Consider the following 55141-nt stretch of genomic DNA (forward strand, 5'->3'; position numbering starts at 1 on the left):
CGCCAAGACCGCGACCAGCGATGGGCTCAGCCTGTTCCTGCTGCCCGACACGATCGACGGCATCCGGCAGCCGATCTTCGTCCGCCGGCTGGAAGAGAAAATGGGCCTCCATGCCTCGCCCACCTGTGCGCTCGGCTTCGAGGGCGCCAGGGCGTGGTTGATCGGGCAGGAGGGCAGGGGCCTGCAGCAGATGTTCGTGATGATCACGAACATGCGCCTCGCCACCGGCGCGCAGGGGCTGGGTATCGCTTCGGGCGCGGCCGATGTCGCGCTCCAATATGCGTCCGAACGCAAGCAGGGCGGGCGTGGGCCGGTGCCGGTCACGATCGATACCCATGCCGACGTCCAGCGCATGCTGCTCGATATGGCGGCGCGGGTGGAGACGTTGCGGGGGCTGGTGATCACCGCCGCAAACCAGGTCGATCTCGCCAATCACGAGACCGATCCCGAGACGAAGGCCGATGCCGCCGCCTTGCTCCAGTGGCTGCTGCCGATCGTCAAGACGAGCGGGGGTGATGTCGCGTTCGAGGTCGCCTCTTCGGCCATCCAGGTACTAGGCGGTGCTGGCTATACGCGCGAGTGGCCGGTCGAGCAGAATTTGCGCGACGCCCGTGTGCTCACGATCTTCGAAGGCACCACCGGCATCCAGGCACTCGACATCGTTCACCGCCGCGTCCGGCGCGACGGGCGCGGGCTGGCCTGCTTTCTCAAGGCAGCGCGCGCGGATTGCACGCCCGGTGATGCGCTGTCGCAGACGCTCGATCTGCTGGAGCACGCCGCTGCCACTCTCATTGCGCAGACGGATCTTGCTGTAGTCGATGGCGGCGCGACCGCTTTTCTACGCCTCGCCCAACTCGCCGCGAGTGGCTGGATCGCCGCGCGTCTGGCCGTACTGGCCGGTGACGATCCTGCCAGTCGCCGACTGGTCGTCGCGGGGCGTAACTGGCTTGCGGGTCTGGCGGCGCGGGCGACACTGGCGCACGCCGAAGCCCGTGACGGCGGGTCCTTCACCAAGGATTTTGCTGCGCTGCGACAGATATGAGGGGACAGGAGTTCCGCTAACATCGTATTAAGTTCTCTACCGCTCTAACCCTCTTGGGTTAGTCCGGATTCGTCGGTGGGGAACGTCGCAGATCCATGCTCCTTATAAGCAATCTTCTCTGCAAGTTAGGGTTGCATGATCGTTCGCGCGGGCGGGCGAAGCGCAAGAATGGCACATGGGTCAGCTATTGCCGTAGGTGCGATGTGCCGATGCAGCGTATGCCGGGCGGCAGATGGGCGGTGATCAGGCCAGAAGGGCCGGAAGCGGAGGCTGTGGTCGAGGCCGAACCCACCGAAGCGATCGCTAGCGACGAAGCACTTCCCCAACCCACTGCGGAACCAGAAGCCCCGCCGGCCCGGTCCGCGTTTCGTCGAACCATCCACTACCTGTGGTTCGGTCGAGGTTGAGCTCGATCGTGCGGGCACCCGCCGCCTTGGCGAGCCGGACGAAGCCCGCCGCCGGATAGACCGCGCCCGACGTGCCGATCGAAACGAACAGATCGGCCCGCGTCAGCGCCGCCTCGATCATCTCCATCTCATACGGCATCTCGCCGAAGAAGACGATATCGGGGCGCAACGTGCCGACGCAGCCGCAATCCGGGCAGACCGGCCGATCGAGCATCGCCCCGGCAAACCGCGACCGCCCCTCGCACGCGGTGCACCAGGCCGATAGCAATTCTCCGTGGATATGGACCATCCGCTTCGCGCCCGCGCGTTCGTGGAGATCATCGACATTCTGCGTGACGATCAGCAATTCGCCCGGCCACGCCGCATCCAGCTCCGCCAGCGCGCGATGCGCCGGATTGGGCTCCACCGAGCCGAGCGCGCGGCGCCGTTGATCGTAGAAATCAAGCACCAGATCGGGATCGCGCGCCAGCGCTTGCGGCGTGCAGATCTCCTCGACGCGATAGGCTTCCCACAGGCCGTCGGGGCCGCGGAAGGTGGCGAGACCGCTTTCGGCGGAGATGCCGGCGCCGGTGAGGATCACGATGTTACGGATGGTGGTCATGCCGAATGACATACGCGAAGCTCATTTGCTCGTCATTCCCGTGGAGGCGGGAACGACGAGCAGGGGATGGTGTTCGACAGCCGCGTCATGCTCTGCCATGGCGCGCTTCGATCGGAATGGAGCGGCAAGAGTGATCAGGATCGGCATCATCGGTGTGGCTGGACGGATGGGGCAGGCGATCGCCGATGCGGTGGTTACCGCGGGCGCGACGATCGCCGGGGGCATTGCCCGCGACGGGGCGGTGCATGGCGACTATCCCGATGCTGCGGCACTGGCCGCCGCGTGCGATGTGCTGGTCGATTTCTCGACGCCCGATGCGCTTGCCGACAGCCTCGCCACCGCGCGCGCAGCGGGCAAGCCGATCGTGATCGGAACGACCGGGCTCAAGCCCAAGCACCATGCCATGATCAGCGCGGCGGCAGCCGAGATTGCGGTGCTGCAGACCGCGAACACGTCGCTCGGCGTCAATGTGCTGCGCGGGCTGGTCGAGCAGGCGGCGCGGATGCTTGGGCCCGATTGGGATATCGAGATCGTCGAGATGCACCATCGCCACAAGCTCGATACGCCGTCGGGCACGGCCCTACTGCTCGGCGCATCGGCCAACGTCGGTCGCGGCGCGACGGACAATATCGAATTCAACCGTTTCGATCGCATGCAGGAAGGCCCGCATGCGCGCGAGGAGGGGGGCATCTATTATGCCTCTTTGCGCGGGGGATCGGTCGCGGGCGATCATCAGGTGATCTTCGCCACCGATGGCGAGCGGATCGAACTGGGTCATCGCGCCGAAAATCGCGGCATCTTCGCGCGCGGCGCGGTCAAGGCGGCCCTGTGGTTGGCCGACAAGCCCGCCGGGCGCTACACGATGGCGGACATGCTGGGTTTCTGACGCGGCCATGAAGAAAGCCGACGTCTTCGAATTCTACCGTCGCCTCGCCGAGGAAAATCCCTCGCCCGAGACCGAACTACAATATGTAAACCCCTATACCTTGCTGGTCGCAGTGGCGCTCTCGGCGCAGGCGACCGATATCGGCGTCAACAAGGCGACGAAGCTCCTGTTTCAGGAGGTGCAGACACCCGAAGCGATGGTGGCGCTCGGCGAGGAGGGGCTGAAGCGGCACATCAAGACGATCGGCCTGTTCAACACCAAGGCGAAAAATGTCATTTCTTTGTCGAAGATGCTGATCGCCGAACATGGCGGCGAAGTGCCGCGCGATCGCGCCGCGCTGGAGGCATTGCCCGGCGTGGGACGTAAGACCGCCAATGTCGTGCTCAACGTGGCGTTCGGGGAGGAGACGATCGCGGTCGACACGCACATCTTCCGCGTCGGCAACCGCACCGGCCTAGCGCCGGGCAAGGATGTGGTCGCGGTCGAGACCAAACTCGAGAAGGTTACGCCCGCGCCGTTCCGGAGGCATGCGCATCACTGGCTGATCCTGCACGGTCGCTATGTCTGCAAGGCACGAAAGCCCGAATGCTGGCGCTGCATCGAGCGGGATCTGTGCGCGTATAAGCCTAAGACGCCGGCACCCGCGGCAGAGTAAGGCTTTCGGCTCGTCCTGAGCATAGTCGAAGTACGTTGTGCAGCGTCCTTCGACTTCGCTCAGGGCGAACGGGTCATTCTAACCGATCCGCCCGGCCATGAACGCTCCCGCTGTGGCAATCGCCTCGCGCCCTTCGGGCAGCATGAAGGCGAAGGCCTGGAAGACGTGGACCATCTCGGGCCAGATTTCGAGCCGGACAGAAACGGCGGCAGCACCAGCCGCAGCGGCCGTGCGCACGGCGTCGTCGAGCAGGATCTCGGCTGAGCCGACCTGGATCAACAGTGGCGGCAGATCGGCGAGGTCCGCATGGAGCGGTGAGGCGAGCGGCGTCCTGGCGTCGGCGTCGCCCAGATAACGCGCGGCGCAAATGCGCAGCGCATCGGCTTTGAGTGCGGGATCTTCGGCCGCCTTGGTGACGAGGCTGGCGCCTTCACAGGCGAGGTCGGTCCAGGGCGAGAGGAGGAATCCCGCTGCGGGCAGCGGCAGGCCCCGATCGCGGATCGCGACCAACGCGGACAAGGTGAGCCCGCCGCCGGCGGAATCGCCTGCCAGCACGATCCGGCCGGGTGCAAAGCCCCGCGCGAGCAGATCGGCATAGGCCGCGACCGCGTCGTCGACGGCGGCGGGGAAGGGGTTTTCGGGCGCGAGCCGGTAATCGATCGAGAAAGCGGTCAGCCCGGCCGCGCGCGCCAGTTCGGCCGCCAGCCCACGATATCCCTGCGCGCTGCCGACGACGAAGCCACCGCCATGCATATAGAGCAATGCCGCATCGCCCGCGGCGCCAGGCGTGACGGCCCGCATGGCCGGCACGCCACCGAGGCTGAGCGGCTCGAACGCGACGTCCGGCGCGACCGGTATGCCGGCAAGGAGGGCCTCGAAGGCTGCACGCGCTTCGGCGGGCGGCGCTCCGAGATCGGGGCCACCCGCACGCAAACCCGCGACCAGTTGCTCCAGTTCAGCGCTCGCCATATCTGTCGACTCCTTCGATCTCGTCGCGATGCGTCGTCACGCTACCGTCATCCCGCCATCGAGCACCAGCGCACTTCCGTTCATATAGCTGCTTTCGTCGGAAGCGAGGAAGGCGACCGCGCGCGCCACCTCGTCCGGCGTCCCGAGGCGCCCGGCGGGGACCGATGCGGCCAACCCTTCGGCATTGCCGCCCAGCCGCTCGGCGATATCGCTGAGCATGCGGCTCTGGATGAAGCCCGGATGGACCGAATTGACCCGCACCCCCACCGGTGCGCCCTCCAGCGCCGCGACCCGGGTCAGTCCGAGCACGGCATGCTTTGACGCGATATAGCCCGCCATATTGGGTGCGCCGATCATGCCCGCGATCGACGATGTGTTGATGATCGATCCGCCGCCTTGCGCGATCATGATCGGCATCACCGCCTGCAGGCCGAGGAACACGCCGGTGACGTTGATGTCGAGGATGCGGCGGAAATCGGCGACAGGGTAATCGGCGATCGCCGCTTGCGGCCCCTCGACCCCGGCATTGTTGAAGAAGATGTCGATCCGCCCGGCCTGCTCCTGCGCGGCGGCGGCATAAGCGCGGACATCGGCTTCGCTGGTGACGTCGCCGGTCAGGAAGATGGCATCGTCATGCCCCGCCAGCGCCGCGCGCAATTTGCTCTGATCGGCGGCGGGGTGGTCGACCGCGACGATCCTCGCGCCGCGTGCGGCCAGCAATCCCGCGGTCGCGGTGCCGATGAAGCCGGCCGCGCCCGTGATGAGCGCGACGCGGCCCTGGAGAGGGGATGAAGTCATGCAGCTTGGCTTTCGATCGGGAGTGAGGTCAGGCGGAAGCCCGGGTAGCCGTCGCGCGCGATCTGGTCGCAGCGCGCGCGATAGGCGCCGACACCGCCGACATAGGGCATGAACACCGTCCGCCCGTCGCGGGTGCGGCTATGATACCAGCTGTTGGCGCGTGGGAAGAGCGTCTGCTGGGCGATCGTGTCGACTTCGGTCATCCAGGCTGCCTCGGCATCCTCCTCGACTTCGATGCGGGTGGCACCGTCGCGGCGCATGGCATCGAACAGATCGGTCAGCCATTCGACATGCTGCTCGATCGACAGGACGACGTTGCTGAGCACCGACGGGCTGCCGGGCCCGGTGACGAAGAACAGATTGGGGAAGCCCGCGACGCCAAGGCCGAGGTAGGCGCGCGGCCCGTCGGCCCATTCGTCGCGCAAGGTGCGTCCGTCGGTACCGACGATGTCGATCGCGGCGGCCGCACCCGTCATGGCGTGGAAGCCGGTCGCCAGCACCAGCGCATCGATCGGGATCTCACGCTCGGGCGTGCGCACGCCATGCTCGGTGATCGCCGCGATCGGTTCCTCGCGCACATCGATCAACTCGACATTGGGGCGGTTGAGCGCGTCGAAATAGCCGATCTCGGACACCAGCCGGCGCGCGCCGATCGGATAGCCCTGCGGAGTGACGCGGCGCGCGGTTTCCGGATCATGGATTAGTTCGGCGAATTTCTGCCGCGCATAGTTGGCGGCATGATCGTTGGATTCGATATCGAATAACAAGTCGCCGAAGGCCGAGAGGAGGCCGGCCGGCCCCGATAGCCAGCTTTCTTCGAATACCTGCGCGCGCTCTTCCGGTGAGGCACCCTTGGCGGTGCCGGCGCCGATCGGTTTCTGGAAGAAGCCGAGCGCCGACATGCGCGCTTCGGCGCGCAGGCCAGGAAGGTCGGGCTGGATCGCCGCTATCTCCTCATCGCCCAGCGGCGCATTGCTGGCTGGGACGATGAAGCTCGGCGTGCGCTGGAAGATGGTGAGTTGCTCGGCCACCGCCGCCAGTTGCGGTATCGCCTGGATGCCCGATGATCCGGTGCCGACGACGCCGACCCGCTTGCCGGCCAGATCGGCGCCTTCGGGCCACATGGCGGTGTGTAGCACCTCGCCCCGGAAATCCGCCATGCCCGGCCAATCGGGCAGCTTGGGCGTGGAGAGATTGCCCGTCGCTAGGACGACGAAGCGCGCTTCGATCGGCGCGTCGCCCGCGATCCGCACCTCCCAGCTTTGCGGCTCCTCTTGCCAGATTGCCGCTTCCACCCTTGTATTCAGGCGGATGTCGCGGCGCAGATCGAAGCGATCGGCGACATGATCGAGATAGGCGAGGATCTCGGGCTGGGCGGCGTAACGCTCGCTCCAGCGCCATTCCTTTTCGAGTTCGGGCGAGAAGGAATAGCTATATTCGATGCTCGGGATATCGCATCGCGCGCCCGGATAGCGGTTCCAGTACCAAGTTCCCCCGACCCCGCCGCCCGCCTCCAGCACGATAGCGCGAAAGCCGTGCTCGCGCAGGCAGTGGAGCATGTAGAGGCCGGCAAACCCGGCCCCCACGATCGCGACGTCGAAGCTGTTATCCGGTGGATTGTCCTGGCCAGCGGGCAACTCAAGCATGGGCGCCATTGCGATCTCTCCCGTGTCGCGGCGTCTTGTCGCGCCGGTCTCACATGGGGAGGATGTGGTAATGTAGACAGGTTGTCAACATATGGCTTCGATGGGATTGTCGCGGCTGCTGCCGAGGCTGTAAGCCGGAGGTGACAGCACGGCCGTGGGAGGCGAGGTGAGCCGCAGGGCGGACGATTATGGCAAACGCGGTGAGCAGACCCGCCAGCGTATCCTCGACGCAACCTTTCGCCTTGTCGGGCGCGAACAGGGGCTGGGCGTCCGGATCGAGGAGATCTGCGCCGCCGCGCCGATCTCGCGCGCGGCCTTCTACCATTATTTCACGGGGCTGGAGGATCTGCTGGCGGCGCTTTCGCTGGCGATCAGCCATGATTTCAACCAAGCGGTGCTGGCCTCGTTGATGCGGATGAATAGTTCGGCCGAGCGGACCGACGCGGGCATCCGTTATTATCTGGAGAAGGCGGTGCAGGATCCGGCCTGGGGATGGGCGATGGTGCATATCAGCGCCAATGGCCCATTGTTCGGCGCCGACACGGTTGCCGCCACCTTCGCGACGATCGCCGAAGGGATGGCCGCCGGCGAGTTCGACATCGAGGATGCCCGCTTCGGCTGCGACATGCTGCAGGGCACGGTGCTGGCAGCGATGATCACCCAGCTCAGGGGCAAGGCGCGCGAGGGGCATTCGATCATGGTGTCGCGCCATATATTGCGTGGATTAGGCGTGCCGCCCGCCGCCATTCCCGCGATCGTCGCGCGCGTGCTGACTGATCCGCAGGCCGTTGGCGATGGCGCGAACGGCCTCTATATTCGTTCAGTCTGAAGACACCGGAATCGGCGCACGACCGGCCGGTACCGTGAGAGGAACGAGGATATGACCCCCCGCATCATCCTGACCGCCGCCTTGCTTGCCGCCACCGCTTCCTTCCCCGCCGGTGCCGCGAAGCGGGAAACCCCGATCGCGACGCCCAACGGCAAGCCGGTCGATTGCCTGCAGCGCTACCAGATCCGCGAGACACGCGTGCGCGACGACCGCACGATCGATTTCTACACCAATGGCGGGCAGGTCTATCGCAACACTTTGCCTTATTCGTGCCCCGAACTCGGTATGCAGGAAGGCTTCGCCTATCAGACATCGCAAAGCCAGCTTTGTTCGGTCGATATCATCACCGTGCTACGTCAGGGCGGCGGTCTCCAGCGCGGTGCCAGTTGCGGCCTCGGCAAGTTCCAGCCGGTGACCCTTTCCAAATAGGACATGAAAAGGAGGGTGGCGGTACCAGCCCGCCTTTGCTAGTGCCCTCCTTCGCGCCGGCACCCGTAGCTCAGCTGGATAGAGCGCTGCCCTCCGAAGGCAGAGGCCAGGGGTTCGAATCCCTTCGGGTGCGCCAACGCTGCCGCATTAATGCGTTGATTGTCAGTCCGTGACGACATCGAGGTGGACTTCTCCACCTTCTCGGTCATCCGATGCTGCCGGATTGAACGTCTTTCAATCTCCTGTGCGCCGCACCAGCGCCGAGATGGCTGTAGCGAGCGAGGGTTTGACTGGAGAGGCATAGGCCAGCGGCTTGGTGCGCTCGATCCTAGCTTTCAGGGCGGCGATATCGGCGACGATCCCGTGGTTCAGTCAGATTGATGGTCTGCCAGATCCTTCAGACTGTAACGGTCAAGAGCAGCGAAAAACATGTCGAGGGACTGCGCTAGTGCCTCCTGCAGTGGTGATGTGTCGATAGCGGCAGGTGATGCCTGTCGGAACGCCGTACAGGGCTCCATGTCCTTCACGATCGCGCCAAGTTTGATCTGATCCGGTGGTCGCGCGAGTACGATCCCGCCCGATCGGCCCCGCAGACCGGTTACATAACCGGTTTTTCCGAGGCGATGGACAACCTTGGATAGATGATCGTGCGGGGCGCCGATGGCGGTTGCAATCTCTGAAATGGAACAAATTCGGTCAGGCCGCTCGGCCAGGCAGATGAGTGCCCGCAGCGCATATTCGGTGAAGCGGGTCAAATGCATCGGCTTGACATGGAAGCTGAGGATTCCTGCCGATATCCGTAAATTTCCGAAAGCAGTTCATCCTCAGCGGTACCTTCGGATTTGCTCGATATCGCTCGGCATGTCGCCGGCGCGTCGCATCTGTCGGAGTGCCCGTTGGGATAAGTGTGCGATCGGCATAGAGGCGACCTCGCGGTCTGGGCTGTGCCGGACGTAATAGAAGCCGCAGACCGGGGCGTCGCCTATGCCGCCAGCCGCGCCGCGTTCGCCCAATTGCCGTGCAGCCCCTGCCGCATCCGCATCGGCAGCCTGATCCGACTGATCGGCCCTTCGTCGACGCGCTGGGCGTCGAAGACCGCCAGATCCGAATAGTTGGTCACATGATTGTCGACCAGAGCGATGACGTAGCCGTCCCCCTCGGGCGCGTCCGGCCCGCGCGGGATGAAGCAGGGCTCCTGGATGGCGCATTGCGGGCCGGCCCACCAGCGCGTCTCGCGGCGCGTCGCCAGATCGATATGCCCCAACGTGTTGGTGAGCGCGTAGAAAGCTCCGCCCGGCCCTTCATACGGCCTGTCAGGGTCGAGAATCAGCATCCAGCCGTGGCGATAGGCCTGCGTAGCATAGCGTTCGTCGATGCGCGGAAACTCGTCGGGGCTCTCGCACAGTCGCTCGATCGAGGTGAAAGCATCGCTGTTCGACGACATATCGACCGTCCAGCGCGTCAGATAGCCGCGCGAGGCCACCGGATCGAACGGCTTGCCATCGACATCCGGGAAGAAGGGGAAGCTGTTGTTGGCCGAGATCGGCAGATCGATATGGACCCGCGTACCGTCGTTGAACGCGTTCATGACGTGGCCCACGAAACAATTGTCGGTCTTGAACCAGCGCAGATCGCTGGCATCGCCGTCGCGGCGCAGCACGCCCATGTAACAGGGCAGGCTGGTATCGAACCCGAAGAAGGGCAGGCGCTTTTCCAGCCGTTCCCAGTTGCTGATTTGCGGCATGACGGTGAAGACTGCATAATCGCCGGTCACCCCGAAATCGTGCATCATGCAGTAATAGGGATTTTCGAAGGCGATCTCGCGCACCAGCGCGCCGTCCAGCCCGATCTCGATATAGGCCATGTCCTTCGTCATCAGCCCTTTGGTACCGTAGGCGAAGGCGCACAGATTGCCCGTTACCGGATCGATCTTGGGATGCGCGCAGAAGGTCTGGCTTTTGAGCTTGCCGCCGAAGTCGGTATACCCTTCGGTCTCGAGCGTGAGCGGATCCATCAGCAGGCAGGGGCTGTCCTCCTTCATCGCATACAGCTTGCCGGCATGGACCATGACGTTGGTGTTGGCGGTGCCGCGGATCTGCCCCTTGACCGAGTCATCGTCGGTCAGCGGGTTGCGATACGCTCCGAACAGCGCGTGCCCCGCCGCACGTTCGAGCTTCCATTTGTCGGTGCGCGCATAACGCTGCCGGAAATCGACCTTGCCGCCACGGAAGCGGAACAGGCTGACCATGCCGTCGCCGTTGAAGAACTGGTCGTCCTCGTATTTTGGCGCGAATTGCGGATCGGGGTGGACGCGGTGGAAGGTTCCATCGAGCTGCTTCGGTACGTCGCCTTCCACCTCCAGATCGAGGATGTCGCACTCGATCCGGGAGGGGCGGAGGGTTCCGCTGAAGCTGGGCGTGGCGGGAAAGTGAGCCATGACTGCTTCCTCTCTTTTACGGCGTTATTGGTTGCCACTCGCGCGCTTGGCAGCGGCGATCGCGGCTTCGGCATTGGGATTGCCCAGCGACAGGACCTGCCCGTTGGGGAAGCTGATCTCGGCCGCGCTGGCACGGGTGTCGCCGTCGCGCGACGCGTAGCCTTGGACCTTGATCAGCGTGCCCGCCGGCAGCGAATTGCGGTTCCAGCCGCGCCGCAAGAGTGCGGAAGGCGCGCCACCTTCAACCCGCCAGATTTCGTGCTTCTTCGTCTGCGGGTTGACGATGTCGATATGGATCCAGGAATGCGGATTGACCCATTCGAACTTCACGACCTTGCCTTCCAGCGTGATCGGCTTGTTGGAATCGAACTCGGCGGCGAAGGAATGGTGCGCCTGGGCCGGCATGGCCATGCCGGCGACGACGAGGGCGCCCAGCGCCAGGGCGAGCTTGTGCTTGTTCATGAAATCTCTCCTGACGAGTTATTGGAAACCGGGATGGCAGGATCGCGGCCGCGCGCCTTGATGGCGGTCAAAAGCCGACATCGATCAAACGTAGACGCCCAGCGTGAAGCCGATCACCCGCCCGCAAAACACCACCGCCACCCAGAAGAGCAGCGACAGACCGCCGGCAACCTTGGCGGCAAGCGGGATCGACGAGCCTGCATTCCAGCGCTCGACCCCGCGCCAGGTGAAAGCGTGGAACAGCGCCATGTTCAGCCCGGCCAACAGCAGCAGCACCATTTTCCACAGGAAGTAGGGATTGACCGTGTAGCTGGCGGCGCGGCTCACGAAGAGGAGCGACCCCGTCGCCAGCGCCACGGCGAAAGCGCCCCATGTGAGCCGGAGCGTGTCATGCGACACCGCAGTCACCGTGCGGTTGGTGGATGCGAGGCCGAGCAGCCGCAAATCCATCATCGCGACCGTGCCGAACACGGTGACGATCGCGATCACGTGGATCGATTCGAGCAGGGGGAAGGCTGCGGCGGAACTGGCGATATAATCGCCGACCGCCGATGTTTCGAGCGCATGCGAGAAGGCTTTGAGGCCCATGATTATCCTCTCAGGTTGGGGCGTAGGCGATCCAGCGGCCGGCGATGATGACCAGGCACCACAGTAGGAGGAGGGCGATGGCCCCCACCCGCGCGGTCGTGGAGCCGATCGCGCCGGGATCGGTCTGGTTGATCTGGCGGTGGACGATGGCGCCGAAGGCCAGGCTGACGAGGATCAGCCCGGCGATCATGACCATCTTGATCCAGAAGATCGGATTGATCAGCTCGCGCACCGGCTCGGCCACGATCAACCCCAGGCCCGTCGCGATCAGCGTCAGCAAGGCGCCCACGATCCACGGTCGATAGCGGTGGTTGGTCTGGGCCATCGTCTGGCCGGCGCCCGACCAGCCGAGGATGCGCAGGTTGGTCATGAGCACGGCGCTGAACGCCGTGGCGATGGCGATGATATGGGTCGTCTGGAGTAGCGGGATGGTCAGGAAGCGGTTTCCCATCGCCTTGCTGAGCGGCTGGTCAGCGATCCAGAGCGAAAATTCCGGCAGCGGCGTCGTGCGCAGCCATTCCGTCAGCGAATAAAGAAGATCGTCGATCGCCGGCATGCCCGCATCTGCCCCCTTGTTGACTATATCCGGTGACCTTCGTCAGCCGTTTGTAGGATGATGCTACCAATCGATGATTCTGACCGGTTTGATCGCGATCAAATTTCTCGCTGCCGCGGGCTATTCGGCGGCACCGTCACGGCGGCGCCCCATGCAGGCGGCATGACAGCCGGCTGGACATTGCTTGCCCGGTCCGCCCCGGCCATCATCAGGCAGGTTCAGCGGGATCGCGCCCCCATGGCAGAGCGGGACGAGGATGGTCCGGCCGCCGGGGGCAGCCGGCACCCCCGTCAGCGCCAGCGCGGCGGCGGCCAGCAGTCCGGCTGTGCTAGACAGCATTGCTGAAGCGCCGATCGTCAGGCGCGCGATAGCGATCGAACGCGGCCGCGATGCTGCGCGCATAAGGCAGCGCGGCCGGTGCGATCGCCAGCGTCCGCCCGATCCAGGTGACGAGACCGCGGTCGCGAAACGGGCGCAGCCGTTCGGCGATTGCGGCCGCGTCGATTTCGGGCGGGAGCGTCGTGCGGCCCCGCGTCAGCAGTGCTTCGATCGCGCCGCCATGGATCCGGTCGAGCCGGCTGCGATGCACGCCACGCGTCGCGGCGAACCGGCCTTCGCCGATCAACATGTGATAGCGGCCCGTATTCTTCTCGTTCTGGAGAAGGCGATCGGGAAATTCGCTGATCGCGGTCGCGCCGAGCCCGATCAGCGTCCGGGCGGGATCTTCGGTGAAGCCCTGGAAATTCCGGCGCAGCGTGCCGGTCCGTGCCGCGATCACCAGCGCATCGCCGGGCTTGGCAAAATGATCGAAGCCAACCGGCGCATAGCCCGCCCGCGTCAGCATCGCGTGGCCAAGCTCGGCCTGGGCGAAACGCGCCGCCGCATCGGGCAGCACGGTCGCGTCGATCCGGCGCTGGCGCGGGATCAGGTGCGGGACATGCGCATAGCCGAACAGGGCGATGCGATCGATGTCGAGCGCGATCGTCCGTTCGATCGTGTCCGCGAGATCGTCGCGGCTTTGCCCGGGTAACCCGTACATCAGATCGAAATTGATCGAGCCGACCCCGGCGCTGCGGAGCTGCGCGACCGTATGGACGACATCCTCCATCGGCTGAACGCGGCCGATCGCCGCCTGGATGGCCGGCGCGAAGGTCTGGACGCCCAGGCTTGCGCGCGAGACGCGATTGCGCGCGAGCGCCGCAGCCCAATCCTCGGCGAAGCCGCGCGGATCGATCTCGATCGACAGGATCGCGCCATCGGCCTGGAAGGCGCGCCGGATCGTCGCCACGAGCCGATCGAATTGCGCCGGCGCGATCGCATTGGGGCTTCCGCCGCCGAAGGCGATGCGGCCTATGCGCCCCCGGCCGTCAAGCCGCGCCGCAACCAGGGCGATCTCGTCCTCCAGCCGCTCGAGATAGGAGTCGAGCCGCCTGGTGCGGTTGGCGGCACCGGTGTTGCAGCCGCAATACCAGCAGATTTCGCGGCAATAGGGGATGTGGACGTAGAGCGAGACGGTCTCGTCCGCCGCGACGCGGTCGAGCGCCTCGGCCATGTCGTCCGATCCGATCCGGTCGTGGAACTCGGCGGCCGTCGGATAGCTGGTATAGCGCGGTATCGGCCTGGCGAGCAGATCGGGATGATAGGTCCAGCTCATGAGCGGGGCGGTTCCTGTGGTTCGGGGTCTGCCTCGTCGATCAGGATGCGCATCGCGGCGCCGTCGAGATCCTCGAACTGGCCAGAGCGCATCGCCCAGAAGAAGGCGAGCAGGCCGAACAGGCCGAGCCCGAGCGCGATCGGGATGAGGAAAGCGAGACCGGTCATCGCGCCGCATTCCGGAGGCGCAGCGCGTTGGCGACGACGATCAGCGACGAGCCCGACATGGCGAGCGCGGCGATCAGCGGCGTCACCTTGCCGGCCATCGCAAGCGGGACGGCGAGGATATTGTAGCCGATGGCGAGGGCGAAATTCTGACGGACCACGCGCATCGTGCGCCGCGCGGCGGCGATCGCGATCGGTACGGGCATCAGCGCCTCGCCCAGGAACAGGAGATCGGCGGCGGTGCGGCCGACGTCGGTGGCCGAGGATGGCGCGATCGAGACGTAGGCGGCCTTGAGCGCGGGCCCGTCGTTAAGACCGTCGCCCACCATCAGCACGCGATGGCCCTGCCACTGGAGATGATCGATATAAGCGAGCTTGTCCTTCGGCGTGAGCCCGGCCTTGCCGGCGATGCGCAATGCATGGGTGACCGCGCGCACCGCCGCCGGTGTGTCGCCTGACAGCATCATCGGCGCCAGCGCTTGGCGTTCGATCCGGCGGAGCGCAAGATCGGCATCCGGGCGCAACGCGTCGGCGAAGGGCAGCAATATCGCGGTGCCGTCGACCGGACCGAACGCGGTCGCGAGCGTTCCGTCCGGCGCCGCTTCGGTGCAGCCGAGCCAGTCGGGCCGGCCCAGCCGCCAGCGCCGGCCCGCAATCGTCGCTTCGACGCCCAACCCGGGATGCTCGGCAATCGCCTCTATCTCGGCAGCACGCACGCCTTCGCTTTCCAGCGTCGAGGCCAGGGCGCGCGACAGGGGGTGGCGGCTGGCGCGGGCGAGCGCGAGCGCGAGCGGTTTGCTGCTCTCGGTCAACTTCAGCGCACCGACCGGCGCCGGGCGTCCGAGGGTGAGCGTGCCGGTCTTGTCGAACAAGGCGATGTCTGCCCCAGCCAGCCGTTCGAGCGCGGAGCCGTCCTTGACCAGCACATTGCGCCGCATCAGTGCGCCCACCGCGACCACCTGCGCCACGGGCACGGCCAATCCGAGCGCGCAGGGGCATGTGATGATCAGCACCGCGACCGCGATCAGTAGGGCCTGGTGCCAGCCCGCGCCCGCGATCAACCACCCGGCGAAACTCGCTGCCGCGAGCGTATGGACGGCGGGCGCATAGAGCCGTGCGGCACGATCGGCGACCCGCACATAGCGCGATTTGCCCTGTGCCGCCGCTTCCATCGCGCGGGCGATATCGGCGATCACGGTTCCGTCCCCAACCGCGCGGATCCGCACGGTAAGCGGGGCTTCCAGGTTGATCGTGCCGGCCAGCACTTTATCGCCGGCGCCTGCGGCCTGCGGCGCGCTTTCGCCGGTGATGAGTGATCGATCGAGGCTGCTCGTGCCCGCCTCGACCACGCCGTCGGCCGCGACCCGCTCGCCCGCCGCGATCAGGATGCGCATGCCGGGCGCGAGCTCCTCGGTCGCGCGCCAGGCGCTGGTGCCGTCGGCACCGATCACCAGCGCGCCCGCCGGCGTACGCCGCATCAGCGCCGCGACTCCATCCTCGGCGCGCGCGCGCATCACGCAATCGAGCAGGCGGCCCGCGAGCAGGAAGAAAAGCAGCATGACCGCGCCATCGAAATAAGCGTGGCGCCCATGGGTGATCGTTTCGAACAGGCTCATGCCCGTGGCCAGGATCACGCCGATCGAGATCGGCACGTCCATGTTGGTTCGCCCGTAGCGGAGCGCATTCCAGGCGCTGCGGAAGAAGGGCCGGCCTGCATAGGCCACGGTCGGCAGCGCGATCAGCGCCGACAGCCAATGGAAGAGTTGCCGCGTCGCGCCCTCCGCTCCCGACCAGACCGACACCGACAGCAGCATGATGTTCATCGCGGCGAAGCCCGCGACCGCAAGCGCGGTCGCGAGCGTGCGGGTCTCCCGCTTGGCAGCGCCGTCGGCCTCGCCCGCGAACGGCTCGGCGGCGAAGCCGATCCGCTCGATCGCCGCGCGCACGGCAGCGGGATCGAGTTCGGGCAGATGCTCGATCCGCACGCGCTTGGCGGTGAAATTAACCCGCGCGTCGAGGATGCCGGGGGTGGCCCGCAAGCCGTTCTCGATCCGCGCGATGCAGGCGGCGCAGTGCATGCCCGGCACGGTGAAAAGGCTCGTCGCGCCAGGCTGCGCCGCGGCCGGTGGGGTGAAGGCGTTCATGCCTTGAGTTCGTCGTCGAACGAGGCCGTGTGGCCGCCCTGGCGGACGGTGATCCGCAGCAGCCAGCGGCCTGCCGGCAGCGGCCAAGTCGCGATGTGGCGGTCGCCACCCATGGGGGTGAAAACGATGTCGCGCATCGGCGCGCGACCGAGCGGGTGGATCGCGACCGCGTGGACGGTGGCGCCTTCGAGCGATCCGGCGCGCGCGCGGATCGCGACCACCGGACGGTGCGTCCCGTCTTCCGTCACGGCGATCGTCCAGCCGAGCGCTTTCTGCGCGCGGGCTTCGGCCAGCCAATGGTTGAAGTCCTGGCTCGCGACATAGCTGTTGTCGACGACGGTGCCGCCAAATGTCCGGATCGCGTAGGTGGCCATTATCAGGTTCACGGCGATGATGGTGCCGAACATTGCGAGCATGATGCCCAGCATGTGCCAGCCGGTGAAAGTTCGGGTCATGGGATCACTCCGGCCGCTCGAAGACGGTTCGGACCCGGGCACCGCCGCCCTCAGGGTCCAATGCGCGCACTGCGAATGTGAGGTCTGCACGCTGCGGCCCAGACGCCGCGGTCGCGACGAAGAGATGGGCCTGGGCGACCTGGTCGGGGGCGAGATCGAGCGGCATCTTGCGTACCGCCGCCTTGCGGTCGCCCTGCTCGGTCCACATGACCGCACCGGGCACGCCGTCGATCGCGATCTCCACTGTACGGGGGCGGTCTTCCATGTTGCGCACCTTGACGAGGTAGTCGTTGCGGATGGCCCCGTCCGAAAGGCGCACATAGATCGGGTTGCGGTCCTGCAGGACGCTGACGACGATCCGGGCGCGCGTGCCGAGCGCGAACAATAGTCCCATGCCGATTCCGACCCACACCGCGAAATACGCAATGGTCCGGATATGGAAGAGCCGCCGGAGCGGCGGCTGGGTCGGCTGGCCGGCGCGCGCGAGCGTCATGTCGGCCTCGGTCGTATAGTCGATCAGCCCGCGTGGGCGACCGATCCGCGTCATCACCTGATCGCAGGCATCGATGCACAGGCCGCAGGTGATGCAGCCGATCTGCGCGCCGTCACGAATGTCGATGCCGGTCGGGCAGACCGCGACGCAGCCGTCGCAGTCGATGCAGTCGCCCGTGGGCACGTCCGCCACCCGCTTTGTGCCGTGGCTGCGCGGTTCGCCGCGCCAATCCTTGTAGGTGACGACCAGAGTCTTCTCGTCGAGCATCGCGCCCTGGATGCGCGGCCACGGGCACATGTAGATGCACACCTGCTCGCGCATCAGTCCGCCCAGTACATAGGTGGTGGCGGTGAGCAGGGCTATCGTCGCATAGGCCACAAATGGGGCCTGGCCGGTGAAGACCGCACGCGCGAGCGTCGGCGCATCGGCGAAATAGTAGATCCAGGCACCCCCGGTGAGGAATGCGATCAGGAGCCAGACCGTATGCTTGGCCACGCGCTTGGCAATTTTGGCCGGCCCCCAGCCCGCGCGCTCCAGCCGGAACTGTGCGTTGCGATCGCCCTCGATCGCGCGTTCGACATGGACGAACAGGTCGGTCCACACGGTCTGTGGGCAAGCGTAGCCGCACCAGGCACGTCCCACCGCCGAGGTGACGAGGAACAGCCCGATACCGGCCATGATCAACAAACCGGCGACGAAATAGAATTCGTGCGGCCAGATTTCGATCGCGAACATATAGAAACGGCGATGCGCGAGATCGACCAGCACCGCCTGGTCGGGGGCGTAAGGCCCGCGGTGCCAGCGTAGCCACGGCGTCGCGTAATAGATGGCCAGCGTGACCGCCATGATCGCCCATTTCAGGCGGCGGAACTTGCCGTCCACCGCCTTGGGGAATACCTTGCGGCGTTTCTCGAAGAAGCGGCTGCTGTTGGCCTTGAGATCAGGGGCGAGCATTGCTCGCCCCGATCGCCGCGATCACCGGCGCGGCCGGCGTCGCTTCGCCGCCGCCGAGCGAATGGATATAGGCGGCCAGCATCTCGATCGTGATCGGGTCGAGCCGCCCGCTCCAGGCAGGCATTACGCCGTAACGCGCGTTGGTGACCGTCTGGGTGATCGTGTCGCGATCACCGCCATAGAGCCAGATGGCGTCGGTCAGGTTGGGCGCGCCGAACTGGCGCCCGCCCTTGCCCTCTGGCCCGTGGCAGGCTGCGCAATTGTTGGCGAACAGGGCGGCGCCGCGCCGCGCCGACGCGCTCTGGCCTTCCTGGTGCGAGATCACCCGAACGAAGGATACCACGTCCTGGATTTCCGCCGGCTTGAGGATGCCGTCGCGGCCGAAGGCGGGCATCTGCGACATGCGCGTGGCGGGATCGCCCGGCTGGCGGATGCCGTGGAGGATCGTCTGGTGGATCGTCCTGATATCGCCGCCCCACAGCCAATCATCGTCGTTGAGGTTGGGATAGCCCTTGCTGCCCGCGGCGCCAGTGCCATGGCATTGGATGCAGTTGACGCGGAATGCTGCGCGCCCGCCTTCCTCGGCGGCGTGGAGCAAGGTCGGATCGTCCGCCAGTTTCTCGACCGGCGTGCGGGCGATCGCCAACCGGATTGGCGCCTTGCGCGCGGCATCGGCCTGCATTTCTTGAGCAAGCTGCTTCTGGCTCGACCAACCAAGCACGCCCGCGCTCGCGCGGTTCAGCATCGGCCATGCAGGGAAGAGGATCGTGTAGACGATCGCGAAGATGATCGTGCCGTAGAGAGTGAGCAGCCACCAGCGCGGCATCGGAGTGTCGAGTTCCTCGATCCCGTCCCATTCGTGCCCGACCGTCTCGGTGCCGGTCGCTTCGTCGATGCGCTTATTCTCGGCCATCACGGTCGTCCTCGAAGATCATGTGCGCGGCCTGGTGGTGGTCGCGATGTGCGCCGCGGCGGAAAGTCCAGCCGACCAGCACGGCGAAGATCAGGCCGGTCAGCACCAGCCCCCAGCTGTCCGCGATCTGGCGGAGCGCCTCATATTCCCAGCTCATCGCGGCTGCTCCATGGGCGCAGCCGACTTGAAGTCGACCATCGTGCCGAGCGACTGGAGATAGGCGACGAGCGCATCCATCTCGGTCAGTCGCTTGGGATCGCCGTCGAAGTCGCGCGCCTGCGCCTTCGGATAGCGCTTGATCAGATCGGCATGATCGGCGTCGGGATCGGCCTGACCCTTGAGGTCGGCCTCGGCCTGCTTGAGGTCTTCGTCGCTATAGGGAACGCCGACGCGTCGCAGCGCCTTGAGGTGTCCGTCGGCGTTCGACGTGTCGAGCTCGTGCTCGGCGAGGAAGGCGTAGGACGGCATGATCAATTCGGGCACGACCGAGCGCGGATCCTTGAGGTGCTGGACCTGCCATTCGTCCGAATAGCGCCCGCCGACGCGCGCCAGATCGGGACCGGTGCGTTTCGATCCCCATTGGAAGGGGTGGTCGTACATGCTCTCGGCTGCCAGGCTGTAATGGCCATAGCGTTCGACCTCGTCGCGGAACGGCCGGATCATCTGGCTGTGGCAATTGTAACAGCCCTCCCGGACGTAGATGTCGCGTCCGGCTTGTTCGAGCGGGGTGTAGGGGCGCACCCCCTCGACACGCTTGACGGTGGAGTCGATCCAGAAGAGCGGCGCGATCTCGACGATCCCTCCGATCGCGACCGCTCCGAAGGCGAGCACGGCGAGGATGGTGACGTTGCGCTCGATCTTTCGATGATCGAAGCGGCGGCCTGGTTTGGATGCCATGGCTTGGGGTTCCTTATTCGGCCGCGGCCGGCAGCGCGATCGGCCGGTCCTTGGTGGGGTCGAAGGTGGCGGTGGTCATCGGAGCCTCGTCGCGAAGCTTCCCGGCGATGGTCATCGCCACGTTCCAGACCATGATCAGCGAGCCGGCGAAGTAGAGCAGGCCGCCGAAGACGCGGATCAGATAATAGGGCTTCATTGCCGCCACGACCTCGGCGAACGAGTAGACGAGATAGCCGTCGTGCCCATATTCGCGCCACATCAGGCCTTGGGTGATGCCGGCCACCCACATGGAGGATGCGTAGAAGACGATCCCCAAGGTCGCGAGCCAGAAGTGCCAGTTGACCATTCGCAGCGAATAGAGCCGCGTGCGGCCCCACAGGCGCGGCGTCATGTAATAGATCGCGGCGAAGGTGATCATGCCGTTCCAGCCGAGTGCACCCGAATGGACATGGCCGATCGTCCACTCGGTATAGTGGCTGAGCGAGTTGACCGATTTGACCGACAGCATCGGCCCTTCGAAGGTCGCCATGCCGTAGAAGGCGAGCGCGAATACCATCAGGCGGATGACCGGATCGGTGCGGATCTTGTCCCATGCGCCGTTGAGCGTCATCAGACCGTTGATCATGCCGCCCCAGCTCGGCATCCACAGCATGATCGAGAAGACTTCGCCCAGGGTCTGGGCCCAGTCGGGCAGTGCCGTATAGTGCAGATGGTGCGGGCCGGCCCAGATATAAAGGAAGATCAGGGACCAGAAGTGGATGATCGATAGGCGATAGCTATAGACGGGTCGCTCTGCCTGCTTCGGCACGAAGTAATACATCATGCCGAGGAAGCCGGCGGTCAGGAAGAAGCCGACCGCATTATGCCCGTACCACCATTGGGTCAGGGCATCCTGGACGCCTGCGAAGGCCGAATAGGATTTGGAGCCAACGAGGCTGACCGGCATCGACAGGTTGTTGACGACGTGCAGCATTGCGATCGTCAGCATGAAGGCGAGGTAGAACCAGTTGGCCACGTAGATATGCGGTTCGCTGCGCTTGACGATCGTGCCGACGAACACGGCGATATAGGCGATCCAGACAACCGTCAGCCAGAGATCGACGTACCATTCGGGTTCGGCATATTCGCGGGCCTCGGTGATACCCAGCATATAGCCGGTCGCCGCCAGCACGATGAACATCTGGTAACCCCAGAAGACGAACCGGGCGAGGGCGGGGAAAGCGAGGCGTGCGCGGCAGGTCCGCTGGACGATGTAGAAGCTGGTCGCGATCAGCGCGTTGCCGCCGAAGGCGAAGATCACCGCCGAGGTGTGGAGCGGCCTGATCCTGCCGAAATTGACATATTCGCCAAGGTCGAGTGCGGGGAAGACCAGCTGGGATGCGATTACTACGCCGACGAGGAAGCCGACCACGCCCCAGAATACAGTAGCGATGACGCCCCAGCGGATGACATCGTCATAATAACGATCGCTCGGCTCGGGCCTGATGATATCATGCGGTGCATAGTCACCGGTCTGCACCGTGCGAAAGGCCAGAAATAAAGCCGTCATTCCCACTATCGCCATATGCACGGCAAAGCCTGCATCGGCCGCCGTCACATAGCCGACCAGCGCCAGCAGGGCGATGACCAACCAGCCCCCCGCCTTCATCATCAAACCCGCCATGATAGTCCCGCCTCCCGTTCCGCGCCGTCGCGCTGTTCGCGCTGGGGGGCGGATGCTCATTGACACGGGTCAAACCGGAGACCGGCTACCCGCGATGGATCGATCGCGGGCATAAGCGGCCGGGTCGGGCGACGAGATTAGGGAATTCCCGTAATTCAGGTACCGCAATGTCGGGATTTATACGTATTTCGCGATGGCTACCGGCGTTCCACATCCGCGCCGTAGCGGAGGCATGCTTTGTACCCACAACTTTTCACTCAGGCGATTGATCGGCTTCATGCTGAGGGTCGCTACCGGGTTTTCATCGACATCCTGCGCAACAAGGGGATGTTTCCCAATGCGCGCTGTTTTGCGGGGCATAATGGCCCGAAGCCGATCACGGTGTGGTGCTCGAACGACTATCTGGCGATGGGCCAGCATCCCGATGTGATCGCGGCGATGGAGGAGGCGCTGCACGATGTCGGCGCGGGATCGGGCGGCACGCGCAATATCGGCGGCAACACGCATTACCATGTCGATCTGGAATATGAACTGGCCGATCTCCACGGCAAGGAAGGCGCGTTGCTCTTCACCTCGGGCTATGTCTCGAACGAAGCGACGCTGTCGACGCTCGCCAAGGTGCTGCCCGGCTGCGTGATCTTCTCCGATGAATTGAACCATGCCTCGATGATTGCGGGCATCCGCAATTCGGGCTGCGAGAAGCGCGTCTTCCGCCACAACGATCTCGAGCATCTCGAGGAGCTGCTGGCCGAGGTCGATCCCGAAACGCCCAAGCTGATCGCGTTCGAGAGCGTTTATTCGATGGACGGCGACGTCGCGCCGATCCACGCCATCTGCGACCTGGCCGACAAATATCAGGCGCTGACCTATCTCGACGAGGTCCACGCCGTCGGCATGTACGGCCCGCGCGGCGGCGGCATCTCGGATCGCGACGACGCGGCCTCGCGCATCACCGTGATCGAGGGCACGCTCGGCAAGGCGTTCGGCGTGATGGGCGGCTATATCGCCGCCGACAAGATGATCATCGACGTGATCCGCAGCTATGCACCCGGCTTCATCTTCACCACCAGCCTGTCGCCGGTGCTGGTCGCCGGCGCGCTGGCGAGCGTGCGCCACCTCAAGGCGTCGAGCGAGGAGCGCGACGGCCAGCAGGCGGCGGCAGCCACGCTCAAGGCGCTGATGGAAGAAGCCGGCCTGCCGGTGATGCCGTCGACCACGCATATCGTGCCCTTGATGGTGGGCGATCCGGTCAAGGCCAAGCGCGCGAGCGACATCCTGCTCGCCGAATATGGCGTCTACGTCCAACCGATCAATTATCCGACCGTGCCGCGCGGCACCGAGCGCCTGCGCTTCACCCCCGGCCCCGCCCACAGCGAGGCCATGATGCGCGAACTCGTCGAGGCCCTCGTCGAAATCTGGAGCCGAATGGAAATGCCGGCGGCGCCGCTCGCGCTCGCTGCCTGATCCTCAGACGGGTCGCGTCCAAATTGATTGTCACCCTGCTGTGAGGGGGCGCACGATGCCGTTCACCGTAGCCAATTCATATGCTCCGAAGCCGCGGCGGGCACGAAGGCGCCGGCAAGGAACCTCTTCTGGATGGCGATGACGGCATTGACCGACCGTGTCGGGAGCCCGGCCTGTGCGAGGCCGCCGCGCAGATGGTCCTCCGGCAGCGTGACGAAAGACATGGCGCGATCGCTGATCTCGGCGATCAGTGCGCACGCTCTGCGCCGGTGAGCCGCTCGTCGCTGGTGGTGGTGTGGATCGCACCCTCATGCCCGTCGCCCAACAGGATGCCTGCGGCGGCTGCGGCAACATCCTCGTACGACACGAAGCTGACCCGGTTCTCGCCGAGCCCGGTCAGGATCGCTCGGAGCTGCCCCGCAGGCACCGGCATGCCGGTTGGCAGGCTGCGCCGTGGCGCGGAGGCGGCAATCGCAAGTCGCGCTGCTGCCGCCGGGTGGTGAAGGTATCTAGCGGGCAGAAACATTCGATGATCATCGCCTTGATTCTAGACGATTCCAGATCATGCTATTGCTAGCATGCATGAGCCGGCGTGATCAGTCCGGCCACAATATTGGCTTCATATCCCTGGCTAATCACTGTTTAGCTAGGTCTTGCCAATTTTCAGAATGCTAGATTGATCGAATAATCAAATATAAATAACAATAACCAAAATGGATTTATTTATAAAAGATCATTTATTGCATGTAACGATAATGCAATTGTGAATTGATATAGATCAATCGGAAACCATCCAATTTTTTGGTTTAACTATTAATTAGGAAACGGCGCCCAGACAGAATGGGCCGTGGTGGGAAGCGTGCTGAATAGAGCGGGGGGCAAAGAGACAAAGCTCATTCAGTCTAGGAGTGTAAAAAATGAAGTCGTACGTAACAAATTGCGGCTCGGATTATCGCTGTAAATTGATAAAGATTCGCAATCTGAAAGTCTCTTCTCATCGTCGAAAGATCTCGCTCGTCGCTGCTTTGCTGGGTGCCGCCGGTCTCTCCGCCCAGGCGCAAGCACAAGCGGTGACGCCCAATCTGGTGAGCGCGTGCTCCGGCGTCAGTCTTCCGCGCTCCGCGGTGACCAACATCATCACTCCGGTCGTCAATGGCATCGTTTCGCCGATACAGGATACCGTCAATCCGCTCCTCGGCGTCGTGGGTGGTCTCCCCGTCATCCCGAACCTGAATATCGATACGACCACCTTGCTCAACAATGCGGCGGCCGGTGCCCCGATCACATTGCAGGTGCTGAACCGCAACGGCACCGTTGTCGGCCCGGCCGATCGCTGCGACCTGCAGGCGGATTCCTACAGCCTCAACACGCAAGGGGGCATATCGATCGGCGGCAACCGGATCATCGGACTGGGGACCAACGGCCTGAATTCCACGGCGGGCGAGGCCAATTCGATCGCGTTCGGCAATTCGGCCACCACCGATGCGACATCGGCCAATGCGATAGCGCTCGGTACCGGTGCCGCAGTCGGCCCCAATGCGGCGGCGGGGCTTGCGCTCGGCACCGGCGCGCAGGTCGGCGTCGCCAACAGCGTGGCGCTGGGATCGGGCAGCGTTGCCGCGCGCGGGCCGCTCGCCGGCTATGCCGCGCTCGGCCTCGGAGCGCCGCAAAACTCCGCCGGCGAAGTGTCGGTCGGGACGGCAGGCGGCGAACGCCAAATCACCAACGTCGCCGCAGGATCGGCGCCGACCGACGCCGTCAACGTATCGCAGCTGGCCGGGGTGGCCGCTCAGGTCGGCAGCGTGGCCGACACGGCGGTTCTGTACGACGGACCGGCGAAGGATCGCGTGACCCTGGCCGGAGCGGGGGGCACCACCGTGACGAATGTCGCGCCGGGCGCGGTGAATGCCGGCTCGACCGACGCGGTGAATGGCGCCCAATTGTTCGCAACCAACACGGGCGTTACAAACAACACCAACGCCATCACCAATCTGACCACCAACATCGCCAATGGCGGTCTGGGGACGGTGCAATATTCCAACCCCGGCACACCGACCGTTCCCAATGGGGGGACGCCGACCAACGATCTCACCCTGGTCGGCGCGACGGCGGCACCGGTCGGGCTGCACAATGTGCGGGCCGGCGTCCTCGCCGCCGGCTCGACCGACGCGGTCAATGGCGGCCAGATCGTCGCACTGGGCAACAGCGTCGCTGGGGCGCTCGGCGGCAGCAGCGCCTATGATCCGGCGACCAACGGCGTCCTCCCCGGTCTCACCTATGGCGGCACGACCTACAACAGCGTACAAGCGGCGTTCGACGCCGTGAACGGCGCGGTGAATGGCGGCGGCGGGATCCGCTATTTCCATGTGCAGTCGACGCGCGGGGACTCGACCGTCTCGGCTAACGACAGCATGGCGATCGGGCCGGAGGCAGTGGCGTCGGCCGGGAACAGCGTGGCTTTGGGCACCGGAGCCGCGGCCACCCGCGGCGCGAATGCAGGCTATACCGCGGTCGGTCTTGCCGCTCCCCAGAACTCTGCTGGCGAGCTGTCCGTAGGCTCGGCGGGTGCGGAGCGCCAGATCACCAACGTGGCGGCGGGCTCTGCGCCCACCGATGCGGTCAACGTGGCGCAGCTTACCGGCGTGGCCGATCAGGTGACGGCGCTAGGTGCCAATTCGGTCCAGTATGATGATGCCGGCAAGGGCAGCGTCACGCTTGCGGGCGCGGGCGGAACGACGGTCACCAACCTCAAGGCCGGCGCCGTTACAGCTACGTCGACCGACGCGATCAACGGATCGCAACTCTACGCTACGAACCAGAATGTCGCCAACAACACGACGGCGATCACCAACCTGACCAACAATGTCGCCAACGGTGGCACCGGGCCCGTCCAATATTCCGATGCGGCGACGCCCACGACGCCGAACGGCGGCACCCGCACGAACGATCTCACCCTGGTCGGGGCCACGACCGCGCCGGTAGCGCTGCACAATGTCGGTAACGGCGCCATTGCGGCCGGTTCCACCGACGCCGTGAATGGCGGCCAGATCTATGGGCTGGCTTTCACCGCAGTGAATGCCGTCTCCTACGATGCCGATGCTGCCGGAAATCGCACCAACACGGTGACGCTATCGGGCGGCAATACGGCAGTCCCGGTGACGGTGCGCAATGTTGCGGACGGAACCGTGGCGCCGGGCTCGACCGAAGCCGTCAATGGCGGCCAACTCGCGTCCACCAACCAGGCCGTAACGACCGCACAGACTACGGCCAACACGGCCTTGGCGCTGGGCCAGAATTCGGTCCAGTATGACAATGCCGGGAAGACCAGTGTCACGCTCGGCAGTGGAGGCGGGGGAGCGGCGGCAAGCGCGCCGGTCGCGGTCCACAATGTCGCCGCGGGAACGTCATCGACCGATGCCGTCAACGTCGCGCAACTCAACACCGGCATCAACAGCGCGGTCACGCAGGCGCAGAACTATACCGACATGCGTCTCCAATCCATCACCTACGATCTGCGCAAGGTACGGCGGGACAGCAATGCCGGAACCGCCGGCGCGCTGGCCGCCGCGGCGCTCCCGCAGGCCTACGAGGCAGGCAAGGGGATGATCGCGCTGGCCGGCGGCACCTATCAGGGCCAGTCCGCCTTCGCGGCGGGCTTCTCCAAGGCGATGAACGACGGCCACACCGTGGTCAAGTTGAGCGGGACCTACGACACGCAAGGACGGGTCGGCGGGGCAGCCGGGATGGGCTATCAGTTTTGATGTCGAGCAACGGCGGGGCTCTCGGTCCCGCCGTTGTCTCCGGGAATGATCGGGAGGTTCGCCCTGATATCATCCCACGCTAACGCCCTTCACCCCCGAGCATCTCCATCTCTTCGATCCATTCGGCGCGGCGCAGCGGTTCGCCCTCCACCGTACCGTAGAGATTGTGCGCGACCGGCGCGATGCCGACGAACTTCAGGATATTCTGCTCCAGGCTCTGCAAGCTATGAGCCCCGAAATAGAGCCGATAAACCAAGGCGGGCATGCCCATCGTCACGACGATCCGGGCCGATCGTCCGCGCAACAGTCCAGCCCGCTGCGCTTCCGCGGCTTCGTCGATCGCGAAGCCGGGCCGCATGACCTGCTCGAGAAAGCCCTTGAGCAAGGCCGGCATGTCACCGAGCCAAAGCGGGTAGAAGATGACCAGATGCGACGCCCAGCCGATCGCTTCCTGCGCATGTTTGATATCGCTCGGCACATAGCTGCCGTGCCAGTCGTGCGTCGAGCTTATGAGCGGGAATTCGAGTTCCGCGACATTGATGCGGCGCACCTCGTGTCCGCCCGCTTGGGCACCGTCGATATAGGCATCGACCAGACCATGGATCAGTCGGGCAGGATCCTCGTCGGGATGTCCGTCGATTATCGTTATACGCTTGATCATCGCGGCATCTTGAAGCGCCGTCGCCCACGGCTCTATAAGTAGACTTCCCAATATTCGCGGATCCGATCGCCCCATAGTCCTGTGTCATCAGGCATGGCATGCTGGCTGCGACACAGGATCGACATCAATCCGCATCCGCTCCGACAAGCGCTTGCCGGTGTCGTTCACGAGGGAGTGTTGCCATGACCGAGGTCAAGACCAAGCCGCCGATCGCCCGTCATGCGGTGATCCTGTGCCACCCCGCCCCTGGAAGCTTCAACCACACGGTAGCCCAAACCTATGTCGATACGGTGCGCGAATGCGGGCAGGATGCGATCGTGCGCGATCTCTATGCGCTCGGTTTCGATCCGACGCTGAAGGCTTCGGAACGGCCGACGCAGGACGATTTCGTGCTTTCGCCCGATGTCGCGGCGGAAATCGAGGCGATCCGCGATTGCGACGTTTTCGTGCTGGTCTATCCCATCTGGTACGGTACCCCGCCCGCTATGCTCAAGGGCTATGTCGAGCGCGTGTTCGGGTCGGGCATCAATCCCAAGACGGTTCAAACACGCAGTGCCGAGGGGTTTCTCGCTGGCAAGAGGCTGATCAGCTTCACCTCGTCGGGGGCTTCCGATGCCTGGCTTAACGAGCAGGGCGAATTGCTGTCATTGCGGTCCCTGTTCGATCGCTATCTGGTGCATGCCTTCGCCATGCGGGGCGAGCAGCATGTCCATTTCTCGCGCATCGTCTCAGGCATGGCCGAACGGTTCGTCAACGAAAATCTGTTCGCGGTTCGCGATCGGGCGCGCCATGTTTGCAGCGAACTGCTGATGGAGCAGCATCACAAAGCAACTGCCGCCATCCGGCAGAATGAAACCATATAGGTGATTATACTATACGCCGACACTTGATGCCGGTCAAAGTCGGGCAGGCAATTCATTTCTAGCGCAACGTCATCCATCAAAAGGGAGACAGACGTTGCGCAAATATCTTCTCGCCGCCGCCGGTTTGGCGGCGCTCACCACCGCGCCGGCCCGTGCAGAAAAGGGCGATGTCCTCGTCCGGCTCCGCGCGATCATGGTCGCGCCGACCGAACGGACCGGGCCGGTCACGCCAAGCTTCCCGGGCGCTAATACGGCCGTCAACAACAGCGTCATGCCCGAACTCGATTTTACCTATATGGCAACCAAGCATATCGGCGCCGAATTGATCCTGGCGACGACGAAGCATCATGTGTCCGGCCGCGGCACGCTCGAGGGCGTGGGCAGGCTGGCCAACACCTGGGTCCTGCCGCCGACGCTGACGCTGCAATATCATCTGCTGCCGGAAGCGCATGTTCGCCCTTATGTCGGGGCGGGGATCAACTACACGATCTTCTATAATGAGAAGGCCAGTTCCGCGCTGGTCAACGCGATCGGGGCGACCGACGTGGGGCTCAAGGATAGCGTCGGCTATGCGCTGCAGGGTGGCGTTGACGTCGATATCTCGAAGCGGGTCTTCCTCAATTTCGACATCAAATATATCGACATCGACACGACGGCGAAGCTCACCACCGGTACGCTGGTCAATCGGGAGCGGGTCCATCTCGATCCGATTGTCGCCGGCGTCGGCATCGGCATGCGCTTCTGATCGCGTGATCGCGCAGCGGGCATTTTGATGTCGATCAATGCCCGCTTCGCTCGCGCCATCCATGCGGCGATACCAAAACGTGAGGAACTCCCCCCTTATGGCTACGTCACGGATTGGTGGACCAGCGAAACGCGTGATCTGGCCGCCGCATTGCTGGCACATGATCGATGAGGTCGATCTGGTACGGCTTGTCGCCGACCATAGTGCCTGGCTGCGTCTTTGCGCACGACTGGAGGCGATGGCAGACGAACTCCCGCTGGTGCCGGACGAAGACGAACTTTTCCTGTTGCGTGCGCAAGTGCAGGGGCTGACCCAACCGTCGCGCGTGCGCGACGATCGGGCACTCGACTCCCTGTTCGCACGCGAGCGCGCACGGCCGTTGGCGCGCAGCCTGCTCGATGGTTTTCATCTTGCCCGAACCGCGCGCATCGTCGATGTCGAGGACATTCTGACCGCGCTGGAAGGCGAGGGCGCCGCGGTTTCCGCCGACGCGCTCGGTTATATGATACGGAGTTTCTTTCGCGGCTGCCGCAGCGCGATCGCGATGGAGCAACTCGCATTGCTCGCGCTGGGCAGCAATAGGCTGACCGCAGATGCACGGGCGCTGCTGGTTGAGCGGCTGACCGAAAGCAGCCGGCCGATTTAGGGTGCTCAGCCCGGCTCCGCCCGGGCGCGCAGGGCCGCGCGATCGCGGATCGTGATGCCACGCACGCTCGGCAGGGCGATAATGCCGGCGGCCTTGAATTTGGTCATCTGGCGGCTCACGGTTTCGATCGTGAGGCCCAATACGTCGGCGATCTGGCCGCGCCCGAGCGGGAGATCGAAGGTGATCGGTCCGCCCGGCAACGCCTTGCACGCGCCAGATTCCGCCCGTGCGGCCATGTCCAGCAGGAAGGCCGCGATCTTTTCCTCGGCCGATTGGCGAGACAGCATCACCATGCGGGAACGCGCTTCATCGAGCGCCAGCAAGGTGCGTCGCAACAGCGCGCGTTCCATCGCTTCGTTGCGTCCCAGCACCTGTTCGAACGGGCCGCGCGGGAACAGACAGATTTCGGCATCCGTCAATGCCGAGATCGAGAAGTTGGTGGCATCGGCATAAGGACGGCCGATGAAATCGGACGGATAGAGCAAGCCGACGATCTGCTCGCGGCCATCGGCGGTCGCCGCCGATAGTTTGAGCACGCCGCTCAGGACGTTACCGCAAATCCGGCTTTCGTCCCCTGCCCATGCGATGCCCTCGCCAGGCTCGAGATGGCGGCGGCGACCGATACGGTGGAGTTCGAGGAGCTCGGCCTCGTCCAACGCGCCGCAGAGCGATTGGAACCGGACCGAGCAGTCCGCGCAGGTCTCGTTGGTCATCATGCCCGAAGATTATCGATGGCGTGGCGCTGGGGCTGTGCGTAGATTCCCGTATTATTTGACTCCGATCAAAGCACGCGGCGGCGGTTGCGCGCAACAAGGCTTCACCGTTCCGCTCCGCCCTCGTTGATACCCTGGCGAGCGCACCGAGCCGGACGGACGCTGGGTCGTCTCGTGACTGCCAGCCGTGGCCGCTGCGCTTTGCCGCAGCGGCCTTTTTTTCGCGCTTGTGCGACGCGCGGGCCAAATCCGATTTTGACCCGCATCAAGGCCGATCGCCGCGGCGATGCCATGCTCCTCCAAATGAGGATGGGAGCTATGATGGAAAAGAGATCAGAAATCGGCGCGCGAAACGGGCGCCGCGTCATCCCGGGCACGCCCGTTTTCGGGGGAGCGGAAGCAATGCGTGGCTATGCGCTCAACGCAATGTGCTATTCGTTCAACGATCCGGCCAATCGCGCGGCGTTCAAGGCCGACGAGGCCACCTATTGCCGCCGTTACGGGCTCGATGCCGAGCAGCAGCGCGCGGTCGAGCAGCGCGATGTCCTGGCGATGATCGCAGCCGGCGGGAACATCTACTATCTCGCCAAGCTGGCGGGGATTTTCGGACTCAACGTCCAGGATCTCGGCGCGCAGCAGACGCGATCGACCGTCGAACAGTTCAAACAACGTTTGCTCGAAGCCAAGGAAACCGCTCATGTCTGACGTCATCGGTGGCATTTTCACCAGCCATGTGCCCGCGATCGGCAATGCTATCGCCAAGGGCCTGCAGGACGATCCCTATTGGAAGCCCTTCTTCGCGGGCTATCGCCCCGTGCAGCGCTGGCTGGCGGCGCAGCGGCCAGACGTGGCGGTGGTGTTTTACAACGACCACGGCCTCAATTTCTTCCTCGACAAGATGCCGACCTTCGCGATCGGTGCTGCGGCCACCTACCGCAATGCCGACGAGGGATGGGGCCTACCGGTGGCAGCGCCGTTCGAGGGCGCGCAGGCCCTGTCCTGGCATTTGATCGAAGCGCTCGTCGCCGACGATTTCGATATGACGGTCTGCCAGGAGATGCTGGTCGATCACGCGCTGGTGGTGCCGTTCAACCTGTGCTGGCCCGGCGCCGACAATCGCGCGGTCAAGATCGTGCCGATCGCGATCAACACCGTGCAGCATCCGTTACCCAGCCCGCAACGCTGTCTGGCGCTCGGCCGCGCCGTCGGCCGGGCGCTGGCGAGTTGGGGCGGTGACGAGCGCATCGTCGTGCTCGGCACGGGCGGCCTTTCGCACCAGCTCGATGGCGAGCGGGCGGGCTTCCTCAATCCCGATTATGATCGCTTCTGCCTCGACGCGATCGGGCCCGATCCCGAGCGGCTGACCCATCACTCGGCGCTGGACATCATCGAGCTGGCGGGCAGCCAGGGCATCGAGATTCTCAACTGGATCGCCGCGCGCGGCGCGCTCGGCGAGCATGTCGCCGAGATCACGCGCAACTATCACATCCCGATCTCCAACACCGCCGCTGCGACCCTGGTGCTGGAAGCGCGCGATCATGCCGATCGCATGGAGCAGGACAGGCGCGCCGCCTGAAAGAATGCCGCGCATGGCCTTGCGGTCATGCGCGACACCTGCCTAACCCCCTCAGGCAGCCAAGCTCGTCGCATTCGCCCAATTGCCGTGCAGCCCCGATCGCAGCCGGATCGGCAATTTTGCGCGGGCGATCGGTCCTTCGGCGATCTTGCGCGCGTCGAGGACGATCAGGTCGGAATAATTGGTCACCAGATTGTCGGCGACCGCGATGATATAGCCGTCGCCCTCGGCGGCATCGGGCGTGCGCGGTACGAAGCAGGGCTCCTGCAGGATCGTTTGCGGCCCAGCCCACCAACTCGTCTGCTGGCCGGTCGAGAAATCGATGTGCCCCAGCCGGTTCATGATAAAGCCGGAGGCACGCCCGCTCGGGCCTTCGAACGGCATGTCGGGATCCATCACCAGCATCCAGCCATGGTGATGACGCCTGGTCGCGAAGCGATCGTCGATGCGCGGAAATTCGCCGATCATGTCGGTCAGCGGCACCACGCTTTCGAACGTGTCGCTGTTGGACGTCATATCGACCGTCCACCGCGTCAAATACGGTCGCGCCGCGATCGGATCGAAGGGTTCGCCATGCACGTCCGGAAAGAAGGGGAAGCAATTGCCCATCGCGACCGGGGTGTCGAAATGGATTTTGGTCCCTTCGTTGAAAGCGTTCATGACGTGGCTGGCGAAGACCGTCTCGGGCGCCTTGAACCAGCGGATATCGTCGGCGGTTCCGTTGCGCGGCAACACGCCCAGATAGACCGGCAGGGTGCGGTCGAAACCGAAATGGGGCAAGCCGGCCTCGAGCCGCTCCCATAACGAGACGATCGGAACGACGTGGAAGACCGCATAATCCTCGGTCACGCCGAAATCATGCATCATGCAGTAATAGGGATTTTCGAACGCGATCTCCTTCACCAGATCGCCTTCCGGTCCGATCTCGATATAGGCCATGTCGCGCGTCAGCAGCCCCTTGGTGGCGTAGGCGAAGGCGCACATGTTGCCGGTCGCGGGATCGATCTTGGGATGCGCGCAGAAAGTCTGGCTGCGCAGCTTGCCGCCGAAGCGCGTATAGCCGATCGTCTCGAGGCTCAGCGGATCCATGATCAGGCAGGGGCTGTCCTCCTTCATCGCGTAGAGCGAGCCGCCATGCACCATCACGTTGGTGTTCGCGGTGCCGCGGATCTGCCCGGCGACGCTGGGATCGTCGGTGAGCGGGTTGCGATAGGCGCCGAACAGCGCATGGCCGGCCGCGCGTTCCAACTTCCATTTGTCGGTCTGGGCATAGCGCTGGCGGAAATCGACGATGCCGTCGTGGAAATGGAACAGGCTGACCATACCGTCGCCGTTGAAGAACTGGTCGTTCGCGAACATCGGCGGGAACTGTGCATCGGGATGGACGCGGTGGAACGTGCCGTTGAGTTGCGGCGGGATCTCGCCCTCGATCTCGAGATCGAGGATATCGCCTTCGATCCTGAGGGGGCGCAGCGTCCCCGTAAAGCCGCGTGTATCGGGAAAATGCGCCATGTCGAACTCCGAACCTTATTCGTGTCGATGTGCGATAGGGGGCCTGAACGGCAGGAGCCTTGACCGTGGTCAAACCGCCATCATCCGTAAAGTCACGCATATGGTGCCGTCGCGACCAAACCTAATCCTCCGTTCCGAGCCAAGCGAAATGGAGGCTGACATGAAGAACATTCTCGTCTTGATGCATGATGATCGGGGCCAGGAAGCACGGCTCCAGGCCGCGCTGGATGTGACGCGCGCGGTCGAAGGGCATCTTACCTGTCTCGACGTGACGGTCACGCCGGTGATCATCGGGGATTATTATACCGGCGTAGGCGAAGCGATGCTGCTGGAGGACGAGCGTAAGCGCGAGGCGGCGAACCACACGATCGTCGAGCGGCGGCTGGCCGGGGAACAGATCAGCTGGGATTGGAAGGAGGCCACCGGGCCGATCGCGCCATGCCTGCAGGATGCCTCGGCGCTCACCGACCTGATCATCGTGAATCGTGCGCTGGACGATTTCCCGCTGCCCGACATGCGCACGGTAGCGGGCGACGTCGTGGTGAAATCGGGCAAGCCAGTCCTTGTGGTGCCGGAGGCCAGTCGGGGGCTCGATCTGTGCGGACTGGCGCTCGTTTGTTGGGACGGCTCGCCCAACGCCGCAGCGGCCCTGCGTGCCGCGGCCCCGTTGCTTGAACTCGCCGAGACGGTCATCCTGCTGGAGGTCGCCGACGGATCGGTGCAATCACCGGCCGAAGAGGCCGCGGCCTATCTGTCGCGCCACGGCGTGAAGCCCGGAATCATCCGGCGCAACACGCTCACGGGCAAGCCCGCCGATATCATCCTCGACGAAATTCGTCGGACCCATGCGGATTATGTCGTCATGGGCGGCTTCGGTCATGCGCGCTTCGCCGAGGCACTGTTCGGTGGCGTTACACGCAGGATGCTGAGCGAAAGCCCGGTCCCGGTCTTGCTTGCGCATTGAGGGCGAGCCCCCCGGTGCCGGTCAACGTCGTCTTTTTGTCCACGGGAGTCCGGGTCGGAGCGATCAGATCGCGGTGCCCAGAAGGCGCCCTAGACCGATCGTTGCCAGCATCGCGGCGCCGCCGAGCAATATGACGCGCAACACCGCCTTTCCGATCGGGGCGCGTCCGGTTTGGGCGCCGATCGCGCCGAGCAACCCCAGCATCACCAGCGACGCGCCCATGACGATCGGAGCGAGCAGGTTGACGGGGGCCAGCATGGCGGTCACGAGCGGTAACGCGGCGCCCGCGGCGAACGACGTGGCTGATGCGACAGCGGCCTGTACGGGGCGCGCCGCTGTGGCGCCCGACAGGCCGAGTTCGTCGCGCGCATGCGCATCGAGCGCGTCGTGCTCCATCAGTTCGCGCGCAACCGCCGCTGCGGTTTCTTGGGAGACGCCGCGGGCCATGTATATCTGCGTCAGCTCCTGGGTCTCGCCCACGGGATTGGTGTGAAGCTCCGTCTTTTCACGGTCCAGATCGGCCTGTTCGAGATCGGCCTGCGAACTGACCGAGACATATTCGCCCGCCGCCATCGAAAAGGCGCCGGCCACCAGCCCTGCCGCACCCGCTATCAATACCGCCGGGCGGCCACCTGCCGCGCTGGCGATGCCGACGATAAGGCTCGCGGTCGAAAGAATCCCATCATTGGCGCCCAAAACGGCGGCGCGCAGCCATGCGACATGGCCGATCGCATGTCTTTCGCTGTGACGACGGGTCGTTCGCACGTTCGAAGCCTCCTATCAGCCCGAACAGCGGAATGCGGCTCGTTGCGCTGTATCATATCGTTGCGCCATATCCGTATATTCCTCAATGGGCGCGCGCCGCTTGCCGCGGTTAGCCGAACGCCATGAAAAAGGCACGACGATGACGCTGCCTCGTCGGCCGGCCGCCGGTCGCAAGATTTCGTTCCAACCACAAATCGATTATGGACCCGCGTTGCATCGCGCGAACCCGGGATGGTTCCGGGTGACCAGTGCTGTGGCGGCGGAGACGGGATTGAATAGCGGCCAAATAAGTTCGCGGCGATATCATCCTCGGGCCTATGGTCTCGCGGTCGCGGCCGTGCTGCTCGCGGCGGGGATAACGTTCGCCCTCAATCCCTGGTTAGGCGATCATGCGCGCTATCTGCTGTTTCTCGTTGCCGTGCTCGCCGCCGCAGTGTTCGGCGGCCCGTTGCCCGCGATCGTGGCGACATTCTTGTCGTTCGGCCTGGTGACGAGCTTCATGCCGGCCATGGGGGATACGATTACGGGTGCGGAGTTGCTGACCTTCCTGGTGGCGTCGATCGGGGTGATCTATCTGGCGGGCATGGTCCGGCAGCTTCGGCACCGGACAGATGTCAGCGAACATCGCGAGCGCCGTCGCGCCGAACTTGCGTCCGCGCAGGCGGATGAGCTCAACCTCCTGATCGATGGCGCCCAGGGCTATGCGATCTACATGCTCGATCCCGATGGGTATGTGACCATCTGGAACAAGGGCGCCGAACGCCTGAAAGGCTGGACCGAGGCGGAGGCGGTTGGGCAACATGCCGCGCTTTTCTATCCGGCCGATCAGATCGAGGCGGGCAAGCCGGTCTCCGATCTCGATCGAGCGCGATCGGAAGGCAAGTTCGAAGAAGAAGCATGGCGCCTGCGAAAGGACGGGTCGGAGTTTCTGGCGCATGTCTCGATTACTGCGCTTCACGACGAAAGCGGCGAACTCCGCGGGTTCGGGAAGGTGATCCGCGACGTTACCGAGCAGCGGGCTGCCGAACGCAAGGTCAGCGCCAGCGAGGCGCATCTCCGCTCGATCCTCTCGACCGTGCCCGATGCGATGATGGTGATCGACGAGCGTGGCCGGCTCATGTCGTTCAGCGCTGCGGCCGAACGGCTGTTCGGCGTAAGCCAAAGAGAGGTAATCGGGCTGAACGTCAGCCACCTGATGCCGTCCCCCGATCGCGAGCGGCACGATGGCTACATTCAGCGCTATATCGCGACTGGCGAGGCCCGGATCATCGGTCGCGGGCGGATCGTCACCGGCCGGCGATGGGACGGTTCGACCTTTCCGATGGAATTGTCGGTGGGGGAGGCGATCACCGACGGCCAGCGCGTCTTCACCGGGTTCGTGCGCGATCTTACCGAGGCGCAGCGGACGGAGGCCCGGATGGAGGAATTGCGTTCGGAACTGGTCCACGCCGCACGCGTCAGCGCCATGGGCACGATGGCCTCAACCTTGGCGCACGAGCTCAACCAGCCGCTGACCGCCGTTGCCAATTATATGGAGGCGGTGCGCGATCTGCTCGCCGCTCCCAATCCGGACGACATGCCAATGATCGCGGACGCGCTCGGCGATGCTGCCGGGGAAGCCTTGCGCGCGGGCCAGATCGTCCGTCGATTGCGGGAGTTCGTGGCGCGGGGCGAGGTGGAGAAGTCGGTAGAGGATTTGTCGGCCCTGATCGACGAGGCGTCCAAGCTGGCGCTTATCGGAGCGCGCGAAAAAGGCGTGACCGTCAGTTTTGAAATCGATCCGTCGGCTAGCCCGGTTCTTGTCGACAAGGTGCAGACGCAGCAGGTTCTCATCAATCTGATGCGTAACGCGATCGAAGCGATGGCCGGCTCGCCCGTGCGCCGGCTTCGGGTTGTCACCGAGCCGGAAGGTGCTAATCTCGTCCGGGTTACCGTCGCCGATACCGGGCCGGGAGTTTCTCCCAAAATGGTGGAAAATCTGTTTCGGGCCTTTAACAGTTCGAAGAGCACTGGCATGGGGTTGGGCTTGTCGATCTGCCGTACCATTGTCGAAGCGAATGGCGGGCGTATCTGGATGGAACCGGCCGAGGGCGGAGGCTCGCTGTTCCGGTTCACTTTGGTGAAGGTCGAGGCGGAGAAACATGATGGCGGATAGACGCCTGATCCATATCATCGATGACGAAGACGCCATCCGGCGATCAGCCAGTTTCATGCTGAAGACATCGGGGTTCGCGGTCGAGACCTGGGAATCGGGTGTGGCCTTCCTAAAGGAGGTGCGTCATGCCCCCCCGGGCGCGATCCTGCTCGACGTGCGCATGCCGGAAATGGACGGGCTGGAGGTGCAGCAGGCGCTGAACGATCGCGGGGTGGCGATGCCGGTGATCGTGCTCACGGGCCATGGAGACATTTCGATAGCGGTGCGCGCGATGAAGGCCGGGGCGGTCGATTTCATCGAAAAGCCGTTCGAAAAGGCATTACTGCTGAACGCGATCGAAGCCGCGTTCGCTCGCCTCGACAATGCCGGCGAAAGGGCCGCGCGGGAGGACGAGGCATCGGTGATCATCCAGGCGTTAACGCCGCGCGAGCGCGATGTCCTGGAGGGGCTGGCGCAAGGTCTGCCGAACAAGACGATCGCCTATGATCTCGGCATCTCGGCGCGCACCGTGGAAGTGCATCGCGCGAATCTCATGAGCAAGCTGAACGTGCGCAGCCTGTCCGATGCGCTGCGGATTGCGTTCGCGGCGGGCCTTGGGGCCGGCCGCGCCTAGGGACGATTACGTACAGATTTACCCTCTCATTCCTGTCAGGTTGTCGCATGGCCGATCCCATATCGGCCTTAGCGAAGGACAATGATGCAGGAACAAAGACTGACGGCCGCGGCGGCGCGGCCCAAGATCCTGGTCGTGGAGGATGATCCGGGCGTTCGCCGTTCGCTTCAACTTCTTCTGCAGGGGCGGGGATTCGACGTCCGATCCTATGCGTCGGGCGCCGCACTGCTGGCCGATCGAACGACGCGCGATGCGGCCTGCTTCGTGGCGGATTATGCCATGCCGGATATCGACGGCATGGCGCTGCTGCGGGAGCTGCGTGCCGATGGCTGGAATGGTCCGGCGGTTCTGATCACGGCCTACCATTCGCCCACTCTGGAAGAACGCGCGACGATCGAAGGTTTCGCCAGAGTTTTCCAGAAGCCCCTGATGGATCATGTGCTGACCGACGCGGTGGCCAAGTTGGCGGGCGGCCTAGATGCATGATGCAGCGCTCGTGACAAGACAAGCGCGATCGAGGCTCACCACCCCCCAATAGCGATCGGCCTGCGGGCGGGGATCAGCGGGCCGCTCGCGTTGTCTCGCATCGCCCCTGGGGCTCGGAGTTGGTGCGGCCGGATCAGGCTACGGGCGTCAGCAGGCTATGATCGGCCGCGTTCTGGCAGATTTCGTCCGCGAAATCCGCCACGCGCCCGATCAGCGCATCGACGAACTCTTGCGAGAGACCTTCGATCGTTTCGCCGAAATGCAGTTCCTCGAAGCCGCGCATGCCGAAACCCTTGACCAGGTAATTGCCCAGTAGCGCCCGCATGGCTTCGAGCTGATGCCGCTGGTTCAGCCAATGCGTGCTCGCGCCCGACGTGGTGATGCTGACGAGCAGCTTGTCGCGCAGCATGCCGGGCCCGTTCGCTTTTTGCAGGTCACGCGGCGTCGTGCCGGCGCCGAGGACGCGATCGATATAGCCTTTCAGGATGGCCGGTGGCATGCCGAACCAGATCGGATAAACCAATACGAAGACGTCGCTGCTGCCGATCGTCTCTCGCTCCGCGATTACGTCGGACCCTAGCGACGGGGGCTTGCTGCCCGCCCTTTCGGTGCTCTTCAGGAGGGGGTCGAAGCCGATCGCGTAGAGATCGCGGACGATTGCTTCCTGGCCAAGGCTGGCGACCGTCTGGCAATAAGTGTCGGCGATGAGGCCGTTGAAGCTCTTCCGGTCGGGATGGGCAAGCACCACGACATGGCGTGGCCGATGACAACGCGGCAAGGAACCGGCCATGGGGATCTCCTTTGCCCAACCCTAGTTTCCGCATCGAAGCCCTGCATTCGGTGAATCTACCTAGTCGGGCGATCGTTACGTAACACTCCTAATCACGCGTTCAGGCCCGGCGCTCTAGGTTCGAATCAGTGACCCGGAGGCGATGATGAGTATCGTGCTAATCCTTGCCGCTTTGGCCTCTTCCGCGATTGTGCTAGCCCGGCTGGCGCGGCCAGCGCGCAAGGGATCGTGGCGCATCGAATGGTATATGGAAGAGGCGCGGGCGCATTTCGATCGCGCGGCGGGCTGATCGGCGGCGGTATTTCACCCTGAACGCGGATCGTCCATTGTTTAAGTGGCTCTCTTGCGCCGGCTGTTAGCAGTGCGCGGTACCAGCAGGATCGACGGCGTTGCGATGGCGCCACATCTGATTCCGGGATGCGGACGATGCTATCGTCTCCCAACGCTCCTGGGGGTGTTGGCATGATGCGAGGCCAAAAAAGGCGTCCTGACCGATAATCGCCATCCATAGGGTTACGGCCCCGGCGTATTGCCGGGGCCGTAACCGAGTCGCTATTCGCTCAGGCGCTTGCTGCAGATGAGTTCCACCGGCTCGGCAGAACTCAGTCGCGTGACGAATCCCATCTCGCGTTCCAGCTTCACGGCGTCGCGGTTTTCGGCGGCCTCGAGAGACGATACGCTTCTGTAGCCATGCGCCCGGGCATAGTTCAGGACATGCTCGAGCAAGGTCCAACTGACACCCCGATGCTTCCACTCCGATAGCGTCGAAAGCGCGACTTCGGCTTCAGTGCCGCCGTGCTGTTCCACCAGCGTTGCAACCGCGATCAGTGCGCCATCGGTCGCATTGCGCGCCAGAAACGTGATGGCGCCATTGTCGAGCATGGCGGCGATCTGATCGCGCGGAACCTCGCTCATCGTGCCCAGAAACCGAAACCTCAGGTCGTCCGGGCCGAGTTGGCTGAAAAATGCGCTCAGCGCATCGATGTCGCCAGCTTGTGCCTGCGAAACGTGGATCCGCACGCCGCTTCGCGATACCAAATCCGTCTCCGGGATGTCCTTGGATTGCGGCGTGAACCGAACGGCTTGCTTGATTTCTGGCATATCAATCGCTCCCCTGCAGGATGGAACATCGTGTGGCACCCACGCTATTGTCCCTGTCGGACCACGGACTTGCCATACGTAAACCTCCGCGGCCACTGACGAGTGGTTCGCGCCGGATTGGCTCGGATTGCGGAGTTTGGCGCCAGCTTATCCCATGACCGCAACGATCGTCTCGTTGATCGGCACGATCGCGTAGCGGGATTCTGCGCCGGCCCGGCGGTTCCGCCCGCCTGTCGTGGCCGAGATCGCCTTGGCAATCGGTTGTGGTGTCCGACGGCAAGAGAGGCAGTTCCTGGCCTTCGGGAAGCCTCAGAGTTGTTCGGCGGCCCGCCAGACCGGGGGGAATGACGGGCCACCGTTCATCGCGCGCCAGGGTATGATCGCGCGGTGAAATCAATTCGTTGCACCGCTCATCGTGCCTGTGGCTTACACCAACCTTACGAGCGGTCTTTCGGCCGTTGGTTTTGGTGGCGTCAGGGTTTCGGAGCGTCCGGCGCGGGCTCGCAAATGCCGGATCGGTTGAGCAGCGCGGTCAGGTCCGAAACCGCCTTGGTTAGTTCCAGCACTTCCTGTTCGCGCAACTGATCGAGCTTCTGGTGCAGCAGTTCGATCTCGAGCTCCGCCTTCACGTTGATCTTATAGTCGCTTTCCGCCGCCCTACGGTCGATATCCTGCTGGCGGTTCTGGCTCATCATGATGATCGGGGCAGCGTAGGCGGCCTGGAATGACAGGGCGAGATTCAGCAGGATGAAGGGATAGGGGTCCCAAGCCCTGATGAAGCCCACGATGTTGGCGGCCACCCAGAAAAGCAGGATGATCGACTGGATGATGATGAACCGCCACGATCCCATCGTGGCAGCGACGCTGTCGGCGATGCGTTGCCCGATCTTCAGTTCGGGAACGGCCGGAACGGCAGGCTCGCCATCGGTGCGAATGGCGCGCCGCCATTGCCGCAATTCGGCCAGGAGAGCCGCTTCGGCGTCGTGAACCTTGTGCGTCAGACTTGCCATCATCGTTTCCAGGAAGCCTATCTCAGCCAGATCAGCTCGTGCTCGAGATCGAGGACCATGCGGTGCCCCTTGAAGGCGGCGAGCCCCAACACGATGCCGGCCGAATAAGCCTGCCCCTGATCCTTATCGGCGCGGATGCCGGACAACGCGATGTCGCCGATATGCGCGTCGTCGAGCATGACGCCTTGATCGGATGTCGTGGTATCGCCTGGGGTAGCTAGCCGGTTCATCACGCCGGGCCCGACCGTCGCGGCACTGGCCGCGGACATATCGAATATCGCCGGGTAGACGATACCGCGAATCGTCATCTCAAGGTGGATACGACCCTCGGGATCAATCTCGACCGGTATCTTCTGCAGCCTGCCGGTGGCGGTGCGGAAGTCGCTGCCCGCTACCGCGCCGATCGTGTCGTGATCGAGGTCCAGCGCCAGCGTCGCATGCAGCAGCATGTCGCGGCCGAACACGATATCGGCCTTAGGCGCCTTTTCGGTCAGATCGGGCGTCTCGATCGCGAGACCCGATAGCTTGAACCGAGCGGTATGAATGCTGATCGAGACCGGGCCGGTCATCGCGAGTGGGCCGGACAGGGTATATGCGCTGACGGCTTGCTGGCCTCTCGGTTTGAGCGCGAGCCGCGTCGCGAAATCGGGGGAGACCAGCGTCACCGGGATGCCGGGATCGATGACGCTCTCCGCGCGATGCAGATTCACATCGACGGGCGCGTGGAGCAGCCCCGCTGCAATCGTGAACTTGACGATCCCGTGCCCGATCAAGCCGCCCATGCCCAATCCTCCCGTTTACCAACCGCCGCCGAGCGCCTGGAAAAGTGCCACGCTGTCCGAAAGCCGGGCGGCCCGCGCCTGTGCCAGCTGCGCCGCCGTCTGAGCGCGAGCCGCGCTGGCGTTGAGCAGATTGAGCGTGCCGACATCGCCGAGCTCGAGCTGCCGCGTGACGAAGCCGAGGCTGCGCGCCGCCGCCTGATCCGCGCGGGTCGCGGCATCGAGCGCATCGGCGTCGGCATGGAGCCCGGTCAGCGCATCGGACACATCGACGAAGGCCTGGATCGCCGCCGCGCGATATTGCGACTTGGCGCCGTCGAGTTCCGCCTCCATCGCCCGCTGCTGATGCTTGAGCGCCCCGCCGTGAAAGAGCGGCTGCGAGACCGCGCCGATCAGGGTCCAGAACGGATTCCCACTTGCAAACATGTCGGCGAAACGGGTTGCGGCACCGCCTGCCGTTCCAGTGAGCTGGATCGCCGGCAGCCGCGCCGCGATGGCCGCCCCCACATCGGCGGCGGCACCGCGCATCTGGGCCTCTGCGGCGGCAACGTCGGGGCGGTGGCGCACGATGTCGGCCGGCAAGGCCAGCGGCAACCGGGCAGGGACATGCAGTTCGTCGAGGGTTGGCAAAGGCGGCAGCTGGTCGCCCGCCGCCTGCCCGAGCAAGGCGTCGATCAGAGCCTGCTGGTGGGCGAGCGCCCGCACCAGAGGAGGGGCTACGCCCTCGGCGGTGGCCAGCGCGGTTTCTTGCGCCGAGACGTCGGCGGCACCGATCGCGCCCAATTGCTGGCGTCGCCGCATCATCGTCAGAATGTCGCGATTGGCAGCCACCGCGCGATCGGCATTGGCGATCTGCTCGCGCAGCACCGCCTGCTGGATCACGGCGAGCACGAGATTGGCGGCCACCGTCGTGCGCGCGGCGCGAAGCTTCTCGCGCTGGACCTCGGCCGCCGCGCGGGCCGAGGCGAGCTTGTTCCGGCCCGTGCCGAAAAGATCGAGCGGGTAGGCGACGGTGACCTGCGCCGTGTGAAGCGAATAATCATATTGCGTGGGATCGGGCAGCGGATTGGCGAAGGTCTGCGACGCCCGCACACGCTGCGCCTGATAGCTGGCGTCGATCTGCGGCAGGGTCGCGCCTGCCGCCGCTGCAGCCTGTTCGCGAGCCTGATGCAGCGCCGCATCGGCAGTGTGGATGTCGTTATTCGTCACCAGTGCGCGTTCGATCAGCCCATCGAGAACGCGGCTTTCGAAGGCCTGCCACCATTTCGCGGGAACGGTGCCCTCGATAATCGTCTGCGCCGACCCGCTAACGGGCGAGATTGGCAATATCGAAGCATTGCCCGCGCTTGTCGCTGGCATTGGCGCACCGGCATCGACATGTTTCGGGCCGAGCGAGCAGGACGTCGTCAGCGTGACGGTGGCGAGGATGAGCAACCGGCGCGGGGTCATGCGGACTCCTGCGGGTTATCGTGGTGTCCGACATAGCGGCCGTGCGCACCGCGATCCTCTGGGCTCACATGGCGCGAGAAACGGGCGATCAGGACCGGCAGGACCAGCAGGATCAGCAACGGCGCCAGCGCCATGCCGCCGACCACGACCAGCGCGAGCGGCTTCTGGACCTGGCTGCCGATCCCGGTCGAAAGGGCAGCCGGCAGCAGCCCGATCGCGGCCACCAGGCAGGTCATTACCACCGGCCGCAGGCAAGTCCGCACCGTGACGACCAGCGCGTCGTCGCGCGACAATTCGCCATCGATTGCGTGATTGAAGGTGGTCACGAGCAGGATGCCGTCCATCACCGCGATACCGAACAGGGCGATGAAGCCGATGGCAGCCGATATGCTGAATGGCGTGCCGGTGAGCGCCAGTGCTGCCACGCCGCCGACGATCGTCATGGGAATGACGGTGAAGGCGAGCAAAGTATCGCGGATCGAACCGAAATTCGCGTAGAGCAGCACAAGGATCAGGACGAGACTGATCGGCACGACGATATCCAGTCGGTGGACCGCGCTGTCGAGATTGCCGAGTTCACCCGCCCATTCGATGTGATAGCCGGGCGGCAGCTTCACGTTGCGCGCGATCCGTGCCTGCGCTTCGCCCACCGCGCCACCCAGATCGCGATCGCGCACGCTGAACTTGATCGGAATGAAGCGTTCCTGATGCTCCCGATAGATGAACGACGCGCCCGAGGTCAGCCGGACATTGGCGATTTCCGACAAAGGCACCGGCACGATGCCGCCGGTGGGGGAGGGCGCGCCGACGGTGATCCGACGGATCGCCTCCAGGCTGTCGCGCTGTTCGGGGCGCAGGCGGACGACGATGCCGAAATGGCGATCGGTGCCGGGTTCGTACAGGTCGCCCGGCGACTGGCCGCCGATCGCGGCGGCGACGGTCGTATTGATGTCGTCGGGCGTAAGGCCGTAGCGCGAGGCGCGGGTCCGATCGACATCGACCCGCACGGTCGGTTGGCCGAGCGACTGGAACACGCCCAGATCGGTGATGCCACGCACCTTCGCCATCTCGCCCTTGATGCGGCCGGCGATCTGTTCGAGCGTGGCGAGATCGGGGCCGAACAGCTTGATCGAATTGGCGCCCTTCACGCCGGACGCGGCCTCCTCGACATTGTCCTCGATATATTGCGAGAAGGCGAAATCGACTCCGGGATAGGTGTTGGCCAGCCGCTGCGACAGGATCTGCGTGAGCTTTTCCTTGGTCATTCCGGCGGGCCATTGGTCGGCAGGCTTGAGCGGGGTAAAGAATTCGGCGTTGAAGAAGCCGGTCGCATCGGTGCCGTCGTCGGGCCGGCCATGCTGCGAGATTACGTCCTGCACTTCAGGATAGCTCGCCAGGATGCGGCGAATCCCGTTCACGGTCGGCTGCCCCGCGTCGAGCGAGATCGAGGGCGGCAGACTCGCCCGAATGTAGAGATTGCCTTCCTCGAGATGCGGCAGGAACTCGACGCCGAGCGAACGCATGCCGATCAAGGCGGCGGTTACCAGCAGCAGCGCGCCGCCCAGCGCGACGATCCGGTTGGCCAGCGCGAAGGCGATGGCCGGCTCGTATAGCCGCCGCAGCCAGACGACGACGCGGGTGTCGATCTCGCTCAATCGATCGGGCAGCATCATCGCTGCCAGCACGGGCGAAACGGTGAAGGTCGCGATCAGGCCGCCGGCGATGGCATAAGCATAAGTCTTCGCCATTGGCCCGAAAATATGGCCTTCGACCCCGGTCAGGGTGAACAATGGCAGGAAGCTGGCGATGATGATCGCGGCGGCGAAGAAGATGCCGCGGCTCACCTCGGAGCTTGCATGGAGCATCGCTGACAGCCGGGTCGCGTGCGAGAAATGGCCGTGGCCGCCCTCCACATGGACCGATCGCTCGACCATGTGGCGGAAGATGTTCTCGACCATGATGACGCTCGCATCGACCACCAGCCCGAAATCGATCGCGCCGAGCGAGAGCAGATTGGCCGATTCCCCCTGCAAGGTCAGGATCAGCACGGCAAAGGCGAGCGCGAACGGGATCGTCGCCGCGACGATGATCGCGCTGCGCAGATCGCCGAGGAACAACCATTGGAGAAGGAAGATCAGGACAATGCCGGCGATGAGGTTGTGCATCACCGTCGCGGTGGTGAGCCCGATCAGCCCGGATCGATCGTAGACGCGCTCCAAGGTCACCCCGGGCGGCAGCACCCCGCCGGCGTTGATGCGATCGACCTCCGCCTTGACCGCCTTGATCGTCGGCATGGATTTGGCGCCGCGCTGCATCAGGACGATGCCCTCGACGATATCGTCGTCCTGGTTCTCTCCGACGATACCGAGCCGGGGCTGGTTACCGATCTTGAGGGTCGCCACGTCGCTCAGCAACACCGGATTGCCGGCATTGGTGGTGATGAGAACGTTCTCGATCTGCGAGGCGGACTGGATCAGCCCGACGCCGCGCACGATCGCAGATTGCGGCCCGAAGTTTATCGTCTGGCCACCGACATTGGCGTCGCTCTTGCCAATGGCAGCGATCACCTGGCCGACGGTCGCGCCGTGCGCGATGAGGCGGTCGTTATCGACCACCACCTCATAGGTGCGTAGCTTGCCGCCATAGCCGGTGACGTCGATCACGCCCGGAATGGCCTTGAACCGGCGCTGCAAGACCCAATCCTGCAATGTCTTCAGGTCCATCGACGAATAGCCGGGCGGGCCTTTCAGCCGGTACCGGTAGATTTCGCCGATCGGGCTGGTTGGCGAGATCTGCGGCTGCGCACCGCCGGCCAGCGGCCCGAGTTGCGACAGGCGGTTGATCACCCGCTGCTGCGCTTCCTGGAAGCTGACGGCATAGCTGAACTGGATGCGAACGTCCGACAAGCCAAACAAGGAGATCGAGCGTACCGTCGCGATGTCGGGCACGCCCGCCATCTGCACTTCGATCGGAATCGTGACGTTGCGTTCGAGCTCTTCGGCCGACAGGCCGGCGCTCTGGGTCACGACTTCGACCATCGGCGGGACCGGATCGGGATAGGCCTCGATATTGAGGTTGGCGAAGGCGATCGCGCCGGCCAGCAGCAACGCGCCCATCAGCAGGACGATCAGGAATTGCTGTCGCAGCGCGAACCGGACGATGCTGTTCATTTCTATTGGCCGAGTGCGGCTTCGTTGACGAACAGGGCGCCCGACGTGACAATTCTCTCGCCCGGTGCCAGCCCGGCGATGATCCGCACATGGCCATTGTTTGCATCGCCGACGCGGACGGGCCGCGACTGGAGCAATCCGTCGGGCCGCACGATCCACAAGCGGGCCGTGTCGCCCTCATGGATGACTGCTCCCGCGGGCACGGTCAGCGCGTCGCGACTGACGGGACGCAGGATCGTGAAACTGGCGAACATCTGCGGCTTGAGCAGACCGCCGGGCACAGACAAGGATGCGCGCACGGCCAGACGGTGCGTTGCCGGATCGAGCGCGGCGCCCACGTTGTCGATCGTCGCGTGAAAAGTGCGGCCCGGCACGGCCGGTGTCGTCACCTCGACCTGATCGCCGAGATGGACCTGCGCCGCATCGCTTTCCGGCAATTGCGCGACCAGCCACAAATGGTCCGGATCGGCGATCGTCATGATCGGTTTGTCGCCGCCGGCGCCGACATATTGCCCGGCCGAGACCGAGCGTTGCGCGATGATCCCGGCTATCGGCGCGTGCAACGTCGTCTCGGCATGGATGCCCTCGACCTCGCTCACGCGTTCGAGCCGATCGATTTCGGCCGGGGTCTTGCCGAGAATGGTGAGCTTGTCGCGCGCCGCGCCGAGTGCCGCCTCTGCACTGCGCGCGGCCGAGCGTGCGCTGATCAGGTCATTCTGTGCCTGCTGATAATCACGCAGTGCACCGCCCGCCGTCTTGTAGATTTCCTCCTGCCGCTTCGCATTCGTCTCGGCGATCCGGAGCTGGGAGGCGGTGGTGGCCCGCGCGGCGGCGGCAGTGAACAGGCCGTTGCGGGCGTCGACGAAATCGCCGGTGCGGATCGTCAGCAGGGCCTGCCCGCGCGCGACCGCCTGGCCCGCCTCGACCAGCACGCGGACGACCTGTCCCGAATAGGGCATCAGCACCGGGATAGAGCGATCCTCGTTGATCGCGATCATGCCATTGGCGCGGACTGGCTCGGCATCGTTGGTGAGGCCGGCGCGTTCGGTCCCGAGCCCCGCCATCTGCTCGGGCGTCGGTTTGAACGTGCCGGGCGGCAGTGCGGCGACTTCGGCCGGCACAGGCCTCGTCAGCCAATGCGCAGCGACGATGATCAGAGCCACCAGTCCTGCACCTAGCAATGCCATGCCGAGTAGCCGATATTGCGCGGGCGCCGTCAGGATCCGCGGCCTGGGCAAAGATGAAGGGTGGGAATGATCGTACATGGCGGCGTGGAAAGCCCGGTCTGGAAGGCGAGCCGCGCCCCTAGGTCGGCCTCCTTACAGCAGACTTACAGGCGCCTTTTTGGCGGGATCGTCCGATGCGGCTGCTGATCGTCGAGGATAGTGCCGACATTGCCGAGGCGCTGATCGACGGGTTCGCGCGGCGCGCCATTTCATGCGACCATGCGGCGACCGCAGGCGATGCCGAGTTGATGCTTGGCGCGGTCCATTACAGCGCTGCCATCCTCGATCTCGGTTTGCCCGATGAGGACGGGCTGAAATTGCTCGGCCGGATCCGCGCGCGGGGCGAGGCCATCCCGATCCTGATCCTGACCGCGCGCGGCGACATCGAGCAGCGTATCGCCGGGCTGAATGCCGGCGCCGATGATTATCTCGTCAAGCCGTTCGACTTCGGCGAACTCGACGCACGGCTGCAGGCGGTGTTGCGACGGCATGACGGCAATCTCGGCTCGGCGCTTACAATCGGAAACCTCGCCTTCGATCCGGCGACGCGGCAGGTGAAGGTGGACGGGCGAGACGTTACTCTCTCGCAGCGCGAGATCGAACTCCTTGAGCTTCTGATCCGCCGCGCCGGGCGGGTGATCCCGAAGCGGATCGTCGAGGACCAACTATTCGGCCTGACCGAAGAGCTCGGTTCGAATGCAATCGAAGTCTATGTTCATCGGCTGAGGCGCCGGCTCGAAGCATTGGGTTCGACCGTCCGGATCGAAACCGTGCGTGGCGTCGGCTATATGTTGCGGCATATCGCATGAAGCTCGGCCTGCCGCGATCGCAATTCGGCCAGGTCGCGCTAGCGCATGTCGTGACGATCATCCTTGTCGCTCTCGCACTGTCGCTGGCGATGTCGCACATGCTCCGGCGCACGGCAGCCAGCTATCAGGCCGAGTTGCTGCGCGGGCAGGCGGATCAACTTGTCGCGGGGATGAGTGCGGATGCGCAAGGCTGGCATTTGCGGCTCAGCCGCCAGCAACTCGCATTGTATGCCGCCGGGGTCGACGGACGGGCTTATGCCCTGCTCGGCGACGACGGCCGAGTTATCCTCGCGAGTCCGCGATCCGAACCGGCCATTCGCGCGAAAGCTTTGAGGCATGCGCCGCTGCAGCTCTTCTCGGCCGGACCCGTTCGCGGGCTGACCCGGCCGATCGTGCGTGGCGACCGCCATGCGCTGCTGGTCGTTTCGCAGGATAATAACGATCCGCAAGTCGTCACCGACGATGTCGTACGCGCCTTCCTGAGCCGGCTGCTGTGGCTGCTCCTTCCCGTTCTGGCCGCACTGCCGCTCATCAATCTTTTCGTGCTCAGGCGATCGACGCAGGCGGTGCGGGCTTTGTCGGTGAGGGCCGCCGGGATCGGGCCCACCAATCTCGATCTGCGCCTGCCCGTTGCCCTCGTGCCGACCGAGGTGGCGCCGCTGGCGATCGCCACCAACAAGGCGCTCGATCGGTTGCAGGAGGGATTTCGGTCGCAGAGCGAGTTCGTCGCCAATGTCGCGCACGAACTGCGCACGCCACTTGCGTCGCTGCGGCTGCGGGTCGATGCGATCGACGATGCCGATCAGGCCGCCGGAATGCGCGCCACGCTCGATCGCGCAGCGCACGTGGTCACCCAATTGCTCGATCTCGCGTCGCTCGAACGGCTCGACATCGACAAATTGGAGCAATTCGATCTCGCCGAGACCGCGCAGGCAATCGTGGCCGAGGCGGCACCCGCGATATACGAAGGTGGCCGCTCGATCGAATTGATCGGCGCGGATGCGCCGTTGCGGGTTCGTGGACGATCGCCGCTGATCGGGCTGGCGCTCACCAACTTGCTCGACAATGCGGTCCGCCACACCCCGGTGGGAACACAGATCACGCTACGGGTCGTCCCGACGGGGGAGATCAATGTCGAGGATAATGGTCTGGGTCTCTCCGAGCCGAGCCTGTCCGCTTTGGCTCAGCGCTTCTGGCGTGCGGATCAGTCGCGGTCCGACAGTGCCGGGATAGGCCTCTCGATCGTCGAGCGGATCCTGGCCAGCCACGGGACGGCACTGATCGCCGAAAACCGGGCGGACGGGGGCGCTCGGTTCCGCTTCAATCTGACCGTTGTAAGGGAGCCGTAAGTCGGCGGTCCTAGCGTGTCGGGCTCGACAGCGCCGAGGGGCATCAAGCATGGCCGAAGAAGAGTTCGAGATCCACGGTGCGCACGATCATGCGGTCGCGCATCTGGCGGAGCATCGCGCCCCGCTGGGGCAATCGATCGCGCTCTTTTCGGCGATCCTCGCCACGCTCGGGGCGGTGGTGAGTCTGCTCGGCAACAGCACGCAGACCGAGGCGCTCTATCACAAGAACGAAGCCCTGCTGTCCAAGGCGCAGGCGTCGGACAATTGGGCCTATTACCAGGCCGAAGACCTCAAGCGGCACATGGCCGAACTGGGCGCGGAACTTGCCCCGGCGAAGGCGGCCCAGTTCGATGCGGACGTGCAGAAATATCGGACGCGCGCCGATGCGCTTCGTCTGAGGGCACAGGAATTCGATGACGCCGCACTGGCGGCCGACAAAAAATCGCGCGAGGCGCTAACCCCGCACAGCAAACTGGCGATCGCCACGACGGCCCTGCAGATCGCGATCGCGCTGGCATCTATCACTGCGCTGACGCGACGCCGCTGGCTGCTCTGGATGGCAGCGGCCTTTGCGGCATCGGGCTTGGCGTTGACGATATTGGCGCTGCTCCAATTCGGTTGACGATCCGGCGCGGCCGGCAGTTGTGACCTACAGCCGCTGCCACCAATAGGCCTGCGGTGCTTCTTCCTCTTCGGTGCCGATCGTCACAAGCATCTCCCGAACCTCGTCTTCGATCGCTTGGAGACCGGCGTGCTGGGGCCAAAAGCGAATCCCGGCGTCGGCGCGCTTGTTTAGTTCCATGATGATGTCACGGGCAAAAGCCGGATCGCCGTCATAGTCGCTGCGGCCTTGCGCCAATAACTCGGCCAGCATCCGCACATCCGTGTTGGGATGCTCCCGCAACAATTCATCGGTTTCCGAGCGGGCCCAAAAATCCGGCGTGTCCCAAAGGCGGCTCATGATCCTGGCTCCATCTGGATCGAACGATGAACCCAATAAAGAACAAAAAGAGAACATTCAAGAGAATAATTTTCCTTTGCTGATGGCCGCCGGGTTCGCTTGGGGCATCATCCAACCGGCAGGCTGACTTTCTGCCCCTAGCTGCAGTACGTGCTCGCTCCGGCGGCGAGAGCCATGTGGTTGACGTCGCCATCATCGGCATGAAGGCAGGGGTTTGGTTTTGATGGCTATGCATATCGTCACGATCGACATTGGCGGCACCAACGTCCGCTTTGCCGATGCCGTCGTCGAGGGCGGTGGAGTCCGCAGCCTGGGTGAGTCGGTGACGTTCAAGACCGGTGCTTTTCCCAGCCTCGAACGGGCGTGGCAGGCCTATGGCGAGACGCTGGGCCATCCCTTGCCGAAGGGGGTGGCGATCTCCTTCGCGGGCCCGGTTCATGGCGACGTGTTGAAGCTCACGAACAATCCCTGGGTTATCCGCCCGGCGCTTGTGAAACAGGCGTTGGGTGTGGAGCGGATCACGTTGATCAACGATTTCGCCGCGGTTGGCCACACCGTCGCGCATGTGTCGCCCGAGCATCTCTGCCATATCTGCGGACCCGATCTGCCTTTACCCGAACGCGGCACGATCTCGATCGTCGGGCCGGGCACCGGGCTGGGTGTGGCGCATGTGCTGCGGCAGGAAGGCGGAACCTATCATGTCAGCGAAACCGAGGGTGGCCATGTCGATTTCGCACCGCTGGATGCTCTCGAGGATAAGATCGCGCTGTCGCTTCGCCACCGTTTTGGGCGTGTTTCAGCGGAACGCGTCGTCTCCGGGCCCGGGTTGAACAATCTCTATGAGATATTGGTCGAAGGCGAAGGCAATCCCCGTCGCCGCTACCACGATGACGAATTGTGGATCGCGGCGCTCGCGGGCGACGACAGCGTCGCCATGGCCGCGCTCGATCGTTTCTGCCTCAGCCTCGGCGCCGTAGCGGGCGATATCGCACTGGCGCAGGGCGGGGCGGCGGTCGTCATCGCCGGCGGCATCGGATTTCGCTTGGCCCATCGACTTGCAGCGTCGGGCTTTCCCTTCCGCTTCGCCGCCAAAGGGCGCTTTCAGACTTTCATGGAGCAATTGCCGGTCAAGGCGCTGATCCATCCGCAGCCGGGCCTGCTCGGTGCGGCGGCGGCGTTCGCCATCGAGCATCGTGATTAGCGAAAACCGCCGTGCTGAAGAGTCATCATCGGGGCGACGCGCCATCCCACAGATTGGGCAGGCTTCGATTGGCGTAGCCGGAGATGAAGCCGCGCGGATTGCCGGCTTCGTCGAAAGTCGAACGCCGAACCGCGCCGATATTGGCGCCATAGACGTGAATGCTGACCGATGGCCGATCGGTCAACGCGTTGGCGACGCGATGGATATCGCCGATCCGCGGCGATACGGCATCGACCTGTCCCGCTTCGATCAACGCCGTTGGCCCGTCCGCTACAAGCCCATCACGCGCATCGCGGCGGAAGGATTCGACCCGTTCGGCACCGCGCAGCACGCCCACCAGGCCCCAGACCGTATGATCGTGGATCGGTGTCGCCTGTCCTGGCCCCCAGACGAAGCTGACGACCGAAAACCGTTCGCGACTGTCGCAATGGATCAGATATTGCCGATACCGATCGGGATCTGGCTCGGCATACTCGTCGGGCAGCCAATCGTCGCGTGCGATCAGTTGAGCGAGCAACGCGCCGCCGCTTTCGAGGATCGATCTTTCGTCTTTGGTCGAGCTCAGTAATTCGGCGAAGCTGACCACAAAGCCGCGCAGTCGCGCCAGATTGGGCGCTGCCAGGATCGGCAAGGCAATGGTCATGCGCCGTTGCCGTGCCCGGCGACCAGATCGGCGTAGGCCCCGGCGGAAGCATCGACTCCGAGATGGCGCAGCAGGCGCGCGCGCAGCGGCCGGATCGCGGCCGTCCGATTGCCGCGCTCGGCCTCGATCACTTCCTCGGCGACGATACGCCCGCGATCGAGCACCAGCACGCGGTCCGCCAGCGCCATCGCTTCGTCGACGTCGTGCGTTACCATCATCACCGCCGGGCGGTGAGTCTGCCAGAGCGCCAGCACCAATTGGTGCATCTTGATACGGGTGAGCGCGTCGAGCGCCGCGAAGGGTTCATCCAGCAGCAGAAGCTTCGGTTCACGCACCAGCGCCCGTGCAAGTGCGGTCCGTTGCGCCTCGCCGCCCGAAAGGGTGAGTGGCCAGGCGTCGAGCCGGTGGCCGAGTCCGACCTCCTGCAGCGCGGCCTGCGCCCGCTCGCGCGCAGCATCGCCCCGCAGGCCCAGCGCCACGTTCCGCCACACCCGTTTCCATGGCAGCAGGCGTGCGTCCTGATATACGACTGCGCGCGATGACGGCACGAGCACATCCTGTCCGGTGACATCGTCGAGTCCGGCCAGCGTGCGCAGCAGGGTGGTCTTGCCGCTGCCCGAGCGTCCGAGCAACGCGACGAATTCCCCGTCCCCGATCTCGAGATCGAGATCGTCGATGATCAGATTATCGCCGAACCGGCGACTGAAGCCCCTGAGCCGCACCACCGCCGCGCGCGGTTCGGTGAGGGCCACCATCTCGGTTCGCGGAAAGGAGACGACGCTGGCACTCATAAGGTTCGAAACTCCTGCGCGGGTGTGTGACACCTCGACCCATCGTGCCGGCAGCAAAGCCGCCTTCCCGGTGCCGGACAATGGAGTTTCTCTGCGCGTTCCATTGGAAATGCTCATACGCCGACCGGCACTCCCCGGAAACTTGATCGATCGCGATCTTGCCGCCAAGCGAGAGCATGATGGAACGGATCAGCCTGCCCCTCGCGCGACGCATCGCGCTGGCCGCCCAGGGCTTTGCCTCCGGCCGGACGGCAGCGGCGGGCCCGGCCCAGCTTCGGCGCCTGCTCGACAGGCTGCGTCTGCATCAGATCGACAGCGTCAATGTGCTCGCCCGCGCGCATTACCTTCCAGCTTTCTCCCGGCTTGGCGCCTATGATCGCGCCGATCTCGATCGGCTGGCGTGGGGGCCGAAGCGGCAACGCAGGCTGTTCGAATATTGGGCGCATGAAGCGTCGCTCTTGCCATTCGATGTCCAGCCGTTCTTGCGCTGGCGCATGGCACAGGCCGACCGCGGCGACGCCGGGTGGGGGCGGATGCGCGTTTATGCGACCGAGCGTCGACCCGAGGCGATGGCATTGCTCGATCGGGTCCGCGGCGAAGGACCGCTGGCGGCATCCGATTTCGAATCGCACAAGGGCCAATCGGGCTGGTGGGAGTGGAGCGATACCAAACGCGCGCTCGAATGGCTGTTCTGGGCGGGCCATATCACTACCGCGACGCGGCGCGGCAGCTTCGAACGCGTTTACGACCTGACCGAGCGCGTCATCCCCACCGATGTGCTGGCCCGTCCGACACCCAACGATGCGGATGCGCATCGCGCTCTGATCGAGCAGGCCGCCGCCGCGCATGGCATCGCCACCGGTGGCGAGTTGCGCGACTATTTTCGCCAATCGCCCGCACAGGCGGCTCCCGCGATCCAGGCTCTCGCCGAGGAGGGGGTGATCGTTCCGGTCGAGGTGCCTGGATGGCGCCACGCCTGGCTCCATCGTGATGCGCGCAGGCCGCGCCGGATCGAGGCGCAGGCGCTGCTGGCGCCGTTCGATCCCTTGATCTGGGAACGTGACCGCACCGAACGGCTGTTCGGCTTTCGCTACCGCATCGAAATCTATGTGCCGGCGGAGAAACGACAGCACGGTTATTATGTGTTGCCTTTTCTATTCGGCGATCAACTCGTCGCGCGGGTCGATCTCAAGGCTGATCGCCAGGCCCATCGGCTTATCGTGCAATCGGTTCACTTCGAGCCCGCGTCACCCGATGGTGCGCGCGAAGCTTTGCGGGACGAACTGGAACGGATGG

The 55141-nt window shown here is 64.6% G+C and carries 57 protein-coding genes and 1 tRNA gene (2 of these 58 cut by a window edge); 24 read left to right on the forward strand and 34 right to left on the reverse strand.

Translation table 11 applies throughout. The features are described 5' to 3' along the window. Nucleotides 1-1042: the 3' portion of an acyl-CoA dehydrogenase family protein gene (locus AB4Z44_RS02665; protein WP_404712538.1), read on the forward strand. It extends 647 nt beyond the left edge of the window; 1042 of the gene's 1689 nt are visible here — the last part of the coding sequence; its start codon lies beyond the left edge, outside the window; it ends in the stop codon at nt 1040-1042. Nucleotides 1043-1345: 303 nt separating this feature from the next. Here the strand turns inward: AB4Z44_RS02665 and AB4Z44_RS02670 are convergent, their stop codons facing one another. After that, nucleotides 1346-2050 (reverse strand): NAD-dependent deacylase, encoded by a 705-nt coding sequence (locus tag AB4Z44_RS02670; protein WP_404712539.1) that lies wholly within the window; start codon nt 2048-2050, stop codon nt 1346-1348. Nucleotides 2051-2180: 130 nt separating this feature from the next. Here AB4Z44_RS02670 and dapB point away from each other — a divergent pair, with 130 nt between their 5' ends. Beyond that, on the forward strand, nt 2181-2936 hold the full coding sequence (gene dapB / locus AB4Z44_RS02675; RefSeq protein ID WP_404712540.1) for a 4-hydroxy-tetrahydrodipicolinate reductase: 756 nt from the start codon (nt 2181-2183) through the stop codon (nt 2934-2936). Nucleotides 2937-2943: 7 nt separating this feature from the next. Further along, the gene (nth, locus tag AB4Z44_RS02680) at nt 2944-3591 is read left to right on the forward strand and encodes an endonuclease III (RefSeq protein WP_404712541.1); all 648 of its coding nucleotides are present in this window, start codon (nt 2944-2946) and stop codon (nt 3589-3591) included. A 78-nt stretch (nt 3592-3669) separates the two neighbouring features. Here nth and AB4Z44_RS02685 read toward each other — a convergent pair whose 3' ends face one another. The 3 genes from AB4Z44_RS02685 to AB4Z44_RS02695 are packed head-to-tail and all read right to left on the reverse strand — an operon-like array spanning nt 3670 to nt 7013. After that, nucleotides 3670-4560, reverse strand: coding sequence for an alpha/beta hydrolase (locus AB4Z44_RS02685; protein WP_404712542.1), 891 nt, complete (start codon nt 4558-4560; stop codon nt 3670-3672). Between the two features lie 36 nt (nt 4561-4596). Continuing rightward, a complete protein-coding gene (locus tag AB4Z44_RS02690; protein WP_404712543.1) occupies nt 4597-5358 on the reverse strand; it encodes an SDR family NAD(P)-dependent oxidoreductase in 762 nt (253 codons plus the stop codon). After that, nucleotides 5355-7013, reverse strand: a complete 1659-nt coding sequence (locus AB4Z44_RS02695; RefSeq protein WP_404712544.1) for a flavin-containing monooxygenase — start codon at nt 7011-7013, stop codon at nt 5355-5357. Before AB4Z44_RS02695 ends, AB4Z44_RS02690 begins: the two co-directional genes overlap by 4 nt. Before the next feature lie 157 nt (nt 7014-7170). On the opposite strand from AB4Z44_RS02695, the gene AB4Z44_RS02700 reads away from it, so the two are divergent. The 3 genes from AB4Z44_RS02700 (at nt 7171) to AB4Z44_RS02710 (ending at nt 8398) form a co-directional block, all read left to right on the forward strand. Further along, the gene (locus AB4Z44_RS02700) at nt 7171-7833 is read left to right on the forward strand and encodes a TetR/AcrR family transcriptional regulator (RefSeq protein WP_404712545.1); all 663 of its coding nucleotides are present in this window, start codon (nt 7171-7173) and stop codon (nt 7831-7833) included. A 51-nt stretch (nt 7834-7884) separates the two neighbouring features. Continuing rightward, nucleotides 7885-8262: a DUF6491 family protein gene (locus AB4Z44_RS02705; protein ID WP_404712546.1), complete on the forward strand. Its 378-nt coding sequence runs from the start codon at nt 7885-7887 to the stop codon at nt 8260-8262. A 59-nt stretch (nt 8263-8321) separates the two neighbouring features. Then, nucleotides 8322-8398, forward strand: a tRNA-Arg gene (locus AB4Z44_RS02710). 232 nt (nt 8399-8630) lie between these two features. Here the strand turns inward: AB4Z44_RS02710 and AB4Z44_RS02715 are convergent. The 14 genes from AB4Z44_RS02715 to ccoN all read right to left on the reverse strand — a co-directional run bounded on the left by AB4Z44_RS02715 (nt 8631) and on the right by ccoN (nt 21642). Beyond that, the gene (locus AB4Z44_RS02715) at nt 8631-9017 is read right to left on the reverse strand and encodes an Rrf2 family transcriptional regulator (protein ID WP_404712547.1); all 387 of its coding nucleotides are present in this window, start codon (nt 9015-9017) and stop codon (nt 8631-8633) included. A gap of 227 nt (nt 9018-9244) precedes the next feature. Further along, complete coding sequence (locus AB4Z44_RS02720) at nt 9245-10699, reverse strand: carotenoid oxygenase family protein (protein ID WP_404712548.1); 1455 nt, start codon at nt 10697-10699, stop codon at nt 9245-9247. A 24-nt stretch (nt 10700-10723) separates the two neighbouring features. Beyond that, the gene (locus tag AB4Z44_RS02725) at nt 10724-11161 is read right to left on the reverse strand and encodes a DUF6152 family protein (RefSeq protein WP_404712549.1); all 438 of its coding nucleotides are present in this window, start codon (nt 11159-11161) and stop codon (nt 10724-10726) included. 84 nt (nt 11162-11245) lie between these two features. Then, nucleotides 11246-11749 (reverse strand): DUF6644 family protein, encoded by a 504-nt coding sequence (locus AB4Z44_RS02730; RefSeq protein ID WP_404712550.1) that lies wholly within the window; start codon nt 11747-11749, stop codon nt 11246-11248. Nucleotides 11750-11759: 10 nt separating this feature from the next. Next, the gene (locus tag AB4Z44_RS02735; protein ID WP_404712551.1) at nt 11760-12305 is read right to left on the reverse strand and encodes a DUF6644 family protein; all 546 of its coding nucleotides are present in this window, start codon (nt 12303-12305) and stop codon (nt 11760-11762) included. Nucleotides 12306-12633: 328 nt separating this feature from the next. Then, complete coding sequence (hemN, locus tag AB4Z44_RS02740; RefSeq protein WP_404712552.1) at nt 12634-13959, reverse strand: oxygen-independent coproporphyrinogen III oxidase; 1326 nt, start codon at nt 13957-13959, stop codon at nt 12634-12636. Continuing rightward, the gene (gene ccoS, locus AB4Z44_RS02745; RefSeq protein WP_404712553.1) at nt 13956-14126 is read right to left on the reverse strand and encodes a cbb3-type cytochrome oxidase assembly protein CcoS; all 171 of its coding nucleotides are present in this window, start codon (nt 14124-14126) and stop codon (nt 13956-13958) included. Before ccoS ends, hemN begins: the two co-directional genes overlap by 4 nt. Then, a complete protein-coding gene (locus tag AB4Z44_RS02750) occupies nt 14123-16267 on the reverse strand; it encodes a heavy metal translocating P-type ATPase (RefSeq protein WP_404712554.1) in 2145 nt (714 codons plus the stop codon). Before AB4Z44_RS02750 ends, ccoS begins: the two co-directional genes overlap by 4 nt. Further along, nucleotides 16264-16722 carry a FixH family protein gene (locus AB4Z44_RS02755; RefSeq protein ID WP_404712555.1) on the reverse strand — a complete coding sequence of 153 codons (459 nt, stop codon included), beginning with the start codon at nt 16720-16722 and terminating at the stop codon, nt 16264-16266. Before AB4Z44_RS02755 ends, AB4Z44_RS02750 begins: the two co-directional genes overlap by 4 nt. Nucleotides 16723-16726: 4 nt before the next feature. Then, nucleotides 16727-18169 carry a cytochrome c oxidase accessory protein CcoG gene (gene ccoG, locus AB4Z44_RS02760; RefSeq protein ID WP_404712556.1) on the reverse strand — a complete coding sequence of 481 codons (1443 nt, stop codon included), beginning with the start codon at nt 18167-18169 and terminating at the stop codon, nt 16727-16729. Continuing rightward, nucleotides 18156-19082, reverse strand: a complete 927-nt coding sequence (gene ccoP / locus AB4Z44_RS02765) for a cytochrome-c oxidase, cbb3-type subunit III (RefSeq protein WP_404712557.1) — start codon at nt 19080-19082, stop codon at nt 18156-18158. The genes ccoG and ccoP overlap by 14 nt, the downstream gene beginning before the upstream one ends. Beyond that, entirely contained in the window at nt 19069-19239 is a 171-nt protein-coding gene (locus AB4Z44_RS02770; RefSeq protein ID WP_404712558.1) for a cbb3-type cytochrome c oxidase subunit 3, read from the reverse strand. The genes ccoP and AB4Z44_RS02770 overlap by 14 nt, the downstream gene beginning before the upstream one ends. Then, nucleotides 19236-19979 (reverse strand): cytochrome-c oxidase, cbb3-type subunit II, encoded by a 744-nt coding sequence (gene ccoO / locus AB4Z44_RS02775; protein WP_404712559.1) that lies wholly within the window; start codon nt 19977-19979, stop codon nt 19236-19238. The genes AB4Z44_RS02770 and ccoO overlap by 4 nt, the downstream gene beginning before the upstream one ends. A 13-nt stretch (nt 19980-19992) precedes the next feature. After that, on the reverse strand, nt 19993-21642 hold the full coding sequence (gene ccoN, locus AB4Z44_RS02780) for a cytochrome-c oxidase, cbb3-type subunit I (protein ID WP_404712560.1): 1650 nt from the start codon (nt 21640-21642) through the stop codon (nt 19993-19995). Nucleotides 21643-21879: 237 nt separating this feature from the next. Between ccoN and hemA the strand changes: the two genes are divergently transcribed. Then, entirely contained in the window at nt 21880-23106 is a 1227-nt protein-coding gene (gene hemA, locus AB4Z44_RS02785; RefSeq protein WP_404712561.1) for a 5-aminolevulinate synthase, read from the forward strand. A 62-nt stretch (nt 23107-23168) separates the two neighbouring features. On the opposite strand, the gene AB4Z44_RS02790 is transcribed toward hemA, so the two are convergent. Then, nucleotides 23169-23330 carry a hypothetical protein gene (locus tag AB4Z44_RS02790; RefSeq protein ID WP_404712562.1) on the reverse strand — a complete coding sequence of 54 codons (162 nt, stop codon included), beginning with the start codon at nt 23328-23330 and terminating at the stop codon, nt 23169-23171. A gap of 23 nt (nt 23331-23353) precedes the next feature. Beyond that, the gene (locus AB4Z44_RS02795; protein ID WP_404712563.1) at nt 23354-23632 is read right to left on the reverse strand and encodes a hypothetical protein; all 279 of its coding nucleotides are present in this window, start codon (nt 23630-23632) and stop codon (nt 23354-23356) included. A 544-nt stretch (nt 23633-24176) separates the two neighbouring features. Between AB4Z44_RS02795 and AB4Z44_RS02800 the strand changes: the two genes are divergently transcribed. After that, entirely contained in the window at nt 24177-26867 is a 2691-nt protein-coding gene (locus AB4Z44_RS02800; RefSeq protein WP_404712564.1) for a YadA family autotransporter adhesin, read from the forward strand. Between the two features lie 79 nt (nt 26868-26946). Here the strand turns inward: AB4Z44_RS02800 and AB4Z44_RS02805 are convergent, their stop codons facing one another. Beyond that, nucleotides 26947-27528 (reverse strand): NAD(P)H-dependent oxidoreductase, encoded by a 582-nt coding sequence (locus tag AB4Z44_RS02805; protein WP_404712565.1) that lies wholly within the window; start codon nt 27526-27528, stop codon nt 26947-26949. Nucleotides 27529-27710: 182 nt separating this feature from the next. Here AB4Z44_RS02805 and AB4Z44_RS02810 point away from each other — a divergent pair, with 182 nt between their 5' ends. The 3 genes from AB4Z44_RS02810 (at nt 27711) to AB4Z44_RS02820 (ending at nt 29782) form a co-directional block, all read left to right on the forward strand. Then, nucleotides 27711-28391, forward strand: coding sequence for an NAD(P)H-dependent oxidoreductase (locus AB4Z44_RS02810; protein WP_404712566.1), 681 nt, complete (start codon nt 27711-27713; stop codon nt 28389-28391). A gap of 94 nt (nt 28392-28485) precedes the next feature. Continuing rightward, the gene (locus AB4Z44_RS02815) at nt 28486-29136 is read left to right on the forward strand and encodes an OmpW family protein (RefSeq protein ID WP_404712567.1); all 651 of its coding nucleotides are present in this window, start codon (nt 28486-28488) and stop codon (nt 29134-29136) included. A gap of 97 nt (nt 29137-29233) precedes the next feature. After that, complete coding sequence (locus tag AB4Z44_RS02820) at nt 29234-29782, forward strand: hypothetical protein (RefSeq protein ID WP_404712568.1); 549 nt, start codon at nt 29234-29236, stop codon at nt 29780-29782. A gap of 5 nt (nt 29783-29787) precedes the next feature. Here the strand turns inward: AB4Z44_RS02820 and AB4Z44_RS02825 are convergent, their stop codons facing one another. Beyond that, nucleotides 29788-30498 (reverse strand): Crp/Fnr family transcriptional regulator, encoded by a 711-nt coding sequence (locus AB4Z44_RS02825; protein ID WP_404712569.1) that lies wholly within the window; start codon nt 30496-30498, stop codon nt 29788-29790. Nucleotides 30499-30897: 399 nt separating this feature from the next. On the opposite strand from AB4Z44_RS02825, the gene AB4Z44_RS02830 reads away from it, so the two are divergent. Together AB4Z44_RS02830 and AB4Z44_RS02835 are read left to right on the forward strand one after the other, a co-directional pair. Then, a complete protein-coding gene (locus tag AB4Z44_RS02830) occupies nt 30898-31200 on the forward strand; it encodes a protocatechuate 3,4-dioxygenase (RefSeq protein ID WP_404712570.1) in 303 nt (100 codons plus the stop codon). After that, the gene (locus AB4Z44_RS02835) at nt 31193-32071 is read left to right on the forward strand and encodes a class III extradiol dioxygenase family protein (protein WP_404712571.1); all 879 of its coding nucleotides are present in this window, start codon (nt 31193-31195) and stop codon (nt 32069-32071) included. The genes AB4Z44_RS02830 and AB4Z44_RS02835 overlap by 8 nt, the downstream gene beginning before the upstream one ends. A gap of 51 nt (nt 32072-32122) precedes the next feature. Here the strand turns inward: AB4Z44_RS02835 and AB4Z44_RS02840 are convergent, their stop codons facing one another. Next, nucleotides 32123-33583: a carotenoid oxygenase family protein gene (locus AB4Z44_RS02840; protein ID WP_404712572.1), complete on the reverse strand. Its 1461-nt coding sequence runs from the start codon at nt 33581-33583 to the stop codon at nt 32123-32125. A gap of 160 nt (nt 33584-33743) precedes the next feature. Between AB4Z44_RS02840 and AB4Z44_RS02845 the strand changes: the two genes are divergently transcribed. Further along, nucleotides 33744-34547, forward strand: a complete 804-nt coding sequence (locus AB4Z44_RS02845) for a universal stress protein (RefSeq protein WP_404712573.1) — start codon at nt 33744-33746, stop codon at nt 34545-34547. A gap of 63 nt (nt 34548-34610) precedes the next feature. Here the strand turns inward: AB4Z44_RS02845 and AB4Z44_RS02850 are convergent, their stop codons facing one another. Beyond that, nucleotides 34611-35312 (reverse strand): VIT family protein, encoded by a 702-nt coding sequence (locus AB4Z44_RS02850; RefSeq protein WP_404712574.1) that lies wholly within the window; start codon nt 35310-35312, stop codon nt 34611-34613. Between the two features lie 241 nt (nt 35313-35553). Here AB4Z44_RS02850 and AB4Z44_RS02855 point away from each other — a divergent pair, with 241 nt between their 5' ends. The 3 genes from AB4Z44_RS02855 to AB4Z44_RS02865 all read left to right on the forward strand — a co-directional run bounded on the left by AB4Z44_RS02855 (nt 35554) and on the right by AB4Z44_RS02865 (nt 38566). Next, nucleotides 35554-37467, forward strand: a complete 1914-nt coding sequence (locus AB4Z44_RS02855) for a PAS domain S-box protein (protein WP_404712575.1) — start codon at nt 35554-35556, stop codon at nt 37465-37467. Further along, nucleotides 37457-38080 carry a response regulator transcription factor gene (locus AB4Z44_RS02860; RefSeq protein WP_404714332.1) on the forward strand — a complete coding sequence of 208 codons (624 nt, stop codon included), beginning with the start codon at nt 37457-37459 and terminating at the stop codon, nt 38078-38080. Before AB4Z44_RS02855 ends, AB4Z44_RS02860 begins: the two co-directional genes overlap by 11 nt. A gap of 84 nt (nt 38081-38164) precedes the next feature. Next, entirely contained in the window at nt 38165-38566 is a 402-nt protein-coding gene (locus AB4Z44_RS02865; protein WP_404714333.1) for a response regulator, read from the forward strand. A gap of 133 nt (nt 38567-38699) precedes the next feature. On the opposite strand, the gene AB4Z44_RS02870 is transcribed toward AB4Z44_RS02865, so the two are convergent. Further along, the gene (locus tag AB4Z44_RS02870; protein ID WP_404712576.1) at nt 38700-39356 is read right to left on the reverse strand and encodes an NAD(P)H-dependent oxidoreductase; all 657 of its coding nucleotides are present in this window, start codon (nt 39354-39356) and stop codon (nt 38700-38702) included. A gap of 145 nt (nt 39357-39501) precedes the next feature. Here AB4Z44_RS02870 and AB4Z44_RS02875 point away from each other — a divergent pair, with 145 nt between their 5' ends. Then, on the forward strand, nt 39502-39645 hold the full coding sequence (locus AB4Z44_RS02875; protein ID WP_404712577.1) for a hypothetical protein: 144 nt from the start codon (nt 39502-39504) through the stop codon (nt 39643-39645). 263 nt (nt 39646-39908) lie between these two features. On the opposite strand, the gene AB4Z44_RS02880 is transcribed toward AB4Z44_RS02875, so the two are convergent. From AB4Z44_RS02880 to AB4Z44_RS02905, 6 genes are all read right to left on the reverse strand, one after another. Continuing rightward, nucleotides 39909-40457, reverse strand: a complete 549-nt coding sequence (locus AB4Z44_RS02880) for a GNAT family N-acetyltransferase (RefSeq protein WP_404712578.1) — start codon at nt 40455-40457, stop codon at nt 39909-39911. 473 nt (nt 40458-40930) lie between these two features. Next, the gene (locus AB4Z44_RS02885; RefSeq protein WP_404712579.1) at nt 40931-41467 is read right to left on the reverse strand and encodes a DUF1003 domain-containing protein; all 537 of its coding nucleotides are present in this window, start codon (nt 41465-41467) and stop codon (nt 40931-40933) included. A 17-nt stretch (nt 41468-41484) separates the two neighbouring features. After that, nucleotides 41485-42249: a hypothetical protein gene (locus tag AB4Z44_RS02890; RefSeq protein WP_404712580.1), complete on the reverse strand. Its 765-nt coding sequence runs from the start codon at nt 42247-42249 to the stop codon at nt 41485-41487. Nucleotides 42250-42264: 15 nt separating this feature from the next. Then, nucleotides 42265-43695, reverse strand: coding sequence for an efflux transporter outer membrane subunit (locus AB4Z44_RS02895; RefSeq protein WP_404712581.1), 1431 nt, complete (start codon nt 43693-43695; stop codon nt 42265-42267). Further along, complete coding sequence (locus AB4Z44_RS02900; protein WP_404712582.1) at nt 43692-46865, reverse strand: efflux RND transporter permease subunit; 3174 nt, start codon at nt 46863-46865, stop codon at nt 43692-43694. The genes AB4Z44_RS02895 and AB4Z44_RS02900 overlap by 4 nt, the downstream gene beginning before the upstream one ends. A gap of 2 nt (nt 46866-46867) precedes the next feature. Beyond that, nucleotides 46868-48052, reverse strand: a complete 1185-nt coding sequence (locus tag AB4Z44_RS02905) for an efflux RND transporter periplasmic adaptor subunit (protein WP_404712583.1) — start codon at nt 48050-48052, stop codon at nt 46868-46870. 173 nt (nt 48053-48225) lie between these two features. On the opposite strand from AB4Z44_RS02905, the gene AB4Z44_RS02910 reads away from it, so the two are divergent. Genes AB4Z44_RS02910 through AB4Z44_RS02920 form a run of 3 tightly spaced genes read left to right on the forward strand, consistent with a single transcriptional unit; the run spans nt 48226 to nt 50871 of the window. After that, a complete protein-coding gene (locus tag AB4Z44_RS02910) occupies nt 48226-48900 on the forward strand; it encodes a response regulator (protein ID WP_404712584.1) in 675 nt (224 codons plus the stop codon). Beyond that, on the forward strand, nt 48897-50249 hold the full coding sequence (locus AB4Z44_RS02915; protein WP_404712585.1) for a sensor histidine kinase: 1353 nt from the start codon (nt 48897-48899) through the stop codon (nt 50247-50249). Before AB4Z44_RS02910 ends, AB4Z44_RS02915 begins: the two co-directional genes overlap by 4 nt. A 49-nt stretch (nt 50250-50298) precedes the next feature. Next, entirely contained in the window at nt 50299-50871 is a 573-nt protein-coding gene (locus AB4Z44_RS02920; RefSeq protein ID WP_404712586.1) for a DUF4337 domain-containing protein, read from the forward strand. Between the two features lie 27 nt (nt 50872-50898). On the opposite strand, the gene AB4Z44_RS02925 is transcribed toward AB4Z44_RS02920, so the two are convergent. Next, on the reverse strand, nt 50899-51210 hold the full coding sequence (locus AB4Z44_RS02925; RefSeq protein ID WP_404712587.1) for a hypothetical protein: 312 nt from the start codon (nt 51208-51210) through the stop codon (nt 50899-50901). Here AB4Z44_RS02925 and AB4Z44_RS02930 point away from each other — a divergent pair. Beyond that, a complete protein-coding gene (locus tag AB4Z44_RS02930; protein ID WP_404712588.1) occupies nt 51209-51337 on the forward strand; it encodes a hypothetical protein in 129 nt (42 codons plus the stop codon). The two genes, AB4Z44_RS02925 and AB4Z44_RS02930, sit on opposite strands and share 2 nt — an antisense overlap. 102 nt (nt 51338-51439) lie before the next feature. Then, nucleotides 51440-52411 carry a glucokinase gene (gene glk, locus AB4Z44_RS02935; protein WP_404714334.1) on the forward strand — a complete coding sequence of 324 codons (972 nt, stop codon included), beginning with the start codon at nt 51440-51442 and terminating at the stop codon, nt 52409-52411. A 25-nt stretch (nt 52412-52436) separates the two neighbouring features. On the opposite strand, the gene AB4Z44_RS02940 is transcribed toward glk, so the two are convergent. Then, the gene (locus tag AB4Z44_RS02940) at nt 52437-53054 is read right to left on the reverse strand and encodes a cysteine dioxygenase (RefSeq protein ID WP_404712589.1); all 618 of its coding nucleotides are present in this window, start codon (nt 53052-53054) and stop codon (nt 52437-52439) included. Beyond that, nucleotides 53051-53809: an ABC transporter ATP-binding protein gene (locus AB4Z44_RS02945; protein ID WP_404714335.1), complete on the reverse strand. Its 759-nt coding sequence runs from the start codon at nt 53807-53809 to the stop codon at nt 53051-53053. The genes AB4Z44_RS02940 and AB4Z44_RS02945 overlap by 4 nt, the downstream gene beginning before the upstream one ends. 212 nt (nt 53810-54021) lie before the next feature. On the opposite strand from AB4Z44_RS02945, the gene AB4Z44_RS02950 reads away from it, so the two are divergent. Continuing rightward, nucleotides 54022-55141: the 5' portion of a winged helix-turn-helix domain-containing protein gene (locus tag AB4Z44_RS02950; protein ID WP_404712590.1), read on the forward strand. 35 nt of this gene lie beyond the right edge of the window; 1120 of the gene's 1155 nt are visible here — the first part of the coding sequence; it begins with the start codon at nt 54022-54024; the stop codon falls past the right edge of the window.

The sequence above is a fragment of the Sphingomonas sp. MMS24-J13 genome (assembly GCF_044905095.1).
Taxonomy (GTDB): domain Bacteria; phylum Pseudomonadota; class Alphaproteobacteria; order Sphingomonadales; family Sphingomonadaceae; genus Sphingomonas_I.

Excerpts from the sequence above, each read along its gene's own strand:
- AB4Z44_RS02670 (WP_404712539.1), bottom strand. The coding sequence starts at position 2,050 with ATGACCACCATCCGTAACATCGTGATCCTCACCGGCGCCGGCATCTCC.
- nth (WP_404712541.1), top strand. The coding sequence starts at position 2,944 with ATGAAGAAAGCCGACGTCTTCGAATTCTACCGTCGCCTCGCCGAGGAA.
- AB4Z44_RS02685 (WP_404712542.1), bottom strand. The coding sequence starts at position 4,560 with ATGGCGAGCGCTGAACTGGAGCAACTGGTCGCGGGTTTGCGTGCGGGT.
- AB4Z44_RS02690 (WP_404712543.1), bottom strand. The coding sequence starts at position 5,358 with ATGACTTCATCCCCTCTCCAGGGCCGCGTCGCGCTCATCACGGGCGCG.
- AB4Z44_RS02695 (WP_404712544.1), bottom strand. The coding sequence starts at position 7,013 with ATGGCGCCCATGCTTGAGTTGCCCGCTGGCCAGGACAATCCACCGGAT.
- AB4Z44_RS02705 (WP_404712546.1), top strand. The coding sequence starts at position 7,885 with ATGACCCCCCGCATCATCCTGACCGCCGCCTTGCTTGCCGCCACCGCT.
- AB4Z44_RS02720 (WP_404712548.1), bottom strand. The coding sequence starts at position 10,699 with ATGGCTCACTTTCCCGCCACGCCCAGCTTCAGCGGAACCCTCCGCCCC.
- AB4Z44_RS02725 (WP_404712549.1), bottom strand. The coding sequence starts at position 11,161 with ATGAACAAGCACAAGCTCGCCCTGGCGCTGGGCGCCCTCGTCGTCGCC.
- AB4Z44_RS02730 (WP_404712550.1), bottom strand. The coding sequence starts at position 11,749 with ATGGGCCTCAAAGCCTTCTCGCATGCGCTCGAAACATCGGCGGTCGGC.
- AB4Z44_RS02735 (WP_404712551.1), bottom strand. The coding sequence starts at position 12,305 with ATGCCGGCGATCGACGATCTTCTTTATTCGCTGACGGAATGGCTGCGC.
- hemN (WP_404712552.1), bottom strand. The coding sequence starts at position 13,959 with ATGAGCTGGACCTATCATCCCGATCTGCTCGCCAGGCCGATACCGCGC.
- ccoS (WP_404712553.1), bottom strand. The coding sequence starts at position 14,126 with ATGACCGGTCTCGCTTTCCTCATCCCGATCGCGCTCGGGCTCGGCCTG.
- AB4Z44_RS02750 (WP_404712554.1), bottom strand. The coding sequence starts at position 16,267 with ATGAACGCCTTCACCCCACCGGCCGCGGCGCAGCCTGGCGCGACGAGC.
- AB4Z44_RS02755 (WP_404712555.1), bottom strand. The coding sequence starts at position 16,722 with ATGACCCGAACTTTCACCGGCTGGCACATGCTGGGCATCATGCTCGCA.
- ccoG (WP_404712556.1), bottom strand. The coding sequence starts at position 18,169 with ATGCTCGCCCCTGATCTCAAGGCCAACAGCAGCCGCTTCTTCGAGAAA.
- ccoP (WP_404712557.1), bottom strand. The coding sequence starts at position 19,082 with ATGGCCGAGAATAAGCGCATCGACGAAGCGACCGGCACCGAGACGGTC.
- AB4Z44_RS02770 (WP_404712558.1), bottom strand. The coding sequence starts at position 19,239 with ATGAGCTGGGAATATGAGGCGCTCCGCCAGATCGCGGACAGCTGGGGG.
- ccoO (WP_404712559.1), bottom strand. The coding sequence starts at position 19,979 with ATGGCATCCAAACCAGGCCGCCGCTTCGATCATCGAAAGATCGAGCGC.
- ccoN (WP_404712560.1), bottom strand. The coding sequence starts at position 21,642 with ATGGCGGGTTTGATGATGAAGGCGGGGGGCTGGTTGGTCATCGCCCTG.
- AB4Z44_RS02790 (WP_404712562.1), bottom strand. The coding sequence starts at position 23,330 with ATGTCTTTCGTCACGCTGCCGGAGGACCATCTGCGCGGCGGCCTCGCA.
- AB4Z44_RS02795 (WP_404712563.1), bottom strand. The coding sequence starts at position 23,632 with ATGTTTCTGCCCGCTAGATACCTTCACCACCCGGCGGCAGCAGCGCGA.
- AB4Z44_RS02805 (WP_404712565.1), bottom strand. The coding sequence starts at position 27,528 with ATGATCAAGCGTATAACGATAATCGACGGACATCCCGACGAGGATCCT.
- AB4Z44_RS02810 (WP_404712566.1), top strand. The coding sequence starts at position 27,711 with ATGACCGAGGTCAAGACCAAGCCGCCGATCGCCCGTCATGCGGTGATC.
- AB4Z44_RS02820 (WP_404712568.1), top strand. The coding sequence starts at position 29,234 with ATGGCTACGTCACGGATTGGTGGACCAGCGAAACGCGTGATCTGGCCG.
- AB4Z44_RS02825 (WP_404712569.1), bottom strand. The coding sequence starts at position 30,498 with ATGATGACCAACGAGACCTGCGCGGACTGCTCGGTCCGGTTCCAATCG.
- AB4Z44_RS02830 (WP_404712570.1), top strand. The coding sequence starts at position 30,898 with ATGCGTGGCTATGCGCTCAACGCAATGTGCTATTCGTTCAACGATCCG.
- AB4Z44_RS02835 (WP_404712571.1), top strand. The coding sequence starts at position 31,193 with ATGTCTGACGTCATCGGTGGCATTTTCACCAGCCATGTGCCCGCGATC.
- AB4Z44_RS02840 (WP_404712572.1), bottom strand. The coding sequence starts at position 33,583 with ATGGCGCATTTTCCCGATACACGCGGCTTTACGGGGACGCTGCGCCCC.
- AB4Z44_RS02845 (WP_404712573.1), top strand. The coding sequence starts at position 33,744 with ATGAAGAACATTCTCGTCTTGATGCATGATGATCGGGGCCAGGAAGCA.
- AB4Z44_RS02860 (WP_404714332.1), top strand. The coding sequence starts at position 37,457 with ATGGCGGATAGACGCCTGATCCATATCATCGATGACGAAGACGCCATC.
- AB4Z44_RS02865 (WP_404714333.1), top strand. The coding sequence starts at position 38,165 with ATGCAGGAACAAAGACTGACGGCCGCGGCGGCGCGGCCCAAGATCCTG.
- AB4Z44_RS02870 (WP_404712576.1), bottom strand. The coding sequence starts at position 39,356 with ATGGCCGGTTCCTTGCCGCGTTGTCATCGGCCACGCCATGTCGTGGTG.
- AB4Z44_RS02875 (WP_404712577.1), top strand. The coding sequence starts at position 39,502 with ATGAGTATCGTGCTAATCCTTGCCGCTTTGGCCTCTTCCGCGATTGTG.
- AB4Z44_RS02880 (WP_404712578.1), bottom strand. The coding sequence starts at position 40,457 with ATGCCAGAAATCAAGCAAGCCGTTCGGTTCACGCCGCAATCCAAGGAC.
- AB4Z44_RS02885 (WP_404712579.1), bottom strand. The coding sequence starts at position 41,467 with ATGGCAAGTCTGACGCACAAGGTTCACGACGCCGAAGCGGCTCTCCTG.
- AB4Z44_RS02890 (WP_404712580.1), bottom strand. The coding sequence starts at position 42,249 with ATGGGCGGCTTGATCGGGCACGGGATCGTCAAGTTCACGATTGCAGCG.
- AB4Z44_RS02895 (WP_404712581.1), bottom strand. The coding sequence starts at position 43,695 with ATGACCCCGCGCCGGTTGCTCATCCTCGCCACCGTCACGCTGACGACG.
- AB4Z44_RS02900 (WP_404712582.1), bottom strand. The coding sequence starts at position 46,865 with ATGAACAGCATCGTCCGGTTCGCGCTGCGACAGCAATTCCTGATCGTC.
- AB4Z44_RS02905 (WP_404712583.1), bottom strand. The coding sequence starts at position 48,052 with ATGGCATTGCTAGGTGCAGGACTGGTGGCTCTGATCATCGTCGCTGCG.
- AB4Z44_RS02910 (WP_404712584.1), top strand. The coding sequence starts at position 48,226 with ATGCGGCTGCTGATCGTCGAGGATAGTGCCGACATTGCCGAGGCGCTG.
- AB4Z44_RS02915 (WP_404712585.1), top strand. The coding sequence starts at position 48,897 with ATGAAGCTCGGCCTGCCGCGATCGCAATTCGGCCAGGTCGCGCTAGCG.
- AB4Z44_RS02920 (WP_404712586.1), top strand. The coding sequence starts at position 50,299 with ATGGCCGAAGAAGAGTTCGAGATCCACGGTGCGCACGATCATGCGGTC.
- AB4Z44_RS02930 (WP_404712588.1), top strand. The coding sequence starts at position 51,209 with ATGATCCTGGCTCCATCTGGATCGAACGATGAACCCAATAAAGAACAA.
- AB4Z44_RS02925 (WP_404712587.1), bottom strand. The coding sequence starts at position 51,210 with ATGAGCCGCCTTTGGGACACGCCGGATTTTTGGGCCCGCTCGGAAACC.
- glk (WP_404714334.1), top strand. The coding sequence starts at position 51,440 with ATGCATATCGTCACGATCGACATTGGCGGCACCAACGTCCGCTTTGCC.
- AB4Z44_RS02940 (WP_404712589.1), bottom strand. The coding sequence starts at position 53,054 with ATGACCATTGCCTTGCCGATCCTGGCAGCGCCCAATCTGGCGCGACTG.
- AB4Z44_RS02945 (WP_404714335.1), bottom strand. The coding sequence starts at position 53,809 with ATGGTGGCCCTCACCGAACCGCGCGCGGCGGTGGTGCGGCTCAGGGGC.